The organism is Halobacillus salinus (genome assembly GCF_004684905.1).
GTDB classification, from domain to species: Bacteria; Bacillota; Bacilli; order Bacillales; family Halobacillaceae; genus Halobacillus; species Halobacillus salinus.
This window is the reverse complement of record NZ_SRJC01000008.1, coordinates 1-57,671: the sequence shown is the minus strand read 5'-3', so window position 1 is coordinate 57,671 and position 57,671 is coordinate 1. Positions and strand designations below refer to the sequence as shown.

At 51.1% G+C, this 57,671-nt stretch carries 56 protein-coding genes and 3 riboswitches; of the genes, 6 read left to right on the top strand and 50 right to left on the bottom strand.

Features of this window, described 5'->3' with window-relative positions; all coding sequences use genetic code 11:
* Positions 1-108: 108 nt before the first annotated feature.
* The 10 genes from E4663_RS18070 to E4663_RS18025 form a co-directional block, all read right to left on the bottom strand.
* Complete coding sequence (locus E4663_RS18070; RefSeq protein WP_135328668.1) at positions 109-1,257, bottom strand: CamS family sex pheromone protein; 1,149 nt, start codon at positions 1,255-1,257, stop codon at positions 109-111.
* A 15-nt stretch (positions 1,258-1,272) separates the two neighbouring features.
* A complete protein-coding gene (gene ligA, locus E4663_RS18065; protein ID WP_135328667.1) occupies positions 1,273-3,267 on the bottom strand; it encodes an NAD-dependent DNA ligase LigA in 1,995 nt (664 codons plus the stop codon).
* Positions 3,268-3,279: 12 nt separating this feature from the next.
* The gene (gene pcrA, locus E4663_RS18060) at positions 3,280-5,505 is read right to left on the bottom strand and encodes a DNA helicase PcrA (protein WP_135328666.1); all 2,226 of its coding nucleotides are present in this window, start codon (positions 5,503-5,505) and stop codon (positions 3,280-3,282) included.
* A complete protein-coding gene (pcrB, locus tag E4663_RS18055) occupies positions 5,502-6,206 on the bottom strand; it encodes a heptaprenylglyceryl phosphate synthase (RefSeq protein WP_135328665.1) in 705 nt (234 codons plus the stop codon). The genes pcrA and pcrB overlap by 4 nt, the downstream gene beginning before the upstream one ends.
* A 111-nt stretch (positions 6,207-6,317) precedes the next feature.
* The gene (locus E4663_RS18050; protein ID WP_135328664.1) at positions 6,318-6,524 is read right to left on the bottom strand and encodes a hypothetical protein; all 207 of its coding nucleotides are present in this window, start codon (positions 6,522-6,524) and stop codon (positions 6,318-6,320) included.
* 135 nt (positions 6,525-6,659) lie between these two features.
* Complete coding sequence (locus E4663_RS18045; RefSeq protein WP_135328663.1) at positions 6,660-7,709, bottom strand: hypothetical protein; 1,050 nt, start codon at positions 7,707-7,709, stop codon at positions 6,660-6,662.
* A gap of 48 nt (positions 7,710-7,757) precedes the next feature.
* Positions 7,758-8,342 carry a YitT family protein gene (locus tag E4663_RS18040; protein WP_135328662.1) on the bottom strand — a complete coding sequence of 195 codons (585 nt, stop codon included), beginning with the start codon at positions 8,340-8,342 and terminating at the stop codon, positions 7,758-7,760.
* 141 nt (positions 8,343-8,483) lie between these two features.
* Positions 8,484-8,786, bottom strand: a complete 303-nt coding sequence (locus tag E4663_RS18035) for a YerC/YecD family TrpR-related protein (RefSeq protein ID WP_079478661.1) — start codon at positions 8,784-8,786, stop codon at positions 8,484-8,486.
* A gap of 1 nt (position 8,787) precedes the next feature.
* A complete protein-coding gene (locus tag E4663_RS18030; RefSeq protein WP_135328661.1) occupies positions 8,788-9,855 on the bottom strand; it encodes a DUF3048 domain-containing protein in 1,068 nt (355 codons plus the stop codon).
* A gap of 39 nt (positions 9,856-9,894) precedes the next feature.
* Positions 9,895-11,622, bottom strand: coding sequence for an adenine deaminase C-terminal domain-containing protein (locus E4663_RS18025; RefSeq protein ID WP_135328660.1), 1,728 nt, complete (start codon positions 11,620-11,622; stop codon positions 9,895-9,897).
* Between the two features lie 66 nt (positions 11,623-11,688).
* Here E4663_RS18025 and E4663_RS18020 point away from each other — a divergent pair, with 66 nt between their 5' ends.
* Positions 11,689-11,973, top strand: coding sequence for a YgaP family membrane protein (locus E4663_RS18020; protein WP_079478658.1), 285 nt, complete (start codon positions 11,689-11,691; stop codon positions 11,971-11,973).
* A 236-nt stretch (positions 11,974-12,209) separates the two neighbouring features.
* Positions 12,210-12,326, top strand: a complete 117-nt coding sequence (locus E4663_RS20375; protein WP_367946414.1) for an EYxxD motif small membrane protein — start codon at positions 12,210-12,212, stop codon at positions 12,324-12,326.
* Here E4663_RS20375 and purD read toward each other — a convergent pair.
* The 14 genes from purD to E4663_RS17950 form a co-directional block, all read right to left on the bottom strand.
* Positions 12,288-13,559 carry a phosphoribosylamine--glycine ligase gene (purD, locus tag E4663_RS18015; RefSeq protein WP_135328659.1) on the bottom strand — a complete coding sequence of 424 codons (1,272 nt, stop codon included), beginning with the start codon at positions 13,557-13,559 and terminating at the stop codon, positions 12,288-12,290. The genes E4663_RS20375 and purD overlap by 39 nt on opposite strands.
* A gap of 13 nt (positions 13,560-13,572) precedes the next feature.
* Positions 13,573-15,096, bottom strand: a complete 1,524-nt coding sequence (gene purH / locus E4663_RS18010; protein ID WP_135328658.1) for a bifunctional phosphoribosylaminoimidazolecarboxamide formyltransferase/IMP cyclohydrolase — start codon at positions 15,094-15,096, stop codon at positions 13,573-13,575.
* Positions 15,093-15,668 carry a phosphoribosylglycinamide formyltransferase gene (gene purN / locus E4663_RS18005; RefSeq protein ID WP_079480827.1) on the bottom strand — a complete coding sequence of 192 codons (576 nt, stop codon included), beginning with the start codon at positions 15,666-15,668 and terminating at the stop codon, positions 15,093-15,095. The genes purH and purN overlap by 4 nt, the downstream gene beginning before the upstream one ends.
* Complete coding sequence (purM, locus tag E4663_RS18000) at positions 15,665-16,651, bottom strand: phosphoribosylformylglycinamidine cyclo-ligase (protein ID WP_135328657.1); 987 nt, start codon at positions 16,649-16,651, stop codon at positions 15,665-15,667. Before purM ends, purN begins: the two co-directional genes overlap by 4 nt.
* Positions 16,652-16,668: 17 nt before the next feature.
* Complete coding sequence (purF, locus tag E4663_RS17995; protein ID WP_135328656.1) at positions 16,669-18,081, bottom strand: amidophosphoribosyltransferase; 1,413 nt, start codon at positions 18,079-18,081, stop codon at positions 16,669-16,671.
* Complete coding sequence (gene purL / locus E4663_RS17990; RefSeq protein ID WP_135328655.1) at positions 18,057-20,285, bottom strand: phosphoribosylformylglycinamidine synthase subunit PurL; 2,229 nt, start codon at positions 20,283-20,285, stop codon at positions 18,057-18,059. Before purL ends, purF begins: the two co-directional genes overlap by 25 nt.
* On the bottom strand, positions 20,269-20,952 hold the full coding sequence (purQ, locus tag E4663_RS17985; RefSeq protein WP_135328654.1) for a phosphoribosylformylglycinamidine synthase subunit PurQ: 684 nt from the start codon (positions 20,950-20,952) through the stop codon (positions 20,269-20,271). Before purQ ends, purL begins: the two co-directional genes overlap by 17 nt.
* Positions 20,953-21,198, bottom strand: a complete 246-nt coding sequence (purS, locus tag E4663_RS17980; protein ID WP_079478651.1) for a phosphoribosylformylglycinamidine synthase subunit PurS — start codon at positions 21,196-21,198, stop codon at positions 20,953-20,955.
* A complete protein-coding gene (purC, locus tag E4663_RS17975) occupies positions 21,186-21,905 on the bottom strand; it encodes a phosphoribosylaminoimidazolesuccinocarboxamide synthase (RefSeq protein WP_135328653.1) in 720 nt (239 codons plus the stop codon). Before purC ends, purS begins: the two co-directional genes overlap by 13 nt.
* 54 nt (positions 21,906-21,959) lie before the next feature.
* Positions 21,960-23,252, bottom strand: a complete 1,293-nt coding sequence (gene purB, locus E4663_RS17970; protein WP_135328652.1) for an adenylosuccinate lyase — start codon at positions 23,250-23,252, stop codon at positions 21,960-21,962.
* A 19-nt stretch (positions 23,253-23,271) separates the two neighbouring features.
* A complete protein-coding gene (gene purK / locus E4663_RS17965; RefSeq protein WP_135328651.1) occupies positions 23,272-24,393 on the bottom strand; it encodes a 5-(carboxyamino)imidazole ribonucleotide synthase in 1,122 nt (373 codons plus the stop codon).
* On the bottom strand, positions 24,383-24,874 hold the full coding sequence (gene purE / locus E4663_RS17960; RefSeq protein WP_079480826.1) for a 5-(carboxyamino)imidazole ribonucleotide mutase: 492 nt from the start codon (positions 24,872-24,874) through the stop codon (positions 24,383-24,385). Before purE ends, purK begins: the two co-directional genes overlap by 11 nt.
* 478 nt (positions 24,875-25,352) lie before the next feature.
* Positions 25,353-25,453, bottom strand: a riboswitch (purine riboswitch).
* Positions 25,454-25,536: 83 nt separating this feature from the next.
* On the bottom strand, positions 25,537-25,740 hold the full coding sequence (locus tag E4663_RS17955) for an NETI motif-containing protein (protein WP_079478647.1): 204 nt from the start codon (positions 25,738-25,740) through the stop codon (positions 25,537-25,539).
* Positions 25,706-26,275: a DUF2179 domain-containing protein gene (locus E4663_RS17950; RefSeq protein ID WP_079478646.1), complete on the bottom strand. Its 570-nt coding sequence runs from the start codon at positions 26,273-26,275 to the stop codon at positions 25,706-25,708. Before E4663_RS17950 ends, E4663_RS17955 begins: the two co-directional genes overlap by 35 nt.
* 176 nt (positions 26,276-26,451) lie before the next feature.
* Between E4663_RS17950 and E4663_RS17945 the strand changes: the two genes are divergently transcribed.
* Entirely contained in the window at positions 26,452-26,940 is a 489-nt protein-coding gene (locus tag E4663_RS17945; RefSeq protein WP_135328650.1) for an Hsp20/alpha crystallin family protein, read from the top strand.
* Positions 26,941-27,250: 310 nt separating this feature from the next.
* Here E4663_RS17945 and E4663_RS17940 read toward each other — a convergent pair whose 3' ends face one another.
* The 5 genes from E4663_RS17940 to E4663_RS17920 all read right to left on the bottom strand — a co-directional run bounded on the left by E4663_RS17940 (position 27,251) and on the right by E4663_RS17920 (position 35,356).
* Positions 27,251-28,585, bottom strand: a complete 1,335-nt coding sequence (locus tag E4663_RS17940) for an NCS2 family permease (protein WP_135328649.1) — start codon at positions 28,583-28,585, stop codon at positions 27,251-27,253.
* Between the two features lie 101 nt (positions 28,586-28,686).
* Positions 28,687-28,789, bottom strand: a riboswitch (purine riboswitch).
* An 89-nt stretch (positions 28,790-28,878) separates the two neighbouring features.
* Positions 28,879-30,417, bottom strand: coding sequence for a glutamine-hydrolyzing GMP synthase (gene guaA, locus E4663_RS17935; protein WP_135328648.1), 1,539 nt, complete (start codon positions 30,415-30,417; stop codon positions 28,879-28,881).
* A gap of 380 nt (positions 30,418-30,797) precedes the next feature.
* Positions 30,798-30,899: riboswitch (purine riboswitch) on the bottom strand.
* A gap of 31 nt (positions 30,900-30,930) precedes the next feature.
* On the bottom strand, positions 30,931-33,129 hold the full coding sequence (locus tag E4663_RS17930; RefSeq protein WP_135328647.1) for a DUF4129 domain-containing transglutaminase family protein: 2,199 nt from the start codon (positions 33,127-33,129) through the stop codon (positions 30,931-30,933).
* Positions 33,129-34,394, bottom strand: coding sequence for a DUF58 domain-containing protein (locus E4663_RS17925; protein ID WP_079478642.1), 1,266 nt, complete (start codon positions 34,392-34,394; stop codon positions 33,129-33,131). The genes E4663_RS17930 and E4663_RS17925 overlap by 1 nt, the downstream gene beginning before the upstream one ends.
* A complete protein-coding gene (locus E4663_RS17920) occupies positions 34,391-35,356 on the bottom strand; it encodes an AAA family ATPase (RefSeq protein ID WP_135328646.1) in 966 nt (321 codons plus the stop codon). The genes E4663_RS17925 and E4663_RS17920 overlap by 4 nt, the downstream gene beginning before the upstream one ends.
* A gap of 301 nt (positions 35,357-35,657) precedes the next feature.
* Between E4663_RS17920 and E4663_RS17915 the strand changes: the two genes are divergently transcribed.
* Complete coding sequence (locus E4663_RS17915) at positions 35,658-35,816, top strand: aspartyl-phosphate phosphatase Spo0E family protein (protein ID WP_135328645.1); 159 nt, start codon at positions 35,658-35,660, stop codon at positions 35,814-35,816.
* A 51-nt stretch (positions 35,817-35,867) separates the two neighbouring features.
* On the opposite strand, the gene E4663_RS17910 is transcribed toward E4663_RS17915, so the two are convergent.
* Positions 35,868-36,845, bottom strand: coding sequence for a ring-cleaving dioxygenase (locus E4663_RS17910; RefSeq protein ID WP_135328644.1), 978 nt, complete (start codon positions 36,843-36,845; stop codon positions 35,868-35,870).
* A 388-nt stretch (positions 36,846-37,233) separates the two neighbouring features.
* On the opposite strand from E4663_RS17910, the gene E4663_RS17905 reads away from it, so the two are divergent.
* Together E4663_RS17905 and E4663_RS17900 are read left to right on the top strand one after the other, a co-directional pair.
* A complete protein-coding gene (locus tag E4663_RS17905) occupies positions 37,234-37,620 on the top strand; it encodes a nuclear transport factor 2 family protein (protein WP_135328643.1) in 387 nt (128 codons plus the stop codon).
* A gap of 12 nt (positions 37,621-37,632) precedes the next feature.
* Positions 37,633-38,436: a DUF2785 domain-containing protein gene (locus tag E4663_RS17900; protein ID WP_135328642.1), complete on the top strand. Its 804-nt coding sequence runs from the start codon at positions 37,633-37,635 to the stop codon at positions 38,434-38,436.
* 37 nt (positions 38,437-38,473) lie between these two features.
* On the opposite strand, the gene fabG is transcribed toward E4663_RS17900, so the two are convergent.
* From fabG to E4663_RS17800, 20 genes are all read right to left on the bottom strand, one after another.
* Positions 38,474-39,217, bottom strand: a complete 744-nt coding sequence (gene fabG / locus E4663_RS17895) for a 3-oxoacyl-ACP reductase FabG (protein ID WP_135328641.1) — start codon at positions 39,215-39,217, stop codon at positions 38,474-38,476.
* Positions 39,214-40,083 carry an intracellular short-chain-length polyhydroxyalkanoate depolymerase gene (gene phaZ / locus E4663_RS17890; protein WP_241657238.1) on the bottom strand — a complete coding sequence of 290 codons (870 nt, stop codon included), beginning with the start codon at positions 40,081-40,083 and terminating at the stop codon, positions 39,214-39,216. Before phaZ ends, fabG begins: the two co-directional genes overlap by 4 nt.
* Positions 40,083-41,096, bottom strand: coding sequence for a 3-oxoacyl-ACP synthase (locus E4663_RS17885; protein ID WP_135328639.1), 1,014 nt, complete (start codon positions 41,094-41,096; stop codon positions 40,083-40,085). The genes phaZ and E4663_RS17885 overlap by 1 nt, the downstream gene beginning before the upstream one ends.
* A gap of 15 nt (positions 41,097-41,111) precedes the next feature.
* The gene (locus tag E4663_RS17880) at positions 41,112-42,086 is read right to left on the bottom strand and encodes a branched-chain amino acid ABC transporter permease (protein WP_135328638.1); all 975 of its coding nucleotides are present in this window, start codon (positions 42,084-42,086) and stop codon (positions 41,112-41,114) included.
* Positions 42,087-42,101: 15 nt separating this feature from the next.
* Positions 42,102-42,959 carry a branched-chain amino acid ABC transporter permease gene (locus E4663_RS17875; protein ID WP_079478631.1) on the bottom strand — a complete coding sequence of 286 codons (858 nt, stop codon included), beginning with the start codon at positions 42,957-42,959 and terminating at the stop codon, positions 42,102-42,104.
* A gap of 10 nt (positions 42,960-42,969) precedes the next feature.
* Positions 42,970-43,677 carry an ABC transporter ATP-binding protein gene (locus tag E4663_RS17870; protein ID WP_135328637.1) on the bottom strand — a complete coding sequence of 236 codons (708 nt, stop codon included), beginning with the start codon at positions 43,675-43,677 and terminating at the stop codon, positions 42,970-42,972.
* A complete protein-coding gene (locus E4663_RS17865) occupies positions 43,661-44,419 on the bottom strand; it encodes an ABC transporter ATP-binding protein (protein WP_135328636.1) in 759 nt (252 codons plus the stop codon). Before E4663_RS17865 ends, E4663_RS17870 begins: the two co-directional genes overlap by 17 nt.
* Positions 44,420-44,481: 62 nt before the next feature.
* Positions 44,482-45,684 carry a substrate-binding domain-containing protein gene (locus tag E4663_RS17860; RefSeq protein WP_135328635.1) on the bottom strand — a complete coding sequence of 401 codons (1,203 nt, stop codon included), beginning with the start codon at positions 45,682-45,684 and terminating at the stop codon, positions 44,482-44,484.
* Positions 45,681-46,685, bottom strand: a complete 1,005-nt coding sequence (locus tag E4663_RS17855) for a 3-oxoacyl-ACP synthase (RefSeq protein ID WP_135328634.1) — start codon at positions 46,683-46,685, stop codon at positions 45,681-45,683. The genes E4663_RS17860 and E4663_RS17855 overlap by 4 nt, the downstream gene beginning before the upstream one ends.
* On the bottom strand, positions 46,682-48,166 hold the full coding sequence (menE, locus tag E4663_RS17850) for an o-succinylbenzoate--CoA ligase (protein WP_135328633.1): 1,485 nt from the start codon (positions 48,164-48,166) through the stop codon (positions 46,682-46,684). The genes E4663_RS17855 and menE overlap by 4 nt, the downstream gene beginning before the upstream one ends.
* Positions 48,167-48,181: 15 nt before the next feature.
* Entirely contained in the window at positions 48,182-48,775 is a 594-nt protein-coding gene (locus E4663_RS17845; RefSeq protein WP_135328632.1) for a TetR/AcrR family transcriptional regulator, read from the bottom strand.
* 314 nt (positions 48,776-49,089) lie between these two features.
* On the bottom strand, positions 49,090-49,461 hold the full coding sequence (locus E4663_RS17840; protein ID WP_135328631.1) for a glyoxalase superfamily protein: 372 nt from the start codon (positions 49,459-49,461) through the stop codon (positions 49,090-49,092).
* A gap of 50 nt (positions 49,462-49,511) precedes the next feature.
* Positions 49,512-50,288, bottom strand: coding sequence for a 3-hydroxybutyrate dehydrogenase (locus E4663_RS17835; RefSeq protein ID WP_135328630.1), 777 nt, complete (start codon positions 50,286-50,288; stop codon positions 49,512-49,514).
* A gap of 57 nt (positions 50,289-50,345) precedes the next feature.
* On the bottom strand, positions 50,346-50,960 hold the full coding sequence (locus E4663_RS17830) for a PH domain-containing protein (RefSeq protein WP_135328629.1): 615 nt from the start codon (positions 50,958-50,960) through the stop codon (positions 50,346-50,348).
* A 282-nt stretch (positions 50,961-51,242) separates the two neighbouring features.
* Positions 51,243-51,665: a YueI family protein gene (locus E4663_RS17825; protein WP_135328628.1), complete on the bottom strand. Its 423-nt coding sequence runs from the start codon at positions 51,663-51,665 to the stop codon at positions 51,243-51,245.
* A gap of 289 nt (positions 51,666-51,954) precedes the next feature.
* The gene (locus E4663_RS17820) at positions 51,955-53,112 is read right to left on the bottom strand and encodes an ABC transporter permease (RefSeq protein ID WP_135328627.1); all 1,158 of its coding nucleotides are present in this window, start codon (positions 53,110-53,112) and stop codon (positions 51,955-51,957) included.
* A gap of 13 nt (positions 53,113-53,125) precedes the next feature.
* The gene (locus E4663_RS17815; protein WP_135328626.1) at positions 53,126-54,298 is read right to left on the bottom strand and encodes an ABC transporter permease; all 1,173 of its coding nucleotides are present in this window, start codon (positions 54,296-54,298) and stop codon (positions 53,126-53,128) included.
* A gap of 12 nt (positions 54,299-54,310) precedes the next feature.
* The gene (locus E4663_RS17810; RefSeq protein ID WP_135328625.1) at positions 54,311-55,234 is read right to left on the bottom strand and encodes an ABC transporter ATP-binding protein; all 924 of its coding nucleotides are present in this window, start codon (positions 55,232-55,234) and stop codon (positions 54,311-54,313) included.
* A gap of 132 nt (positions 55,235-55,366) precedes the next feature.
* Positions 55,367-56,035: a response regulator gene (locus tag E4663_RS17805; RefSeq protein WP_079478617.1), complete on the bottom strand. Its 669-nt coding sequence runs from the start codon at positions 56,033-56,035 to the stop codon at positions 55,367-55,369.
* Positions 56,028-57,191 carry a sensor histidine kinase gene (locus tag E4663_RS17800; protein ID WP_241657239.1) on the bottom strand — a complete coding sequence of 388 codons (1,164 nt, stop codon included), beginning with the start codon at positions 57,189-57,191 and terminating at the stop codon, positions 56,028-56,030. Before E4663_RS17800 ends, E4663_RS17805 begins: the two co-directional genes overlap by 8 nt.
* Positions 57,192-57,671: the final 480 nt, after the last annotated feature.

Below are 57,671 nucleotides of genomic sequence, written 5' to 3'. Positions count from 1 at the left end.
CTAATGAGGAAAGTGACCTAACGCGCTGACAATGTGCCCTAACCACCACCCAAAGTGCCGCAACCCCAAAAAAAGACCCCGCCGCATCACCCGGCGAGGTCTCATTCCTTATTTGTAAATATGAACATACGGCTCTTCTTGTCCAGCCTCCCGGACAATCAAGCTTTCCTGCTGATCCATAGAATAAATGTTCACTTCCACATCATAGTGTTCCGGGAACATTTCCACAACGAGGCTGTAGACGTACTGCGTGAAGCCGACCACTTCCGATTCAGATTGGAACTGGATCGGAATGTTGACGGTGACGCTTTGTAGTTCGTCATTGATATAGAAGCCGTTCGCGATCATGCCGACGAAGTTCGGGAAGTAGTTCGCCACTTCGGTCCGAAAGTCAGAGAAGATCTGCGAGTCATCGAAGTAGTTCTCTTCCCCTTCACTAGACGGGAAGAGGACATGATTCTCATCAAGATTCTCCCAACCACCGACGGACATGTCCGATCCTTTGACGTAGGCTTTACTCAAGAAGTTGCCAGGCACCTTCGAGCTCGCTTCTTCTTCTTCATAGAGGGCGAACATGATCGGCACATCGGTCAGCTTCTCATTTTCACGGAGACGCTGCAGGATCGTGTCCGCGTACTCTTTCCCTTTAGCGAGCAATTCTTCCGTGCTGTGCTTCTCTTCATAGTCGCGGCCGTCAGACGTGAAGTTATAGACGGAGCGGAGGGAAATTCCGATTGTCAGCCCCTTCACTTCGACGACGTTGTCTTCTTTTTTCACCAAGTAATCTTGCTCGATGATGTTCGAGATGTACTTCGGATTGGAACGGAACTCTTCGACTGTCGCGTTGCTTTCGTCCAGTTCCGGATTCAACCCTTCTTCATTCCCGGAGGATTGACGGGACAACCACCCTAAGAGGGTCTCCTTATCCAGGAACTGTCCTGGCTGGAAGTAGTAATCTTCCGGGTCGTAAAATTCCTTCGAATGACGACGCAGCCCGCTCTCGAATTCGGAGATATCGAGACGGTTCCCCATCTGGTTCGTCGTGACAGCGCGGGCGCTGGATACTTTCGACGTGCCTTCGGTCAGAATCATCCGGTATGTTTCATCACTCATCCGGTAGTTCGGCACGATGGCACTCTGGTTGGTGCTTTCTTCGGTCGTTTCTTGAATCACTTCATCGCGATTATCGAAAACCGGAGTACACGCACTCACAAACAAAAGCGTACTCAACAAAACGGCGGCGTGTAGCTTCCTCATGGTTTCACTCCTCCATTATTCAGGCAGCGCATCAGCGAATTGCGCTTCATCCCAAATCTCTATCCCTAAATCTTGTGCTTTCTTATATTTACTGCCGGCATCTTCTCCGGCGATCAACAAGTCGGTCTTCTTACTGACGCTTCCGGTTACGTTGCCGCCAAGGTCCTGAACGATCTTCTTCGCGTCCCCACGCGTGAAGTTCTCCATTTTCCCAGTCAACACTATCGTCTTGTCTTTGAACGGAGAGTCTGCAGGTCCTTCACTCGGCTTCGCACCTTTGTACGTCATGTTCAATCCGAGTTCTTTCAACTCCGCGATCAGCTCGACGACTTGCGGCTTGTCGAAGTAGCGGGCGATCGAATCGGCCATCTTCTCGCCGATTTCCGGGATGCTCTCAAGCGTCTCGGCATCCGCCTCGACTAAGTCATCGATTTGTTCGAAGTGCTGTGCGAGCGTGCTTGCCGCTTTCGTCCCGACATAGCGTACGCCTAGTCCGAACAGCAGGCGCTCAAGCGAATTCTCCTTCGACGCTTCGATCGCGTACAGTAGGTTCTGCACCGATTTTTCTCCCATACGGTCGAGCTGAAGTAATTCCTCGCGCTCAAGCTTGTACAGGTCGGCGATATTATGAATCAATTCTTCTTGGAAAAGTTGCGCGATCACTTTTTCCCCTAAGCCTTCGATGTCCATCGCGTTACGCGAAACGAAGTGGATCAACCCTTCACGCAGCTGAGCTGGGCAGTTCGGATTGATGCAGCGCAGTGCGACTTCTTCTTCGAGGCGGACGAGCTTGCTCTCACACTCCGGACACGTTTCCGGCATGTGGTACGGCTCTTCCTCTCCTGAACGCTCCTCTTCAAGGACACGCACGACTTCTGGAATGATGTCGCCCGCTTTCTTGATGACGACGGTGTCGCCGATGCGGATATCGCGTTCGCGGATCAAGTCTTCATTGTGCAAGGACGCGCGTCCGACGGTCGTTCCGGCTACTTTGACCGGCTCTAGAATCGCAGTCGGTGTCACGACGCCGGTACGGCCGACGCTCAGTTCGATATCATTGAGCTTCGTTACGACTTCTTCTGCCGGGAACTTGTAGGCGGTCGCCCAGCGCGGACTCTTCGCCGTGAAGCCGAGCGTCTCCTGCTGGTCGAGACTATCGACTTTGATGACGATTCCGTCGATCTCGTAATCAAGGTCCGGACGGCGTTCGACCCAGCCGTTCACGTACTCGATCACTTCTTCGATATCTTTGCATCGTTTCCACTCCGGATTGGTGCGGAGACCAAGCTCTTTGATTTTCTCTAGACGTTCGCTGTGGGCATCGGTCGGGTCGTTCTCCCACAGACCGACGCCGTATAAAAAGATGTCGAGGTTACGCTTAGCTGCGATTTTCGGATCGAGCTGGCGCAACGAACCAGCCGCTGCGTTTCGCGGGTTCGCGAACGGCTCTTCTTCTTTCTCTTCGCGCGCCTCGTTCAACGCGACAAACGACCGCTTCGGCATGAACGCCTCGCCGCGGACTTCGATCGTTTCCGGTTCACTCAGTCGGAGCGGAATGCTGCGAATCGTGCGCAGGTTCGTCGTAATGTCTTCCCCTGTCGTACCGTCGCCACGGGTGGCACCGCGGACGAACAAGCCGTCTTCATATTTCAAGGAAACGGCAAGCCCGTCGATTTTCAGTTCACAGACGTAGCTGACGTCTTCCTCAACGCCACCACGGACGCGGCGGTCGAAATCGCGCAGTTCGTCTTCGTTGAAGGCGTTGCCGAGTGAGAGCATCGGGATGTCGTGTTGGACTTTTTCAAAGCCTTCAAGCGGAGCACCACCGACGCGCTGAGACGGAGAATCCGGGGCTTGCAGTTCCGGATTCTCTTCCTCGAGTTCGATCAGTTCGCGCAGTTTCGTATCATATTCATAGTCCGATACGCTCGGCTCATCGAGCGTATGGTATTCGTAGTTATAGCGGTTCAGCTCTTCGCGGAGCGCTTGTATTCGTTCAGCTGCGTTCATCATTCCACTTCCTTACACTTTCGTAATCGGAGCATAGCGGGCAAGCAATCGCTTGATGCCGGTCGGTGCCGGGAAGGCGATGTCGAGTTCCATAGAATCTCCCTCGCCCTGTACTTTGACGACCGTCCCTTCGCCCCACTTCTTATGAGCGGCCTTATCGCCAGGGTTCCACGTGTTTTTCTCAGCGCCGGTCGTATCCGGCTTCTTAGCGACACGCTTCTTCGGCTTCGGTGCTTCTTTCTTCGGTGTATCGAACGGCATCGTCTTGTTGAAGAACGGCAGATCCTCTTGTTCTTCTTTTCCGTCTACCAAGTCTTCCGGAATCTCATTAATGAAACGGGAGATCGGGTTCATGTTCGTTCTACCATATAGTGTGCGCATTTTCGCGTGAGAAATGAACAGCTCCTTCTCAGCACGGGTGATTCCCACGTAGGCGAGACGGCGTTCTTCCTCCATCTGCTCCTCATCCATCAGGGCACGGCTGTGCGGGAAGATACTCTCTTCCATCCCGATCAGGAAGACGACAGGGAACTCAAGTCCCTTCGCTGAGTGGAGCGTCATCAGCGTGACGGAGTCATCACTGTCCGGGTCGTCGTTCATCGAATCGATATCGGCGATCAAGGCAAGGTCAGTGAGGAACGCGATCAACGTCTTGTCTTCTGCGTTCTCTTCGAAGTTCTTTGTAACGGTCTTGAATTCTTCAATGTTCTCAAGACGGCTCTGTGCTTCGAGACTCTTCTCGTTCATCAGCATCTCTTCATAGCCGGTCTTGTCGATGACTTCCTGTACCATGTCGGTCGCAGACAGGAATTCCTGCTGCTCGGACCAGTTCTGGATCATCTTACGGAAGGACATGATCGATTTCGCCGCTTTCGCACTGACACCGACGAAGTCGACTTCTGCCGCCGCTTCATATAAGGAAATATCGTGATCTGTCGCATATGCCTGCAGTTTGTCCATGCTCGTTTTCCCGACGCCGCGCTTCGGTTCGTTGACGACACGCTGGAAGCTTAGGTCATCGTTCGGGTTCGCGATCAGACGCAGGTAGGCAAGCAAGTCTTTGATCTCTTTACGGTCGTAGAACTTCGTGCCGCCGATCATCTGGTACGGTACGCCTGCTTTGACGAACGTTTCCTCAATCGAACGGGACTGGGCATTGGTACGGTACAGGATTGCGATGTCCTGATAGCGGTAATTACGCTTGCGGATCATATCTTCAATTTTATCGGTAACAAAAATACTCTCATCACGTTCCGTGCCCGCCTGGTGGTAGTGGATCTTCTCGCCACCGCTGTTATCGGTCCACAGACGCTTCGGCTTACGGCCGCTGTTCTTGTCGATGACGTTGTTCGCAGCGTTCAGGATCAGCTCAGTGGAGCGGTAGTTCTGCTCTAGTAAAATGGTGCGGGCGTTCGGATAGTCGCCCTCGAAGTTCAGGATGTTCTGGATATCCGCTCCGCGCCACGCGTAAATCGACTGGTCGGAGTCCCCTACCACACACAAGTTCTTGTAACGGTCAGCCAAGTGTTTGACGAGTTGGTACTGCGCATGGTTTGTATCCTGGTACTCATCGACGTGGATATATTGGAAGCGACGCTGATACGATTCAAGTACTTCCGGCACCTGGTCGAATAGCGACAGCGTCTGCATGATCAAGTCATCGAAGTCGAGCGATTGGTTCTTGCGCAGTTTACGCTGGTAGCCTTTGTAAACCTGGGCGACCTGCTCATCGTGCATGTTCTCCGCCTGCTTCACGAATTCTTCTGCAGAAATCAATTCGTTCTTCGCGTTACTGATCGCACCGAGCATCGCTCGCGGGTCCCATTTTTTCGGATCGAGATTGAGGTCTTTCAGCACCTGCTTGATGACAGAAAGCTGGTCGCTCGAGTCCAAAATCGAGAAATTGCGGTCATAACCGATGCGGTCGATGTCGCGACGTAGAATACGTACACACATCGAGTGGAACGTCGACATCCAGATCTTCTCTGCGTCACTGCCGACGAGTCCTTCGACACGTTCCTTCATTTCGCGCGCAGCCTTGTTTGTGAAGGTGATCGCGAGTACGTTGCGTGGTCCGACGTCTTTTTCACTAAGTAGATACGCTATACGGTGCGTCAGGACACGGGTCTTCCCACTTCCCGCTCCGGCCATGATGAGAAGAGGGCCTTCTGTGTGGGTGACGGCTTCCTTCTGTTCTTTGTTCAAGCCTTGGATCAAGGCGTTCATTGCTTGTGTCATCGTACACCATCCTCTTGATTTCGTTTCGCTGCGGGTACGGTCGACAGCGCAGCTTCTATATTTTCATAAATGACATTTCCTACAACAATCGTATCGGCAAACGCGCTCATCTCTTCGGCTTGTGCACTAGTGTTGATGCCGCCTCCGTAAATAAGGCGCGTCTGGTCGAGTTCGTCTGAGATGCGGCGGACAAGCTCCGGGTCTCCATACGTTCCGCTGTATTCGACGTAAAAGACCGGAAGCTGCAGCAGATGTTCAGCCATTTTTGCATAAGCGATCACGTCGTCTTCGGTCGGGAGCTGGCAGTTCGCTTTATGAAAAACTTTCGCCTCCGGATTGAGCACACAGTATCCTTCAGCGACTGTATTCGTCCAGTCGATGATATCGCCATACTCTTTGACAGCATGATGCTGGACGTCGAAAAGCCAATGCTTGTCCCGACTGTTCAACACCATCGGAATCAAATACGCATCAAACTCCGGCACGATCGCCTCGAGATCCGAAACTTCAAGTGCACACGGGATGTCATACGGTTTGATCCGTTCGATCAAATCCGAGACGTTCTCGAACGTCACACCATCCGTTCCGCCGACGATGATCGCATCGGTGCCGGAGCGCATGATCCGTTCGAGTGATTGGTCTGAGATCGCTTTGTCAGGATCGAGTTTGAAAACGTGATCCCACTGGCTGTGCTGCTTCATGATTGTCCTCCATTCCCAGTTATCCATTCACTCATTATAGCAAACTTTTGGGTGTCGTATGAATGCTTAGGCTGGAAAAAACGGTTCCGAAACAAGGAAAAACCCTGCAGCTTATTCTTCTGCAGGGTTTTCGTCTTCGTGCTTTTTCCACATGTAGTAATTATACAGCGCCTGGCCAACGGACAACAGGATAAGCCCGATCGTCACCAGCACATTCACAACTATAGAATACGGAGATATTGTGAAAATCAAAATGATCGCAATCACGCCCATCCACGACGTATTCAATGTGCGGATGAATTTCCTTCGGTAGCTCAATTTGAAGTAATTGTACGCAAATCCCTCATCCTTTTTCTCCTTCCCTTTGTACCGTAAGGAGAAAAAAATGCCCATCATGGTGAAGACGATCACCGGTATGATGATGTTTATTAAATCAAAAATACATGTCCCTCCTTAGAACCGTTCAAGCTCTTCTAAATAAAAACGAAGCCGCTCCTCCACTTGATGCTTCGTTCCATAACGGATGACTTCCTCCCGGCTCATCGCATCCAGACCCAAGAGTTGATGATGTTCGAACGCCATCGTCAGCAGCTTGATGAACACTTCGATCCGGAGTGCATCTTTTTTCTTCTCGGAACCATCGGTGTAGCCTTCGACAAACCCGTCCGCATTCGCTCGGAGCTTGTCCTTATGTAAATCATAATTCCCTTTCTTGTACCGCTCCGTATTATGGAACTGCGGAAACAACAACGTGTAGTTGAACACGTGATTGGCCGCGAGCGACGTGCCGGTAGCAAGCAGCGGAAACGGATCGATCATCTTCGCCCCGTTTTCCGTGAAAAGGATATTCTCTGGTGACGTGTCCTGGTTGGTGAAAACGATCTTCTCTTGGTCGATGGAACGGTCGGAAAGCAGTTCTTCTGCTTTCGTTTTCACTGCTTCTTTATCGAATGGATAGGAGCTTGTTAAAATGGTTTCTAGCTCTTCCTTATATTCCTCTGTTTCTTGGATGAGAAACTCTTTTGCGTCCATATCATACGGACCTTTCAAAGCGCCGTCCTCCATCACCAGATAGCCCATTCCAGGATACGGTGCGTCCAATTTTTCGAGCTGCACGAAACACTCGCCGAGCTCCAGACCATACTGTTTCGCCTCTTCTACCGATTGATGTTCTAGTGGAATGGTTCGTCCGACATATGTCTCGAGCGTATAGGTCAAATCTTCGCTGACATAGTAAGTGAAATAATCTGGACAAATGCCCTCAACAGCATGGTTCGCCTGTTGATAGAACGCCTTCGTCCCTGCATATTCCGCTTCGAGCTCGTCCCGGTTGAACACCACTTTCTTATCATAGGCTTTCTTTTTCGGAATCCGCAGGACAAGCTTATCTTTCTCTAAGAAATACGCTTCGTGCCACGCACCCTCCCCGAGTCGTGTGATGCTTTGCTCGGTAATACCTTCCCGTGCCAGCGCCTGCTGGACTTTGTCGCTTACTAACGTCATAGAACGACCTCCCCTCGCTCAAGCTTACCATAATAAAAGGGAAATATTTCATTCTAATGTCGGTTTTGACGTCGTAATCATCGTCACAAGCGCCACGCTCAGAACCGCCATCGCGGACAAAAGCAGCGTCTCCGTCGAAAACAAATATCCACTCATCCCGATCACAACCGCATCGATCAGAAAAATGACGAACCCGACATTCAAGCGCGACACGTCCGCAATCATCTGCGCCAACAGATCCGTCCCGCCCGTGCTCGTATCATTCCGGAGCATCAACCCAATCCCACCACCGACGAACATCCCACCCGCAATCGAACTCATCGCTGGATCGAGAGGCAAATGATACGGACGCAAGATATGAAACACATCTATGAAAAAAGACGAAATGAGCAATCCGTGCAAACTATTATAAAAATACAGCCGGTACCGGAACCACGCCACCAAGAAAATCGGTACGCTGCACAAAATGATCGTCAGCCCCACTTTGAGCCCCCACACATAATTGAAAATCAGTCCGACCCCGATCATCCCACCGTCCAATACGTGATCGGGAATGAGAAAAAAATTGATTCCAAGCGAAATCAACGTACTTCCGAGTATAATCATCATGGCTTTTTTGAGGAGAGGTTTCATCAGACAGGCCCCCTTTGCTTAAAGGTATGCTTGTCTGGCTTCTGTTAGAAGGTTGAGGGAGCGTAATCGCCGAAATGTTCTTTCCCCCACCAAACCAATTTCACAAAAAAAGACCGCCCCAGCAGGGCAGCCTTCTCCTCATTACTCAGCACGCTTCTCATGAACACGATCAAGCGCCAGCGTATAAGCATCGTTACCATAGTTCAGGCAACGTTTGACACGGGAAATCGTTGCCGTCGAGGCACCGGTTTCCGTTTCGATTTTATGATAAGTGAAGCCTTCACGCAGCATGCGCGCGACTTCTAAACGTTGAGCGAGCGACTGGACTTCGTTCATCGTCGCCAAGTCGTCGAAGAATTCGTAGCACTCTTCTACGTTCTGAAGCGATAGAATCGCTTCGAACAGCTGGTCCAACGTCTTTCCGCGTAGTTTATCAATTTGCATGTTATTGACCCCCTTCGTTCAATACTTCAACCGTCGAGCTTTCTTGTATGATGTTCACCCACGTCTGACCTGGTGCGAAAGACAGGGCCTCTCCATCTTTATAAGGCAGGATGCGTCCATCGACGTTCTTCCACTGGACTTCCTGCATGGTTCCTTTTTGTAAAAGGTAAGCGTCTCCGCCGGACGTGAGGTCGACCGATCGTCTGCCGGCACTGTCGATGACATTGTGCTCGGTGCGGACGATGAAGACGTTGTCGAGTGCGATGCGTTCACCGTTCGTGCGGTCCATCGTCGGTGCTCCGTCGCTTGAGCGCAGATACTGTTCGCTGTCTGCATCGTAGTCGTAGCTGACGATTTCGCGGTCATAGTACGTCACCTTCACGTTACCGGCTTCCGTTCCGGCTGGAGAGACGTCCTCTGAGAATGGCAGTGCAGGCACTTCTTTTTCCGCTTCGTACCCTTGTTCCGCCAATGCTTGGTCGATTCCACTGCTAAGCAGGAACGAGTTATGCGGCGCGGCACGCTCGGAGTCGCGCTCGAACAGCCAACCGTTATTGTCGTATCCGGCACCGTCCAAATAATCGATTCCGCTCGCTGCCACTTTTTCATTGATGGCCGCGGATGCGCCGTGGTACGTGTAAACGGCATCGAAGCCGTTTGCCAATTCGAAGTAATACGGACGCGCACTGCGGACGGGACCGATCTCGTCCGGAATATCGCTATGGAACAGCGCTAGGAAACGGGTGATCTGCCCTTCTGCCAGCACTTCATACACGACATCGGCCTGACTCAATCCGGACTGCGGACGCGCTTTCGTATGGTTATTCACCATCACCGAAAGGACGCGGTGGTCGACACTGTCGTTGGTCGGCTCACCAGTCAACGGATAGACGTTCTCGAACGTCTCCTCGACGTCTTTCTCTTCTGTCACGACGTCCGCCTCTTCGGTTTCGGTCGCTTCTTGCGGCTCTTCCTGTTCTGCTTCCGGCTGCGATGCGCCCGCTTCATTCGAGCAGGCAGCAAGCAACATCAGGACAAGGAAGAAGCCGAATGTTGTAAGCTTTCTCACTGAATAGCACTTCCCTATAAAAGATTCTCTTCTTATAGTTTAACGCATTATCGCGGGGAAGAGTACCTCTTTCTTTTTCACATCCATGATTCCACGTGGTGTAATCCTTGTGTATGGCAGGTGGACGGAGGATAAGAAAAGCAATGTGTATACCGGATCGCCGTAGCTGAATCCGTGCGACTTCAGATGTTGCTTCAGTTTATCTTCTTCCTCGATCAATCGAGGCAGTGGTAAATCAGACATCGTTCCGCCTAGTGGCAGCGGTAATTCGAAGACGATTTCGCCTTTATCAGCAAGTACGATTCCGCCCCCGATCTCCTTCATACGCTCGAACGCGATTTGCAGATCGGATTTCGATTTTCCGATGAAAATGATATCACCTGTGTTGGAGTACGAGCTGACGAGCCCACCTAAAGTTTGCGTGAACCCTTTCAGGAACGTATTGATCTTCCACTCGCCTTCGCGGTCCATCAACATCAAGAGCGCTTCGTTATGCTCCTCTGACAAACGATCGACGGATGCATCGATATCAATCGGATACGGCTTCATGATGACATCGTTGACCATCTCAAGCCCGACCGGCATGGAAAATTGCATATCGCTATCTTGCAGATCCCAATCCATTTCGAGCTTGCCGATACCGTTCTTCTCCCACTCGATCTCCGTTTCTTTATCGTCGACCCATTCGCCCTTTGCGATCACCTCAGCAGGTGTCGGGTCGTTCGGATCTTTCAGGAAATTGAGGTGTGCGATGCGTCCGACATTCAAGCTGCCGACGCGGTTGTCAATTCCGAAGTGGCGCGCAGGTTCGAACGTTGCCATCATATAGGCATCGATCGGCGGTACCCCTTTTTCAATCGCGATGCGGATGCATTCATTGATCAGTCCTTCACGATAGAAGCCAGGCGTCGAGCCGTCGGTCGTGAACATCATGTGACTGAAATGGTCGTGCCCTTTTTCAATAAGACCTTCGATGATCTCCGGCAAGTCTGGTCTGATCGACGAGTAGCGAAGACCCGTCTGGTAGCCGAGCTCGAGCCGCTTCAGCACGTCATCTGCGTTCATCGACTCGTGCTCGGAGTTCATGCCTAATAAGCGCATCTTCGCTAGCGTTTTCTCAGAAGCCCCAGGCAAATGCGCCTCTAGCGGCTTGCGGGCGCGCTTAGTTTCCTGCATCCAATGAAGGATCTGGTCGTCACCGCCGTACAAGACGTCCGGCCACGCCGTAAGTTCGCCTCCCTGGATGACGGCATCATGCTCGATCCAGTCCGGGATCTGTTTTTCAAAGGCATCCTGGTCGTCCTCTCTCAAGGCCGACTGCGAATCGAACCGCGCCCACCAGTACATCGTCGCCGGCACGTTCATGAACTCTTCTAAAAGAGAAAACGCTTTCGCTTTGTCCGTTAAAAAAAGCCACATTAAGTTGTCATTCACCAGCGTGGTTGTACCGGTCCGAGTCGCATATTCAGCGAGACTCTGGGGATTATATAACTGAAAAGGATGCGCATGGGGCTCAATGTAGCCCGGCACGACATAGCGGTCCTTTCCATTGATGATTTCCGTACCTTCCGTATTGTCAGGGAGTTTCTCGCCTGTATATACTATACGATCTTCATAGAGCCATATATGTCCAGACATCCATTTTTTCAAATAGACGTTCAGATAAGTAGTGTTTTTGATCAGCTTGGTTGGAGCCAAGGCGCCGTCAAGCACCGACGCATGTTCGCGGAGCTGACGATTCCGCCAACGAAACCGTGTCTCATTCATGGAGTGCCCTCCCTTGTATCAATTACGACTATTTTATCACAGACGACCGTTAGGAGGAAGTGAACCGTGAAACCGAATATTGGAATTGCAAACGCTATGGTCCGCATCACCGCTGGCTTCAGCATGCTTACGTTCCTGACGATCCGTGCCGCGAAACGTCGCGATGCATCGATCCACCCGATTTGGATCGTCCTGTCCTCGATGAAAATCGCAGAAGGCATCGTCCGGTATTGCCCGATGAAAGCCGCTTACGAAGAACTTGCGACGGAGACGGACGGGAAAGAGGAAGGCTGGGGTCAGGAGTATGATTACGATCCGGATGAAGATAAGGATGCTTGCCGTCATTTGTAAAAAGAGTTCGCGAGAGGTTTTGGCGCGAGTTTTGTGATTTGTGCGCGATTTGCGCGCGACTTTCGCGATTTGCGCGCGACTTCTGCGATTTGTGCGCGACTTCAGCGGTTTGCGCGCGACTTTCACGTTTTGCGCGCGACTTTCACGTTTTGCGCGCGACTCAAGCACGACACAGCACCACCCAGCAATAAAAAAATAACAAAGGACGGGCCAAAGCCCGTCCTTTCCTTAAAAGGATGATTCACATGTATATTTGGGAGTATTTCACCGATGTCAGCTTCGTGATCATAACAATCATCGGAACAATCGCCGCCTTATTTGCGGTGGTGACTCATCGACGCCGTAACCGATGAAAGTCCGATATCGCGGCGGTAAAAGAAGTCTTTGTTACCGTCGAACTGCTGCAGGTGATCATAGACATTTTCCAGCGCGACCGGCAGATTCGCGGCTTCCGATCCGACTAATAGGACTCGGCCGCCGTTGGATACATAGCCGTCTTCAGAAACTTCTGTTCCGGCATGCACGGTAAAGGTCGCACCGCTATCCAACACGGGTACCGGGCGTCCTTTTTCGTATGCCCCAGGATAGCCTTTCGATGCGACGACGACGCCTGCGCACGTGGCGTCTTTCCAGCGAAGCTTGGGATTGCGTCCTTCGAGCACGTCGACAAACACTTGCTCGAGATTGTTCTCAAGCAGTGGCAGAACGACCTGCGTCTCCGGATCGCCGAAGCGGGCGTTGAATTCGATCACTTTCGGTCCTTCATTCGTCTCGATCAGTCCGGCGTACAGAATCCCGACGAATGGACGACCCTCCGAAACCATCGCGTCCGCTGTCGGTTGCAAAATGGACTCGACCGCAAACTCATACGCTCCCGGCTCCAAATTCGGTACCGGAGCGAAGGCGCCCATGCCTCCAGTGTTCGGACCGCGGTCTCCCTCAAACGCACGCTTGTGGTCGCGCGCAGTGATCATCGGGTAGACATCGCGGCCGTTGACGAACGCCATCAGCGAGAACTCTTCCCCTTGCAAAAATTCTTCTACGACGATTTCGCGGCTCGCCTCACCGAACTGCCCGTTCACGAGCATCTCCTCAGCAGCGTCCAGCGCTTCATCGAGCGTCTGCGCGACAACGACACCTTTTCCGGCTGCCAGTCCGTCTGCTTTCACGACGATCGGCGCACCTTTTTCACGAATATACGCTTTCGCAGGCTCCACTTCGGTGAAAGCTTCATAGGCTGCGGTCGGAATATCGTAGTCCGCCATCAATTTTTTCGCAAAATGCTTGCTGCCTTCGATCAGCGCTGCCGCCTTGGAAGGGCCGAACACACGAAGTCCTGCCTCTTCAAAGCGGTCGACGAGTCCTTCCAAGAGCGGGTTCTCTGGTCCGACAATCGTCAGGTCGACTGCGTTTTCCTTAGCAAAAGCGACGAGCTTCTCCTGATCGGTTTCGGGAATCGCGACACGTTCCGCTTCCACGCCCGCATTCCCCGGCGCCGCATACAGCTTCGATACGCCTTCGCTTTTCGCGAGTGTCTGGATCAAACTATGTTCTCGTCCACCTCGTCCAATCACCATCACCTTCATCGATTACTCCCCCTTAGTGTTTGAAATGACGCATTCTTGTGAATACCATCGCAACGCCGTGCTTGTTGCAGGCGTCGATTGAATCTTGGTCACGCTTCGATCCACCCGGCTGGATGATCGCCTTCACGCCTGCTTCTGCAGCTGCTTCAACGGTGTCCGGCATCGGGAAAAAGGCGTCGGATGCCATGACGCTGCCTTGTGCTTGTGCGCCCGCTTGGTCGAGTGCGATTTTCGCAGCACCGACGCGGTTCATTTGACCTGCGCCGACGCCGAGCGTACGGTCGTTCTTCGCAACGACGATCGCGTTCGATTTGACGTGCTTAACGACTTGCCAAGCAAGCTGCATATCGTGCATTTCCTGGTCTGTCGGCTCACGGTCCGTCGCAACTTCAAGCTCCACATCGTGAAGCGAGCCTTCGTCGGTATCCTGAACGAGCAGTCCGCCGTGGACGCTCGTCAGCTTGTGCGTCTGTGCTTCCGGTCTCTTCATGTCGACCGTCAACAGTCGCAAGTTCTTCTTCGTCGTCAAAATGTCCAACGCTTCCTGGCTGAAGGATGGAGCGATGATGATCTCAAGGAAAATCTCTTTCATTTTGGCTGCCGTGTCGGCGTCCACTTCGCGGTTCAGCGCGACGATTCCACCGAAAATAGAAATCGGATCGCCTTCGTACGCTTTCGAGTAAGCGTCGAACAACGTCTCACCAACACCTGTGCCACAAGGGTTCATGTGCTTTACGGCAACGGCTGCTGGCTTGCTGAATTCTAGAACAACTTCGAGCGCGGCGTTAGCGTCCTGAATGTTGTTGTAGGAAAGTTCTTTTCCGTTCAACTGCTCGGCGGATGCGAGCGATGCACCGGAGAAGTTCGCTTTCTTATAGAAAGAAGCAGTCTGGTGCGGGTTCTCTCCGTAGCGTAGCGATTGTACTTTCTCATACGTTACCGTGTACGTCTCTGGGTACGGTTCTTCGGTTAAGTATTCGGCGATCATGGCGTCGTAGTTTGCCGTGTGACGGAACACTTTTGCTGCAAGCTGACGGCGCTCCTCCGAAGTGAGCTGGTCGTTTTTCAGTCCTTCGACCACTTTTTCATAGTCGGCTGGGTCAACGACGACTGTTACGTCTTCAAAGCTCTTCGCAGCAGAGCGGAGCATCGTCGGACCACCGATGTCGATGTTCTCGATCGCTTCCGCTTCGGTGACGCCCTCTTTTGCAATCGTGTTCTTGAACGGATACAAGTTGACCGCGACAAGGTCGATCGTCTCAATGCCGAGCTCTTCCAGCTGGCTCATATGACTTTCGTTCGAACGCTTTGCCAAAAGGCCGCCGTGAACGGATGGGTGCAGCGTCTTGACGCGGCCGTCCATGATTTCCGGGAATTCGGTCACTTCGGAAATCGACATCACGGGTACGCCTGCTTCTTCGATGGCGCGCTTCGTTCCGCCTGTGGAGACGAGTTCGTAGTCTAGTTCGTGCAGGTTTTTGGCAAATTCGGCTAGGCCGGTTTTATCGGATACGCTCAACAGCGCTCGCTTCTTCATTGAGATTCCTCCTTGACGGGTAATGATTGGATGACGCGCGGGTAGAGCTTGTGCTCGACCGCTTGGATTTTCTTCTGGACCGCTTCTCTCGTATCATCCGGTTCGACCCGGACCGCTTCTTGTTCGATGATCGGCCCGGTGTCCATACCGTTGTCGACAAAGTGGACCGTGACTCCGGTGACTTTGACCTTTTTGTCCAAGGCTTGACCGATGGCATCTTTCCCGGGAAATGCTGGTAAGAGAGAAGGGTGAATATTCAATATACGATGCTCGTACGCCTCTAGTAAAGTCGGGCCGATCAAGCGCATGAAACCCGCGAGAATGATATAGTCGATGCCGCGAGATTGTAAGTCTTTCAGCAACACTTCTTCATAGGCCGCTTTACTCTCGTAGCATTTCGAGTTGAAGACGACGGTATCGATATGGTGCCGCTGCGCTTTCTGGACGACAGGGGCTTCGATTTTGTCACAGACGAGCAAGGAAACGTTCGCGTCGAGCGTCCCTTCCTTGATGGCTTGCAGGATTGCGTCGAAATTCGAGCCGGTCCCGGATGCGAAGACTGCTAGATTCATTGCCATTCGATTCCTTCCTGATCTGTGACCTCACCGATGACGCACGCCTCTTCCCCGGCCTGCTTGAGTGCTTCAAGCGACGTGTCGACATCTTCTTTTGCGACAACGGCTACCATGCCGATGCCCATGTTGAACACTCCGTACATTTCGTCTTCCTCGATATTCCCTTTTTTCTGTATGATGTCAAAAATAGCCGGACGCTCCCAGGCCGTGCGGTCAACGCTTACGCCGAGTCCGTCTGGAAGGGCGCGCGGAATATTTTCATAAAATCCGCCTCCGGTAATATGGGCGATGCCTTTGATCGTCACCGCTTCTTTGAGCGAACGGATCGCATTCACGTAGATGCGTGTCGGTTGGAGAAGTTCTTTCCCGTACATCTTGAAATCACCGATGACACGACGCACCAAAGAAAAGCCGTTCGAATGCACGCCTGATGATGGCAAACCGATCAGCACATCTCCTGCCTGTACGTTCTCCCCTGTAATGATTTTCTCTTTATCGACCATACCGACGACGAAGCCAGCGAGGTCATACTCATCCAGGTCGTACATTCCAGGCATCTCTGCCGTTTCTCCGCCGACGAGCGCTGCACCGGACTGCTCACAGCCGTCCGCGATTCCCTTAACGATCTGCTCGATCCGCTTCGGTTCGTTCTTCCCACAAGCTATATAATCGAGGAACAAAAGGGGATCTGCGCCTTGGGCGATGATGTCATTGACGCACATCGCGACGACGTCGACGCCGATTGTGTCGTGCTTATCAAGTTCGAACGCAATCTTAAGCTTCGTACCGACACCGTCTGTTCCGGTGACGAGGACAGGATGGTCGTAGTTCATGCCGCCGATATCGAACAGGCCGCTGAACGCACCGAGACCTCCGAGCACTTCCGGTCGCATCGTGCGCGCGACGTGCTTCTTCATACGGTCGACAGCTTCATAACCCGCTTCGACATCGACACCTGCTTGTTTATAGGATTGACTCATCGATGAACTTCCTTTCGTTACGCCTTTTCATAAGGGTGGGCGGTATTCGGGTAGATTTCGGTCGGATAGTTGCCGGTGAAACAAGCCATACATCCGCCGTGTTCCAAGGATTCCTGTCCTTCATAAATGGCCTCATTCAAGCCTTCCGGAGTAAGAAAAGATAGACTGTCCGCTCCGATGATTCGCTCGATTTCTTCGATCGAATGGTTCGCTGCAATCAACTCTCCGCTGTTCGAGGTATCGATCCCGTAATAGCAAGGATTCTTGATCGGCGGCGAAGCGATACGCACGTGCACTTCCTTCGCGCCAGCTTCCTTCAGCATCTTCACAATGCGGCGGCTCGTCGTTCCGCGCACGATCGAATCATCGACCATGACGACACGCTTACCTTCTACAATCCCGCGGACCGGCGACAGCTTCATTTTCACCCCTTGTTCACGAAGTTCCTGTGACGGCTGGATGAACGTGCGGCCGACGTAGCGGTTCTTGATCAGACCGAGCTCATACGGGATGCCCGCTTCTTCTGCGTATCCGATTGCTGCTGAAATACTGGAATCCGGTACGCCTGTTACGACGTCTGCTTCGATCGGTGCTTCTTTCGCGAGTGATTTCCCCATCCGTTTACGGGACGCGTGTACGTTTTTCCCATCAAGGTCGCTGTCTGGTCTGGAGAAATACACGTATTCCATCGAGCAAAGCGTTCGCTGGATCGGTGCTGAGAACCTTCTGGATTCGATGCCTTCATCCGAGATGATCAACAGTTCTCCTGGCTTCACTTCGCGCTCATACGTTGCGCCGATGATATCGAAGGCACATGTTTCAGACGATACGACCCATGAATCACCAAGGTAACCGAGGCAGAGCGGGCGCAGTCCACGCGGATCATTGGCGACGTACATCGCCTCTTCTGTCATCATCAAGAAAGCGTAGGCGCCTTTGATCATCGTCAATCCTTCACTGATTGCATCCGCCAGCGGCAAGTGGCGGGCGCGCTTGATCAAGTGCGCGACCACTTCCGTATCGGATGTCGTCTGCAGGATGCTGCCTTGTGCTTCCAGTTGACTCTTCAATGCATGCGCATTGACTAGGTTTCCGTTGTGCGCAAGTGCGAATCCGCCTGTCTGCGAACGGAACAACAGCGGCTGGATGTTCTCATAGCCGCCGTCTCCTGCTGTCGCATAGCGGACGTGACCGATTGACGCCTTGCCATGCAGTTCCTTCAATTGATCTTGGGAAAATACATCATTGATCAAACCGTGTCCTTTGTGCAGCTTCAGCTGTTCACCATCCGTTGTAACGATGCCAGCCCCTTCCTGCCCGCGGTGTTGCAAGGCGTGAAGTCCGTAATACGTCAGCTGCGCGGATTCCGGATGACCCCAGACGCCGAAAATCCCACATTCTTCGTTTAAGCCTTTGATTTCACCAAGCATGGAATCGCTCCTTCCCACGATGCTTTAAGCGCTGATGTCTCTTCTTCCACGACCGTTTCACCTTCCGATACGATGCGATATGCGCCGTCTTCTGTGACCGTTCCGATCGGCTTCACGCCACGGATCAATGCTTCGAAGTCTTCTTGGTTCTCTTGTTTCACTGATACGAGGAAACGCGTCTGGGACTCAGCGAACAAAGCAGTCGTCGCATCCCCTGATACGTTCACTTCACAACCGAGGTCGTGTGCGAATAGACTCTCTGCAAGTGCGACACCAAGTCCGCCTTCTGCCAAGTCATGCGCGGACTCTACAAGCCCCTTCTGAATAGCGGTGCGGATCTGGTTTTGACGGATCATCTCTGTGTTCAGATCAAGGGCAGGTGCCTTACCGAAGTGGCGTCCTTCGAGCATCCCTTGCAGTTCGCTTCCGCCGAATTCTGCTTTTGTTTCCCCTATTAGATACACAAGGTCGCCTGCTGCTTGGAAATGAGAAGGCGTGATGTGATCGAGCTTCTCAATCAGTCCGACCATACCGACGATTGGTGTCGGGTAGATCGCCTGACCACCGAATGATTCGTTGTAAAGCGATACGTTACCACTGATGACAGGTGTCGATAGGATGCGGCACGCTTCGCTCATGCCGTCGACGCTTTTCTCCATCTGCCAAAAGATTTCCGGGTTTTCCGGTGAACCGAAGTTGAGTCCGTCGGTAATACCAAGTGGACGTCCGCCGGAACACGTGATGTTGCGAGCTGCTTCCGCTACAGCGATCTGTCCGCCTACTTCCGGATCGACATATAGATAGCGGGAGTTACAGTCGGTCGTCATCGCGAGCGCTTTTTCCGTGTCGCGGACGCGGATGACCGCTGCGTCGGAACCTGGTGCGAATACTGTATTCGCCTGCACCATCGAGTCGTACTGGTCGTAGACCCACTGCTTGCTTGCGATCGTCGGTTGCTTCAATAACTGGTGCAGTGTTTCTTTGTGATCTGTGATTTTCGGCATGTAATCGTCCATCGCCTGGAACTGTTTGTAGTATTCCGGCACGCGGGACGGCTGGTGATAGACAGGTGCGTCTTCGGCCAAGTTGTCGACTGGTACGTCCGCCACGATTTCGCCTTTATGCACTAGCGTGAAGCGTTGGTTGTCCGTCACTTCTCCGACAGCGACCGCTTCCAAGTTGTACTTGCGGAACACTTTAGCGATCTCTTCTTCTCTTCCTTTTTCTACAACAAGAAGCATACGCTCTTGGGATTCAGACAGCATCATTTCGTACGCCGTCATGTTCTCCTCGCGCTGTGGGATGAGATCAAGGTTCATCTTCATGCCGGTTCCGGCTTTACTCGCCATTTCACTTGCAGACGACGTAAGCCCCGCTGCTCCCATGTCCTGGATCCCGACAAGTGCGTCGTGGTGGATGACATCCAAGCACGCTTCGATCAATAGTTTCTCCATGAACGGGTCGCCGACTTGGACGGATGGGCGTTTTTCTTCTGACTCTTCCGATAATTCTTCGGATGCGAATGTCGCTCCGTGGATCCCGTCACGACCGGTTTTCGCTCCGACGTACATGACCGTGTTGCCGATTCCTGCCGCGATCCCTTTTTGAATATCCTTATGATCGATCAGACCGACGCACATCGCGTTGACGAGCGGGTTGCCGTTGTAGGCATCATCGAACTGGACTTCTCCTCCGACCGTCGGCACACCGACGCAGTTACCGTAGCCTGCGATGCCGTGAACGACCTCTTCGAACAAATACTTCACACGTGGACGCTCGAGGGAACCGAAACGAAGCGAGTTCAATAAAGCAACCGGGCGAGCACCCATCGAAAAGACGTCACGGAGGATTCCGCCGACTCCAGTCGCTGCGCCTTGATACGGCTCGACCGCGGACGGGTGGTTGTGGCTCTCTACTTTGAAAACGACAGCCTGTTCGTCACCGATATCGATGATCCCTGCACCCTCTCCTGGACCCTGCAAGACTTCAGGTCCTTCTGTCGGGAACTTTTTCAAAAGGGGTTTGGAGTTCTTGTAGCTGCAGTGCTCGGACCACATGACGGAGAACAGCCCCGTTTCCGTGTAGTTCGGCAGGCGTCCGAGAATCTTCTTGATGGACTGGAATTCCGCGTCAGACAAGCCCATCTCACTGTATAGGCGGTCTTGTTCGATTTGTTGTGGACTGATCTCAAGCATTGATGGCATGTGTATTCCTCCAGTGTGTCAAAATCGATTGAAACAGACGCAGGCCGTCCTCGCTTCCGAGTAACGTCTCCACCGCGCGTTCCGGGTGTGGCATCATGCCGAGCACGTTGCCTTCTTTATTCGTAATGCCGGCGATATCACCGACGGATCCGTTCGGGTTATTTTCATAAGTGAAAGCGATTTGGTTGTTCGCTCTCAGCTCTTCAAGCGTTTCGCTATCGCAGTAATAGTTGCCTTCTCCGTGCGCGATCGGAATGCTGATGACTTCTTTCGCTTCGTATTCGCGTGTGAACATCGTCTCTGCATTCTCGACGACCAAGTTCTCGAAGTGGCACATGAACTTCAGCTTCTCGTTCTTCAACATCGCACCTGGTAAAATCCCCATTTCGAGCAGCACTTGGAATCCGTTGCAGACACCGAGGACAGGTTTCCCGTCTTCTACTGCTTGGCGGATCTGTTCGATCACAGGAGACGTCGCTGCAATCGCTCCTGAGCGCAGGTAGTCTCCGTAAGAGAAACCTCCTGGAAGAAGGATCGCATCGTATCCGCTTATATCCGCTTCTTTATACCAGACAAGGTCCGCTTCCGCTCCGAGCGCGTCTTTCGCTGCATGATACATATCGCGGTCACAGTTCGAGCCTGGGAATACAACGACTGCAAACTTCACTTAGACAACCTCCTCGATCGTGTAAGAATAGTCTTCGATGACTGGGTTAGCGAGCAGTTTGTCACACATCTGATCGACCTCTTTATCGATGTCCTTGGAATCTTCGATCATCAGTTCCATGTACTTTCCGACGCGGACGTCTTTCACGCCTCCGAATTCAAGTGATTCCAATGAGTTCTGGACAGCCTTTCCTTGTGGGTCAAGAACTCCCTCTTTCAATGTGATGTACACTTTTACTTTGCGCATGTGTATGCCTCCAGTCGTTGTAATATATTTTCGTATGTTTCGATCAAGTTTCCGATATTTTCGCGGAATACGTCTTTATCCATTTTGTCTCCCGTTTCGATGTCCCAAAGCCGGCATGTGTCAGGAGAGATTTCATCTGCGAGGACGATCGAACCGTCTTCGACCCGGCCGAATTCCAGTTTGAAATCGACTAGTTGTAAACCGACATCCTTGAACAAAGCCTTCAGCTGCTCGTTGACCTCAAGCGCCATTCCTTTGATCTGCATCAATTCCGATTCCGTTACATCGGTCAGATGATAGGCATGAGCGTCGTTCAGGATCGGGTCATTCAGTTCATCGTTTTTGTAAAACAGTTCAACAATCGGTGGGGTAAATGGTGTTCGTTCTTCAATGCCGAGGCGGCGGGTGATGCTGCCGGCGGCGACGTTACGGACAACGACTTCGAGTGGAACGATCGTCGTTTGGTGGACGAGCTGTTCGGTGTCGTTGAGAGATTGGATAAAGTGGGAGTTGATGTCGTGCTGGTGCAAGTATTCGAATACTTTCGAGGTGATCAGATTGTTCAAACGGCCTTTGCCTTCGAACGCATCTTTCTTCTTGCCGTTAAAGGCAGTAGCGTCGTTCTTATAAGACAAAATCAACTGCTGTGGCTGATCTGTCGTGTAGACTTTCTTCGCTTTTCCTTCATATAAAAGAGAACCTTTCATCCTGTGCACCCCTCTTGGTAGGAAGTCCCCCGCATGACGCGGGGGCTGTGATTCTTACAATCCGATACGATCAAAAATGCGATCTACGTTCTTCAAATGGTGCTTATAGTCGAAGCAGGCATCAAGCTGCTCAGTGGATAATGTTGATGTGATGCGCTCATCTGATTCGATCAAGTCGCGGAACGGTACGCCGCGCTCCCAGGAATCCATCGCTTTCGGCTGGACGAGGTCGTACGCCTCTTCGCGCACCATGCCTTCGTCGATCAGCGTAAGTAAGACGCGCTGAGAGAAGATGAGGCCAAATGTCTTCTCCATGTTCTCCTGCATGCGCTCCGGGAACACCGTCAAGTTCTTCACGATGTTAGCAAAACGGTTCAGCATGTAGTTCAGCGCAATCGTCGCATCCGGAAGAATGACACGCTCAGCGGACGAGTGCGAGATGTCGCGCTCATGCCAAAGTGGTACGTTCTCGAACGCCGTCAGCATTTCCCCGCGCAATACGCGAGCCATGCCGGTCATGTTCTCTGAACCGATCGGATTACGCTTATGCGGCATCGCGGACGAGCCTTTTTGACCTTTTGCGAAAAATTCTTCCACTTCTCGCGTCTCCGTCTTCTGTAAGCCACGGATTTCGACAGCAATTTTCTCGATGGAAGTCGCAATTAATGCAAGTGTCGACACGTAATGCGCGTGGCGATCACGCTGCAACGTCTGCGTCGATACAGGAGCCGGCTTCAAGCCAAGCTTCTCGCATACATGTTCTTCAACGAACGGGTCGATGTTCGCATACGTTCCGACCGCGCCGGACAGCTTTCCGACTTGGATATGTTCAATTGCAAGATCGAGACGCTCCAAGTTACGCTTCATTTCTTCGTAATACAGCGCAAGCTTCAGACCGAACGTCGTCGGTTCTGCGTGTACGCCGTGCGTGCGTCCCATCATGACGGTATGTTTATGTTCTTGTGCTTTTTCACCGAGGATGTCGATGAAACGGACAAGGTCTTGACGGATGATGTCGTTCGCCTGCTTCAGCTGGTAGCTGAGTGCTGTGTCGACAACGTCTGTTGATGTCAGTCCGTAGTGGACCCACTTCCGTTCTTCGCCGACCGTTTCGGAAACGGCCCTTGTGAATGCCACCACATCGTGACGGGTTTCCGCTTCGATTTCGTGGATACGCTCGACATCAAACGATGCACCTGCGCGCAGTTTCTCTACATCTTCTTTCGGGATGACGCCTAGTTCGCTCCACGCTTCACAAGCTAAAAGTTCAACCTCCAGCCACGCGTTGAAGCGGTTTTCTTCTGTCCAAATCGCACCCATTTCGGGTCTTGTGTATCTTTCGATCATGGTTATCCTCCTCGTTTGTCTACCATAAATGTACGTTGTTATTTTCTATGATTTTGTCAATTTCCTCAAGGCTTTCCCCAATGATCGTCAAATGTCCCATTTTTCTATGGGTTCGGGATTCTTTCTTTCCGTAATCATGAAGGTGGATACCGTGATAGTTTTCTAGATTGTTCAGTAGGATGTCCCGGTGCTTGCCGAGGACGTTGACCATCACCGCTGCCGGGAAGCTGTGAACCGGTAGAAGCGGCAGGCCGCAGATTGCTCGGACGTGCTGTTCGAACTGGGAAACGCTGCACGCTTCGATCGTATAGTGACCGGAGTTGTGCGGGCGCGGTGCCATTTCGTTGATGTAGACCTCGTCGCCGATCACGAACATTTCGACCGCGAACGTGCCGACGATATTCATGTGATCTGACATCCGCTTCACGGCGTCACGCGCTTTCTCCACTACCGTATCGGTGGTCGGCGCCGGGACGCGGGATTCATGCAAGATATGATTCTTGTGAACGTTCTCCGCAATCGGGAAATACGTAATGTCTCCCCCTTGACTACGAGTGAAGACTTGCGAGATTTCCAGGTCAAAAGAGAGCCATGCCTCGACGATGTACGTGCCGCCTTCTTTGATGAAGGAACGCGCCTCGTCTAAATCTTCATCGAGCTTTAGCTGGCCTTTGCCATCGTATCCTCCGCTGATCGTCTTGATGACCGCAGGAAAGCCTGTCGCTTCTACGGCATCTTCTAGCTCATCAACAGAGTGGATGATGCGGTACGTCGGAACCGGAAGATCCGCTTCCACCGCGACCTGCTTCTCTTTTTCACGGTTCTGGGTAACTTCTAAGGAATACGCGCCCTGTGGAAGCTTGCCTTCTTCTTCAAAAATGCGCGCTACCTCAAGGTCGACGTTCTCGAATTCGTAAGTGATGACGTCGCTCTCTTTACTGAGCTGTCTCGCTGCTTCTTTATCATCGAATGCTGCTTGTATATGGATATCGGATAAAGCGGAACACGGGCAATCCTCTGTCGGATCAAGGACCGCGATACGGTAACCCATGTGACGGGCGGCGACGGCCATCATTTTCCCGAGCTGTCCGCCTCCTAGAATGCCGATTGTCTTTCCTGGTCGAATGATATTAGATGTCACGTAGATCGCTCCTCATGTCTTCGACTTTATTTACTAAACTCACGCGATAGTCTTGTAGTTTGTCCGCCACTTCTTGATCGAAGGCGCCGATCATTTCTGCTGCGAACAAGCCGGCGTTCTTCGCTCCGGCCGTTCCGATCGCCATCGTCGCGACAGGAACGCCGCCAGGCATCTGACCGATGGAAAGCAGGGAATCAAGCCCTTGCAACGCTTTCGACTGAACCGGAACGCCAATGACCGGAAGCGTCGTCTTCGATGCGACCATCCCCGGAAGGTGAGCCGCGCCCCCTGCTCCTGCGATGATCGTCTTGAGCCCTCTATCTCTTGCCTCTTCGGCGTAGCGGAACATATCATCTGGCGTACGATGCGCGGAAATCACTTCTTTTTCATAAGAGATTCCGAGATCATCCAGTACGTCGCATGTTTGTTTCATCGTTTCCCAATCTGACAAACTCCCCATAATCACACCAACCTGTGGCATTCCACTCATCCCTTTCCTTGCTTTAGTTCGGAGGGAGGTTGGGATGAAAAACACTCGCTTTCCACGGGCGGCGCTGAGCCTCCTCGGACTGTCGTCCTGTGGGGTCTCAGCACTACCGCTTTTCCCGTAGGAGTCTCGTATTTTTCATCCCAACCTCATCTAATGTTTCGTACCCACGTTCTTAATATGAGCTTGTAGTACGCTATCCCTATTAGAAGTTGCCCGCCGGGAATTTCTCTCATAATAGAAGAGTTCCCCACCTTATTCGGTAAAGGGTGGAGGGAGACGGCGAGACTCCTGTGGGAAAAGCGGACATGGCGAGACCCCACAGGGAGGGACCCGACCGAGGAGGCTCGGCGTCGCCCACGGAAAGCGAGTCGTCTCCCTCCACCCGCTCTCCCACCAAAATCCACAAAAAAAGTGCCTACTTAACGGCTCTCTACTATCAGAGAAGTCGTCAAACAGGCACACGTCGATCGTATGAACAGACTTCCCTCATAGTCCGGAAATTTACGGTTTCCGGGTAGAGACGCATGGGCCCTATTCCCATCTTATATGAGGATCTTCTATGCAATTTCTGTCCTTATCATATCAAGAGCAACCGAACATGTCAACGTCATAATCGAACGTTATAACACACAATAACAAAAATCGTTCGGTTTTTACTGCTTTACTCCTTGAAAGACAATCTTACTACCAATCGGCTCCATCACCTTTTCCCCGTCACGGACCTCTTCTTTAAAAATCGGTTCCTCCGCACGACGGACTGGTGTGTAACCTTCTTTCTTCATGCGATCGAGACAATCCCCGATCGTTTCATTCTCCAGCACCTCAAAGCGCTTTTTGTTGCTGTTCTTCTTGGGCACGTTGAATCTTTCCTTTCTTCACGGACTTCGCCCAGAACCCGCCATGAATCTGCTTCGGTTCATACGCTACAATGAACGCCTTCGGATCTATTTCCTGGATGGCTTGATACAGCACCAGCTCGTACTTACGAGGCGTGAGGATCTGCATATTCAAACGATCCCCTTCCATGCCATAAGCGTACCAGCTTGTCACCCCGTATCCTTTGTCACGAAGCTTTCTTGTAAATTCAATGTCAGGATCTGAAGAAATGACGTTAACTGTAATATACCCAAGTGCGAGCTTCTCTTCAATCTTCATCCCACAGATTACTCCAAGTCCATACCCGACAGCATATGCAACAACGTTGATCCATTGGTCGAGACGGTCCAACACAATACCAAGCCCATAAATATACGTTACAATCTCAAACATACTGATAAAGGCTGCAAAGTAGCGCTGGCCTTTGAGTGTAAAGATCATCCGCAACGTAAAGAACGAGACGTACACAATATTGACGACTAAAATAATCGCGACAATTAACCATGGATTCTCCATTTATTATCCCCCTAGCCTAGATGGTTCCTCGGAGAATGGCTCGGTACCTGAGCTCTACCTCATGTGGAAGGACATTCACCTAGTTGTCATTTTCTGCATACACTATAAACCATGAAGGCACAAGGGCACAATCATTTTTCACCGCAATTTCTGACAATAGCAGGAGGGTAAATGTTGTGAATTCATTTAAAGACTGGCAAGGCGGCATTGATAAAGTATTCGGCCAAGATTTTTGGGGCGGTTTCGAGAACATGATGAAGAACGCATCTGGTACACCAACGAATTCGAAAGACCTGTTCGGCGGTTTCGAGCGGATGATGAAACCATCCATTCCAGCCGTCAATATGTATCAATATGATAATGAACTTTTATGCTTTGTGAACATCCCTGGCATGAATCATCCGAAAAATGTAGAGGTCCTCGTTGATCAGACGACGCTTACGCTTCAAGGTAAAATCGATATCAACAACCGCGGCGGGCACCAGATCCGTTCAGAAATCCCAGACGGCGCTTTCGAACGCACACTCGACTTACCTTATGCCGTGCGCCATGACAAAATCGAAGCGACCTACAAACACGGCCTGCTCATCATCCAACTTCACCGCCAGATCTCAGACGATACCACACGTAAATCTGTAAGAATCCGCCATTTACAAGACGAGTAAACAGCGGATTCCTTTTTTTGTTGAATATGTTCCATACGCTTAATAGGTGCAGGCGGGCGTGGGAATGGTGCGCTTTCCACGCCCACCTTCTCAAAAGGATGATATGGAACATCCAACAATTCCACTGGATTAGGGACGTTCTTTCTATTTATGTAGAGAGGGAAGGGAAAACAGGTAGACTCCTGTGGGAAAATGGAACAAGATGAGACCCCACAGGTCGGGACGACCGAGGAGGCTCAGCGTTCCCCACGGAAAGCGGACTGTTTTCCCTTCCCTCTCGCACTCTATTTTGCGAACGTCCTGGTTTTCTCTAAGCCAAGAACACGAAGTACAGGATGAAGATCAGGAACAAGAAATACATAATAGGATGAATCTCTTTCGCGCGACCTTTCAGAATCATGGTGATCGGGTAGAAAATAAAGCCGATCGCGATTCCAGTTGCGATACTATACGTCAGTGGCATCGCGGCAATCGTGAAGAAGGCCGGCACAGCAATTTCGAACTTATCCCAGTCGATATTCTTAAGCGTAGACGCCATCAAGACACCGACAATGATCAACGCAGGTGCTGTAACTTCTGCCGTGACCACGGATAGAAGTGGCGAGAAGAACAAGGCCAGAATGAAGAACCCTGCGGTTACGACCGATGCAAAGCCAGTACGACCACCCGCTCCTACTCCGGCAGTCGATTCGATATAAGACGTCGTTGTAGACGTTCCGACCGCTGCACCTACAACTGTAGCAGCACTGTCAGCAAACAACGCGCGTCCGGCACGTGGAAGTTTGTTATCTTTCATGAAACCAGCTTGTGTTGCAACCGCAACGAGCGTTCCTGCCGTGTCGAAGAAATCGACGAACAAGAATGTAAGAATGACAACGAGCATTTCAATTGTGAAAATGTCACCGAAGTGAGCGAACGCAGCACCGAAAGTCGGCGCGACACTTGGTGCGGAGCTTACAACACCATCAATTCCGCTTGGCGGAACAATCAAGCCCGTTACCATACCGGCAATCGAAGTCAGCACCATCCCGTAGAAAATACCACCTTTGATCCCAAGTGCAAGGAATACAACAGAAACGATGATTCCAAAGATGGCAAGCATCGTCGGACCTGCTGTAAGGTCACCAAGCTGTACAAGCGTTGCGTCACTGTTTTGAACAATGCCTGAGTTCTGGAATCCGATGAACGCGATGAACAATCCGATTCCCGCTCCGACAGCGAGCTTCAAGTTTCCAGGTATCGCATCAATGATCATTTGGCGCAAGCCAGTCACAGTAAGAACGATAAAAATAAGTCCAGATGCTAATACGCCAGCTAGTGCTGTTTCCCATGGAATACCGTAACCTAGAACTACCGTGTAAGCGAAGAACGCATTCAGTCCCATGCCAGGTGCAAGAGCGATCGGATACTTCGCAAGTAATCCCATAATCAATGTACCGACGGCTGCAGCGACTGCGGTAGCCGTGAACACCGCTCCTTTATCAATTCGCGTTACACCTTCTGGCAGCTGCTCAATGCCGTCTAGTGCAAGTGTCGATGGGTTTACGAACAGAATGTATGCCATCGCAAGGAACGTTGTCAGCCCTGCCATAAATTCTGTACGGTAATTCGTGCCAAACTCTTCAAACTTAAAGTATTTCTTCATCTTTCTTTCCTCCCCTTTATCGCCGTTATAAAAAAAAGAAACCCTTGGGGCTCCAAGAGTTTCTTCGTCGGGAATGGGCGAGGAAATAGGACGATCCATACACTCTACCCATCCACCGACGTAGTCAGACCGATTTACGGTGGTCTGGTAGAAACTTATGGGCCTTATTCCCAAAATTATACGACGGTGTTGCTTTGATTTAATTATGATGACGTGTATCATCTTACAATGTTCGACAAGGGGATGTCAACCAATTTCCGAACATTAATTATAATTTAAGTCATTTCGTTCGTTTATTCCCACTCGATCGTTGCAGGTGGCTTACTCGTCACATCATACACGACGCGGTTGATGTGGTCACACTCATTGACGATACGAGTCGAGATCTTCTCCAATACGTCCCACGGAATACGAGCCCAATCGGACGTCATACCATCAATCGATGTTACCGCACGGATTCCGATTGTGTAATCGTACGTACGCTCATCACCCATGACACCGACAGAACGCATGCCAGGAAGCGCCGTGAAGTACTGCCAGATGTCACGCTCCAGTCCAGCATTCTTGATTTCTTCACGCAGAATTGCATCCGATTCACGAACAATCTCCAACTTCTCTTCCGTCACTTCCCCAAGGACACGGATCGCAAGACCTGGTCCAGGGAACGGCTGACGCCATACGATATGCTCCGGCACACCAAGCTCAAGTCCCAGTTCACGCACTTCATCTTTGAATAGAGTGTTAAGCGGCTCGATCAATTCGAACTCCATATCTTCCGGCAGACCGCCGACGTTATGGTGCGACTTGATCGTCTGCGCCGTTTCCGTTCCACTTTCAATGACGTCAGTGTATAACGTACCTTGCGCAAGGAAGTCGATGTCCTTCAGCTTCTCTGCTTCATCATCAAAGACATAGATGAACTCATTACCGATGATCTTACGCTTTTTCTCAGGATCGGATACGCCTTCCAGCTTGCTCATGAAACGTTCTTTCGCATCGATTTTGATGATGTTCATGTTGAAGCCATCTCCAAGAAAACGCATGACGTCATCTGCTTCATTTTTACGTAGAAGGCCGTGGTCGACGAAAATACACGTCAGCTGATCACCGATCGCCTTATGGATCAGAGCCGCTACGACAGAGGAATCCACTCCTCCACTCAAGGCGCAAAGTACTTTGCGGTCGCCGACTTGATTGCGGATTTTCTCAACTTCCATCTCGACAACGTGTTCCATCGTCCAGTCGTCCTTCGCTTCGCACACATCGAAAACGAAAGCGCGGAGCAGGTCGTTACCATATTCGGAGTGGCGGACTTCCGGGTGGAACTGGACGCCGTACATCTGCTTGTCCTCATCACTGATCGCCGCAACCGGGCAAGATGGACTAGTCGCATCGACTACAAATCCTTCCGGTGCTTCAATGACTTTGTCACTGTGGCTCATCCACACGACTTGTTCCTTCGGTGTCTTACGGAAAAGGACTGGATTTTCGTTCACAGAGATATCCGATTTCCCGTATTCACGCTGCTGCGCGCGCTCAACTTTTCCACCGAAGTGATGCGTCATCAACTGCATACCGTAGCAGATGCCGAGGACAGGAATCCCAAGCTCGAACAGCTCCTCGTCACAACGGAAACTATCCTCCCCATAGACGCTGTTCGGTCCACCAGAAAGAATGATTCCACTCGGATTCAATTCCTTGATCTCCTCCGCACTCATCTTATGCGAATGCAATTCACTATACACACCGAACTCACGGATCCTGCGCGTAATCAACTGATTATACTGGCTCCCGAAATCAAGAACCAAAATCATACCTTCCACTTTCTCCATACTTCCCCACTCCTTTATTAATCTATATACCTTAGTATGTTTTAAGATTGTTTAAATTATCTTGGTCGTTTCGTCCCTCTTATTCCGTAAAGGGGTAGGGGGATGGCGAGACTCCTACGGGAAAAGCGGTAGGGTGAGACCCAGGGTACTACTTGAACTACTCCCTTGCTCCCTTGCGCCGAGAAAGCCCGCTTCGAAGCGCTACAAGCAGACGCAGGCGCACACTCTAATCAAAGAGGCTCACCGCCGCCCGTGGAAAGCGAGTTATCCCCCTACCCCGCTCTCACACGAAAAAGTGACGAAACCGGCACCTATAAAAAAATCTGCCTCCGTTTGTCTAAAAAAACATACGAAGGCAGAAATCGAAAAACACATACACGTATCCTGATTTCCACCTTCATAGTCAGGGCGTTAACGGCGCCCCGGTAGAGACTCTCGGGCCCTATTCCCGAGGATATACGAAGGAGAATGACGATTAAGTTTCATCCATTCTATCAACCGCAGTGTAAGGAATCAAGACAATGCTTTCTTAATTAAATTTTCCCATAATTCAGATACTTTACCGGTCTGCACATCTTGCGACTCATTCCGATAGACAAAACGTTCGTAATGATGCGTCAGCTGGCGCATCTCATTAGTCTGATAATGACGGTCGACCGAACGGGCATAATCACGCAACGTCTGCTGCGGATTGCGCTTCACTCCTTTATGATCCAGAAGCTTCAATAAGAAGTGATACGCCTGTTCGTACGTATCGGCATCGCCACTACGTTTGATGCGTCTCCTGAGCAGCGTCGATTTCCAACGGAAGCGTGTGAAGTAGAGAATGGCACCAATTACCGCCAAAATACCAGAAACGATATAAACCCACAGGAAGCTTCCAGACGACGCACCGCCACCTTGGGAACCGGTGCTTGTCTCTTCTTCTTCCATTTGCTGAGGGTTGCCCTGGGTCGGATCTTCCGTTTCCGTTTCATCTGCAGCAGCAGTGTCTCCTTCATCGTTCTCCACTTCTGTGAAGAAATCACTGTTGTTCGAGAACCCTTGTGTCGGCTCGAACGGAACCCAGCCGATTTCAGGGAAGTAGACTTCTACCCACGAGTGTGCGTTTCCGCTCGTCACTTGGTAGGTGTTCTGGAATTCATCGGTGTACTCAGCAGCTTGCGCATCGATCCGCTCGCCCCCGGTAAAACCTTTCACCCAGCGTGCTGGAATCCCTTCGGAACGCAAGAGCACCACCATCGAAGTGGAGTAGTTGTCACAATATCCGATTTGGCTGTCGAACAAGAACTGATCGACGTAGTCCTGATTTTCACTTGGTACAGGCACGTCGGTCGTCGAGTATTCAAATCCATTATTGGAAAAGTACTGCTCGACTGCCTTCGCTTTATCATAGCGGTTATCCTCTTCCGATACGATCTGACTCGCTAAGTTACGCACTCGGCTCGGCAATGTATCAGGAAGCTGCAAGTACTGATTTCGGATCTCAGCCGGATCGTCACTACCTGCTTCACGGAGCTGTCCATACTCGAACGATGGATAGTCGTAATTAATGATGTAATCATTTATCCTCGATAGGGAATTGCCACGATACGTGTCAATCTCCCCCGTCTCGGTATGCACACGGAAACGGCTGTTATCAGGCGTCTGTTCCAGATTGCCAAGTCCATATGGATAGACTAGCTTTTGGAACGAGGCACCTTGCTGGAAGCGGATCATCGCCGTCTGCTCTTCCGATTCAACATTGTCTGTAAAAGTTTTATATTCCAGCTCATCCGCTTCATACGTTGTCGTCGGTCCTTCGAGCGTATCGATCCACCCTTTTCCGGTGTACGTATCTTTGGATTCGATTCTCCAGTAGCGATCGCCATCCGCCATCGCCCTGAACACCGGCGTATTATCCTGCACGAACGATCCGCCTAACTGACTGTCGTTTTCCCCGTAGCCGACTTTCTGGACGGCATTTCCGCTGCCACCAGGTCCTGGGCCACCAGTTGCACTTTGCAAATATGGAACAGGATCCGGCCACTGCGGCGTCAGTTTCGGAGAAGCGTATGCCGCAACGGTTGAGAAGAAGATGATAGCGACAAGCGGCACGATCCACAGGTGCACCCTTTTATACCAGGCGGACGGAATCGATTCTTTGTCCATCTCCTTAGCAAAACTGGACAACCCAAGTGCAGCCATTCCTAGAATGAACGTCCTTACGATCGCCCATTTTCCGTCGTAGATCGTGAACGTATCGATCACGGTCACGTAGATGAATGTCATGACGACGAAAAGGAGCATCCGTTTGGCAACGACGAGCCAGTAAAATAGCAAGTAACTCATCAGCCATAGCAGAACGAGGAACAACAGGCTGCGGAACAACGGCGTCATCTGCCACCATTCCTGGGTCTGGATCACTTGAATGTTGAACATTATTTGGTTATAGACGACCGAGAACCAGTCGCGGCTGAAGATGCGTTCTGCCACGTACAGCCCGTCGATGATAAACGCAAGCCCGATGAACTTAAGCGGCATCGAGATCCACCACTGGACTTGTAAAAAGGAAACAAAGAAACAAAAGGCCGCATAAATGAAGAAGATCGTCACATCATCCGTATTGGTGACGGTCTCAAGCGGCAGGAGCCATTCACAGAACAGGAAGAACCCGATGATGTAAATGGTGAGGTTATACATAAACGACTGGCCACTCTTCTGTTCATTCATTAGGTGTTCACCTCGAATTCTTGCTGTGTCAATTGTTCTTCCGAAATCAATTGGACATGGACTCCTTGGTTTTTCAACTGCTTGATCTGCTGATGGTCCTGGAACGTCATCGTTTTGGCGGACCTAACATAGAACAAGACGAGTCGCTTACTCTTCTTCGCAAGTCGCACAAGTGCCTGGGCAATTTCCTCATCCAGCAACGGACTGACGACCATCGCGATCATCCCGGAAGGCAGGCGCGTATGCTCTTTCTGCAGTTGCTGGGCGAATGGCGTACGGCCGACCGCACGAACTTTCGCCAAGTGCGCTTGAATCATATGTTGATGGGTCGCATTTTTTTGAAAAGGAAAATAAGAACGCTCATCGCCAAGTGTCATGAAGGCTAGTTGAGAGGTGGATTTCTGCAGTTGATCGAGCAGCGAAGCGCTGAATTCCACCGCACCCTCGAAGCGTATCGAGCTGACGGAAGCATGGTAAGTCGCATTCAAGATCAGCATCATATCGACGCTTTTTTCCTGCTCGAACTCTTTCGTCATCATCTGGTCTTTTTTCGCCGTCGTCTTCCAGTCGACCCAGGCGAAGCGGTCCCCCGGAATATACTCGCGCACGCCGGTGACGATGTTCGTGTTTTTCTCATTCAACTTGAAAGATGGACTCGCTCCTTGTTCGAAGCTGTACACATTCTCTTTCAATTTAACCGGGCGCCTATAAGGAAAGACGAGCAGCTTGTTCGAATGGAGGAAGACGTGTTCCTTTTTCACGAAACCGAAGAAGTCCCCGGTTTTCACGCGCAAAGCATTGAGCTCATGTTCGCCACGAGGCACTTGGTCGATCGTATAGTGAAGCTTGATATTTTTCGAGAACCACGGAAACGTGACCCGCTTGACCTTCCTCGGCTCATGGAACGTCTCCTCTTCATCCAAGTTGCGGAATTTCGTGAAGTGCGTGTCTTTCTTTTTCAACGAGTGCGGAAGGTATTCCTCGATAACACAGTAATAGACTGGGAATGGAATCTTGCGGCGGATCGTCACATCCACTTCAACACTTTCGCCACCAGTCGCGACTCGTTTCGAAAGCTTCCGTTCGACATTCCAACTGTTGATTGGATAAATTAGAATGCCGAACATATAGACGAGGAAAGGAAGGAACGCATAGAAAAGGAACCAACTGACGAACCCGCCTTGGAACATCGCATAGGAAAATAGAAGACAAAAGAGGAACGCGACGAACAAAAGTTTAAGTATGAATTCTAACTTCTGTTTCATTCACCGATGTTCCTCTTCACGGGAATCGACGTCTGTTGCACCAACTCTTCGATGATCCCCTCAGGCGTCGCTCCCTCGAAACGGGCCTCTGACGTCAAAATGATTCGGTGAGCAAGTACGAACGGAGCCAAGTACTGGACGTCATCCGGCACGACATAATCACGGTCATGGATGAATGCATACGCCTTCGCTGCTTTCATTAAAGCGATCGAACCACGCGGACTACCACCAAGATACACGCCTTCGTGTTCACGCGTCCCCGTAACGAGGTCGATGATGTAATGGTTCACTGTGCGGTCGACATACACGTCGTCCACTTCTTTCTGCAAATCTACGAGTTCGTCACGGCTGATGACCGAGGAAATCGAGTTGATCGGGTGGGCACCAGACGTGCGGCTCAGCATCTCCATTTCCTGTTTCGGAGAAGGATAGCCCATCTTCATTTTGATTAGGAAACGGTCTAACTGCGCTTCTGGTAATGGATATGTCCCTTCGTATTCGATCGGGTTCTGCGTCGCCATGACGAAAAACGGATTACTTAACGGAACCGTGTTCCCATCGACGGTGATGCTCGTCTCTTCCATCCCCTCAAGCAGGGCGGATTGAGTTTTCGGCGAGGTACGGTTGATCTCATCGGCTAAGACGACGTTTCCTAAAATCGGACCTGCACGGAATTCGAATTCGCGGTCTTTCGGATTATAAATGGATACACCTGTGACATCAGAAGGAAGCAAGTCCGGCGTAAACTGGATCCGCTTGAAGTCGCAGTCCAGAGATTTCGCAAGCGTCTTGACGAGCATCGTCTTCCCCACTCCAGGCACGTCCTCAAGCAGCACGTGTCCCTTCGCCAACAGAGCTACGAGACTCAGTAACGCAGCTTCCTCTTTTCCAATCATTACTTTATTGATATTACCGATAACCTCGGATATTTTCGGTTGCAACAAATAGGCTTGTTGAGTCATCAGATGTTCTCCTCTCCTTATATAAAGAACTATTTTTCAGAATAATCACGCTCATTTTTACTATACTATATCCCTGCTTACGGGACAAAGCATGTGGCTGATGGATATTATAGGAAGAAAAAGGGGGCACTCTCCTCTAGTTTTTCCAAAAAGTCACAATATCAAAATATCATACATAGAAGATGAAAGAATAGATTTCTGTCAAAATTATTTAATTTTTTCGACATCATTATGTTTAGATAACAAAACGGTCGGGTATTGGGAATCTTATACCATATATTAGGGAGAGTTTTGAACAACAGTGAATTATTTAGAGGAGAAAATCGAAGAAACTCGTCAGAAGATGTATGACTGTTATTCAAAAGGTCAGGATTACCACCAAGTATTGAAGTTTTCCCAAGAGTTGGATCACTTACTTAATGAATTGACTGAAACGAAGACCCCTCAAATAAATAGATAAGATGCTTCATCCAATAGAAAGCCCCCTCTCTCATGAGAAGGGGCTATTTGTTTATTCTTTTTTAAAATCGATGGTGCTGCGGACCGTATCAATCGGCCGGACAGCCTTCTCGATCTGTTCACGCTTCGGCTCAAGCATCGGAGGCAGAGCAAGCTTCTCTCCGAGCGTTTCGTACGGCTCATCTCCCATGAAACCAGGGCCGTCTGTCGCGAATTCAAACAAAATCTGTGGTGCAACGTTCACGTACAGCGACTCGAAGTAGTGGCGGTTCACATAACCTGATGTGCGGAAGCCGAACTGCGGCATCCGGTTGATCCACTCTTCCAGTGCATTCGTATCCTCGACGCGGAATGCAGCATGGTGAACCGTTCCATACCCTTGACGCGCCGGTGGCAGGATGTTGTTGAATTCGACGATGACCTGCGCTCCGTTCCCACCTGGACCGACTTCGAACAGATGGAACGCACCTTCCTGGTCGACCTCACGGAAAAGCAGCACCTTCTCAAGCATCTTCTTGAAATACTCTACATTATCAACACGAACATGTAGTGGACCAAGTCCTGTGATCGCATACTCTAAAGGAACCGGACCGTTCTGCCAAGGAATCCCCGCCGGAACACCTTCATCGTTTTCATCCGATACCAATTCATACGACTGATCATCGAAATCGACGAACGGCAGCACTTTTTTACCGAACCGTTCCTGAATACCGCGGTGCTTCACATCAAGGCGATCGAACCGCTTCACCCAATACTCCAGCGCCTCATCACTCGGCACCCGTAGCGACGTACGGCTGATCTCATTCGTTCCGTGCGAACCCTTAGGAATACCAGGAAAATCAAAGAACGTCATGTCCGTCCCGGCATTCCCTTCGTCATCCGCAAAAAACAGGTGGTACGTTTGTATATCATCTTGGTTGACCGTCTTCTTCACAAGACGCATCCCGAGCGTATAAGTGAAAAACTCATAGTTCTTCTCCGCACTGCTCGTGATTGCCGTCACGTGGTGAATCCCTTTCAATTCGTTCACAGTTGATCCTCCTCTGATTATCTCAGTTTCAAGATAAATATAATAAAGATTGGAAGGAAAGTCAACATGTGTGCTTCTGGGGCTGGATGGGGCGCGGGACGCTGGGGTCAGGGACCTCCTCCCACTTTGCTGGGACATGGGCCCGGGCCCCATGGACTTGCACCAAATAATCTCAGAATTGTACCAAGTTAACACGTATTTGTACCTCAAGAAAGCGAGATTTGTACCAAATACCGCTGACTTCGTACCAAAGTTGCCGTATTTTGTACCAAACAGCCCCACGATTGGTAGAAGATCCACTTCAATTGAAAGAACTCATCCCTCTTTTGATACAACCTAGCAGACACCTCATGATAGAATAGAAACTACCAAATAAAGGAGGCCGAATATGACGCACCAAAACCTGAACATCACCGCACCGAGCGACTGCAACAACGCCCCGAAGAAAGAATTCATCAAAGATGCCTTAGTGGCGTTCGCGACAAGTGACGTCAACTTCTTGAAGACTGCCACTAAAGAAAACGTGAGATGGGAGATCGTCGGGACAGACTCACTACAAAGTCAAAGCGAGCTGATCGACCACTTAACCCAGCACCCAATGGACATCAACGAACTGACCATCGATAGTATCATCACCCACGGCAAAACGGGCGCCGCCAAAGGAACCTACCAAACTACCGAAGGTGATCTCTATCATTTTTGCCATTTCTATCATTTCGTCAGCGCCGGCAAGAATGTCATCCAAGAGATCACCTCTTACGTCATCCACCAATAAAAGGAGAATTATATGAACGAAACGGAATTAAAGAATCTATTAGCAGCGCAACACCAAGGCGGGAATTGGGCAAACGTGGACACTCTCTCTATGATCGCCCACATCGGATCAACAGACCCCGAGCTTCGCGACGAACTCATCTACAGGGGATTCGTGAAAATGATCATCCACCAAGACCAACTTAGCTCAACAACCCTCGAGGAACTGCTGACTATCTGCCTCGACGACCTACTAATGAAGGGAATCGGGGAAAAGAATACAGACTCCGTGTTCACGCGTGCCTTCACAACGCTGCTCATGACGCTCATCGTTTATCGCGACAACGAAGACAACTTCCTTCCAGCTAGCAAAGTCACCACAACCAAAGAGCACGTCATCCGCTACATAAACGAGGAGCAAGACCTGAGAGGCTATGTCCTGCAAAAAGGGTGGGCACACAGCGTTGCGCATGTTGCCGACCTCGTGGATGAACTCGCTAAGAATCCGAAGGTCGACACCGAGGACCACCGCAACTTACTCCTGCCACTTTGGAATAAAGTGCTCACGGGAGACAGCGTCTATCTCCACGATGAGGACGAACGCATCCTCATTCCTACGATGGAAATGCTGGACAGAGGACTCGACTCACACATACTTGAAAACTGGATCAGCGAGCTTCCCGACTACTTTAAAAAACAGCAGCTGCCGCCAGAAAAGTATTGGGTACTCCAAGCGAACGCCAAGAAATTTTTGAAGAGTTTCCACCTGGAGCTGAGCCGGACTTCAACGTTCCCATCTCTTCAAAAAAGCATCGAAAACAGCCTGGACACTATCTAAAAAACCCCTGACGGCCCAATCGCCGTCAGGGGTTTCGTTACATCATGATTCCTCCATCTACATGAAGTGCATGCCCGTTCACATAACTCGCCTCATCCGAAGCCAAGAACAGGTAAGCATTCGCGATGTCCTGAGGGTTCCCGAGCCGCCCCATCGGCACCTGCCCCTTCATCTGATCGATCACATGTCCCGGCACGTTTTCGGTCATACTCGTCTCCGTAAACCCAGGCACGACGGCATTCACATTGATCCCTTTCCGCCCGAGCTCTTTCGCCCACGTCTTCGTCATTCCGACGATGCCCGCCTTCGAGGCCGCATAGTTCGTCTGCCCGATATTTCCGTAAACGCCGGACACCGAGGACGTGCTGATAATTTTCCCGTACCCGCGCGCTTCCATCGTCGGCAGTACGGCCTGCGTACAGTGGAACACACCCGTCAGATTCACATCGATCACTTGCTGGAACTGCTCCGGCGTCATCTTCTTGAGCATCGCATCCCTCGTGATCCCTGCATTATTGACGAGCACATCCACCGCTCCGTATGTATCGACCGTGAACTGAACGAGCTGGTCGACACTATCACGGTCCGCTACATTCGTTTGGAAAAAAGAGCAGCTGTGCCCATCCTCACTTAGTGCGTAAGCGCTCTTGATTCCCTCCTCTTCATTAAAATCCGCAAGCACGACCTTCGCGCCTTCTTCACAAAATGTCCGCGCCGCTGCAAACCCGATGCCCTGTGCGCCTCCTGTAATGATTGCTACCTTTCCGTTTAATCGATTCATACTGATTCCTCCTGTCGTTTTACTTTCGCAAAGAAACGCTCCATCGAACTCACTAACTCATCCGGCACATCTATCAGCGGCGAATGCCCGCACTGCTTGAATTCTTGATAAGCAGCCGTGTCCCCGAAGTCCGCGCGAAGCTCTTCTGTCATCTGCTTCGTCACAACCAAGTCATCTTCCCCCCAGCTGATCCAGACAGGTACCTCAATCCCACTCACATCAACATGGTGATGATTCAAAACATGGTACGTTTCCGCCAAGTTCCGCTGGGTCGTCATATCCTCCAAATACTTAGCGTACCGCTCTTCATCCGGTCGGTTGTGCACATAAATCGCGGCATCCCAAATCTGCCGGAGCAGGGCGTGGTTCCCTGTTTCATATGCTCCGTTCACCATCAGCGTCTTGGTATCCTTTTCCACATCCTCGAGGTCATTCAGATGATGCGCAACGTCCGGCATCCCGTCTTCTCCTGTCTTGAAAAAAGGGTACCCACGTGTCGAGGCCGATGCAATGAAATAAAGCGCCTTGCATCGATTGGGATATTTCACAGCGAACTGCTGTGCCACCGCTCCGCCGAGTGACCAGCCGACGAGCATGCAGGATTCCTCCCCGATCTCATCCAAAAACATAGCCAAGTCTTCCGCAAAGTCTTGGGTACCCGCCACTTTTTCAAAATACGTCGACTGACCGAACCCGCGAAGGTCCGGAGCATAGACTTTGTACTCCTCGGACAGTCGCTCGAGCACCACATCCCAGTGCACGGAAGAAGTCATATTGCCGTGGACAAGCACGACAACCTCGTCACCTCCCGGCCGCTCCTGATACGAAATCGTTTCTCCATTTGGCAGTTCCACTTGTTTCCTCATCATGCATCCCCCCATTGGATGACGTTCGCGCCCCACGCATAGCCAATCCCAGCGGAAACGAGGACGACGATATCACCCGATTTGATCTTCCCTTCTTCCAGTGCCAGTTCCATCGATAAAATTTGGTCGATCTGCCCGATGTGCCCGTAGTGATCCAAATAAATCGACTTTTCCTCCGACAAGCCGAGCTCCCCTAGCACATAGTGATGCGCCGATCGTTTCATGTGAAGCATCGCTATGTAGTCGATGTCCCCTTTGGTGATTCCGCTCTTCTCGAGCGCTTTTTCCACACAGACGATGAAGTTCGCCATCGACTTTTGATCGAGCCGCTCCTTCATCCCCTCCGGATCCATCACATCGAGCTGATACAACCCTTGCTCGAGCGTTTCTTTCGTGACCGGGTTCTTCGTCCCGCCTGTTGTCACGACGATATCCTCTGAAAAAGAACCATCCGTAATCATGTGCGTCGCCAGAACGCGGTTTTTCCGATGTCCTTTTTTCAACACCATCGCCCCACCGCCTGCACCGAGATTGTACATGAACCGGGTTCGCGGGTTGCTGTAATCGATGAAATCAACGTTCCGATAACCACCCCCGAGTAACACCGTCCGAATGCTCGGATCGGCAATCATCATGTCCTTGGCGAGCTTGATCGCCATGATAGCGGTGCCGCACCGGAGCGCGGTATCGAACGCCCACGCATTCACAGCGCCGAGGTCGTGCTGCATCTTGATGCCGGCTGTCCAGAGCGGATACTCCTTATGCTCCTCCCCGATACAGATGATCAGATCGATCTCCTCCGCCGAAATGGAAGCGCGATCCAGCGCCACCCTTGCTGCCCGCACACCCATTTCGACGGTATGATCCTCTTCCCCGGGGAGCGGCTTTTCGTAGATGCCCATCTTCGATTCAATGATCGACTGCGGAATCCCGGATGCTTTTGCGAGCTCCGCTGATGTCATCACTTTTTCCGGAATATAGGTACCGATGCTTACTACGCCTACATCATCCATGCGTACTCCCTCCTTTTATTCCGTCCGCCTCGCGCGCCACCTGATATAGCGATCAGCAAGGGTTCCGACGATGCCTTTCGGGAAAAATACGACGATCAGAATAAAGATCGTGCCGTACAAAATGATCCAACGCTCAAACAGCCAGTGGACATCGGAAAGATCCGACAGCCAGTGGTGCGCGAACTCGATCAAGCTCGCTCCGATGATTGGTCCGATCAACGTTCCGACCCCGCCGATGATCGTCATCAACAGGACGTCGATGGTCAGGTCCGTTGCGAATACACTCGTGTCTACGAATCGGAGCGACAAAATGTAGAGCACGCCACTGTAGCTGGCGACGACACCCGACACGACGCTGACGATCACTTTGTAGTGGAGCACCTGATAGCCGAGTGATTCTGTGCGGCTTTCGTTTTCCCGTATTGCGACGAGCACTTTTCCGAACGGCGATTTCGTCATCCGCCTCAGTCCGAAGAAGAGCAGCACGAGCGATAGAGCGGACAGCATGTAAAGCGTGAACGAATCGCGCAGCATGTCCGGAAGCCCGAAAGTAAAGCCGTCGCTTCCCCCGGTGACCTTGCGCCATTTTTCTGCTCCGACGAGGAATAGCCCTGCAAGAGCAAGCGTCAGCATCGCGTAAAAGTGGCTCTTCAATCTCAGCGTCAAGATCCCGACGATGAAACTGACCACTCCAGCGATGATTGCAGATACGAGGATGGCAAGGCCGAACGTGAAGATCGTCGGTTCGAAGCGATCGAATAGGACAGCCGTCGAATACGCCCCCACGCCGAAGAACATGACGTGCCCAAACGAAATGATGCCAGTGTAGCCGAGCAGCAAGTCGTAACTCATCGCGAAAATGCCGAAAACGAAGATTTGGATGATCAGGAACTGGATGCTCCTTCCGGTTACGAGAAACGGGACGACGAATAATAGAAACGCTATCGCCAAGTAGACCCAGGTACTTTTTTCAATAGTTCGTAGATTCATAGAGTCGCCTCCTTTCTATCGTAATGCGAATAAGCCTTGTGGACGGAAGACGAGGACGATCGCCATCAAGAGCATGTTCGTCGCCAAGGACAAGGCCGGGACGTAGTAGGCCATGAACGCTTGCGTCAAGCCGACGAGTAGGGCTGCAAACAGCGAACCTTTGAAATTGCCCATCCCCCCGATGACGACAACAATGAACGCAAGAATCGAGAATTCAAGTCCCATCTCTGCATAGATCACGCCGGAGTAAGCGGCATGGAGCATTCCGCTCAGTGCAGCAAGCGCCGCTCCGACCATGAAGACGAGCATGAATACGAGTTTGATATTGATTCCGAGCGACTGAATCATCTCTTTGTTCATCACCCCCGCCCTCACGATCAGACCGACTCTCGTTTTCTTGAATAAGTAGTAGAAAGCGAAGAAGATGACGAGGCCGATGACAATGATGAATAAGCGGTAGTTAATGAAGACGATATCCCCGACGACGAAACTTCCTTCTAAGTAGCTTGGTGGCGAAACCACCTTCTGATCCGGACCGAACACGACTTTGATGCACTCCTGCAGCACGAGCATGAATCCGAGCGTAATCAGAATCTGCTGGACGTGACTCCCGTAGACTGGCCGGACAATCAGCCGCTCTGTCACGAGGCCGAGTGCAAGCCCGATGACGATTGCTGTCCCAATACCGAGCAGGAAACTATCGGTCATGTGATACGCCCAGACTCCCGTGTATGCGCCCCAGATGAACAAGCCACCGTGCGCGAAATTGAGGACATCCATCAACCCGAATATCAACGTCAGCCCCGCTGCAAGCAGGAAAATGAGCATGCCTGTCGCAAGGCCGTTAACAGCTAAACTAACCAATACATCCATATCGCCCCTCCTATGAGATTCCGAGATATTTCTGCAGCAGCACTCCGTCTTGCTTCAGCTCGTTCATCTGACCCGACTGCACCGTCTGACCGTCATCAATGATATAAAAGCGATCTCCGATTCCGCTCGCCATCATGAAGTTCTGTTCGACAAGTACAATCGTCGTCTGTTCCTTCATCTGATGGATCGACTCCATCACTTTTTCTACAACGATCGGCGCGAGCCCCTTGCTCGGTTCATCGATCAAGAGCAGCTCGTTATCGTTCACATACGCACGCGATATCGCGAGCATCTGCTTCTGACCGCCACTCAGCTGACCTCCGGGTTTGTTCCAGAACTTTTTCAAATCGGGAAAAAGGTCGAGGATCCACTCCATGCGTGCTTTCGTCTCGCCATTCTCCTTCTTCATCGCGACACGCATGTTCTCTCCAACAGTCAGATCATAGAAAATGCCCTGGTCTTCCGGCACGTAGCCGATTCCTTTATTCGCAATCTGGTGCGGCTTTAAGTTGCGGATGGATTCGCCTTTGAACGTCAATGATCCACCTACGACAGGATTGAGTCCCATGATCGACCTCAAAGTCGTCGTTTTCCCGGCTCCGTTTCTTCCGAGTAGCACCGTGACCTCGCCCTTCGGCACGCGGAACGTGATGTCGTGCAAGATGTGGTACTGTTCGATATTCGCCTTCATGTGTCTCAGTTCAAGAAAGTCGCTCATTGTACATGCCTCCTAAGTACGCCGACTGGACGATGTCGTTTGCGATGATGTCCTCCGGCGTCCCTTGCGCAAGCAGTTCCCCGTGGAAAAGGACGAGCACTTCATCCGACAAGTCCATGATCATGTCCATCTTATGTTCGATCAGCACGATGGTCTGCTCTTTGCGTGCTTTAATATGCTCGATCACTTCGATAATCGCCGGCACCTCCTCAAGCGCCATCCCGGCCGTCGGCTCATCAAGCAGCAGAATCTCAGAATCCAGTGCCAACAGCATCGCAATCTCCAGCTTCCGTTTTTCCCCGTGAGCGAGATTCGCCGCGATCGTGTCCGCCTTCTTGTCGAGCAGTACTTTTTCAAGCAACGCATACGCCTCTTCCTGAAACTTCTTATAATGAAGGAAGTGGGCCATCATCTGATAGCGGACATTTCGCTTCGACTGCACGGCCAGCCGGACATTCTCAAGCACCGTCAAATTCGGGAATACGTTCGTGATCTGAAATGAACGCCCAATCCCGAGTCGTGACCGCTTCGTCGTCGACATGCTGGTAATATTCTCCCCTCGAAAATAGATCTCGCCTTCTGTCGGGGACAGTTGCCCGCTCAACAGATTGAAGAACGTCGTTTTCCCAGCACCATTCGGACCGATGATTGACGTAAGCTGCTTTTCCGCAATGTCGACCGTCACGTGATCGACGGCAGTATGCCCTCCGAATTGAATCGTTAAGTCTTTTGTTTCAAGCAACGCTCTCTTCCTCCTTTCAGAAAAAAAGGGGAGCTCGAACCCTCGAACTCCCCTCCCAACCTTTACTTCCCGTTCATAATCGGAGGTGCCGTTTCTTCTGGTGTAAGAACTTTCTTCAGCTCTGGGACAGGATAGTCGTGTTCATCACTTTCGACCAATGTGACCGAGTACATTTCCTGCAAGGCTTGGTGGTCCTCTGGACGGAATGTCATCGTGCCCTTAGGCGTTGCAAATTCCATGCCTTCCATCGTCTCGATCAGTTCTTTGGAGTCCGTCGATCCGTCTGTCTGCTTGAGCGCTTCGAGTACCGCAAGAGCAGCACTCATGCCGCCTGGTGTGAACAAGTCAGGAGCTTCGTCGTATTCCTCTTGGTGTTTCTCGACAAGCCAGTCGTTCACTTCGTTATCCGGAAGCGTGTGGTAGTAAAGCGTGAATCCATCCATGCCGACAAGTGGTGCCATCATCGGAAGGGTCGCGCGGTCCGCTACGCCTGTCGTGATCTTGATCCCTTTTTCCTGGACTTGCATGTCGACAATCTGATTCCAAGGCGTGTTCGCTCCAGCCCAGACGACGTATAAATAATCCGGATCGGAGTCGATGATTTTCTGGATATTCGCCGTGAAGTCTGTCGCTGCGGCATCTGCGTATTCTTCATGGATGATCTCCGCACCTAAATCCTCTGCTGCTGTCTTGAACGCAGAAACCCCATCACGACCGAACGCATAGTCCGGTGCCAGCGTGGCGATTTTCACTCCGTCGCCTGCAATCGCAGCTGCTGCAGCCGCTGCGTCCTGAGAAGAGTTACGCGCTGTACGGAACACATAATCGTTGTACTCCGCTCCCGTAATACTGTCCGCTGCCGCCGGTTCGACGACCATCACTTTTTCGTACTCTTCAGCAAGTGGCGTTACGGCGAGGGTATCACCGGAGCTGGATGAGCCGACGAGAAAATCGACGTCTTCATCCTCAAGCAATGTCAGCGCCTTTTGACGCGCCACTTTCGGATCGGTCTCCGTATCTTCGAAGATCACTTCGATCTTCTTGCCGGCGACTTCCATCGTTCCGTCTGTACCATAATCAAGCCCGAGTTCGAAGCCTTTCTTCGTCTGGTGTCCATAAGCCTCGAGTGCCCCGGTCAAGGAAGCGAGCACCCCGATCTTGATCGTCTCACCAGATTCTGCACCACTTTCTTCTGCGTCTCCACAAGCTGTCGCTACACTAAGAATAAGAACCATCATGAATGCGAAAAGCGCGTTTCTCTTCATTTGTATTCCTCCTTATTTGTTCCTCCGTGATAACGGAGCGTGGTTGCGGCCCACGTATAGCCTGTGCCTGCTGATGCGATGACGACGATATCTCCAGGCTGCAAATCTTTCTCCTTTTCAGCAAGATACAACCCATAGCAAGGGTCGAGCGCCGACATATGACCATAACCGTCCAAGTACACCGCCTGGTGTTCCTCCAAGCCGACTGATTCTAATATTTTCAAAAACATCGAACGCTTCGTATGAAGAGGCAGCAACAACTCAAGCTCATCCGCCCCGCTCTTCTCAAGCGACTGCTTGATGACACGCTCGAAATTCTGAAGCGACACAGGATCGAGCCGCTCCTTCATTCCGGATGGATCCGGCACATCGATATAGCGCGACTCCTCATCAGGGTGCATATCGACCGAACCACCACCAGGCACCAGCACGTCTTTGGAGAAAGAACCATCCGTCACGACCGATGAAGCGAGCGTCTCCCACTTGGTCGAATGTCTTGTCATCAGCGCGGCTGCTCCCCCATCCGCAAACGGGAACATGAACCTCGAACGCGGATTGTCATAGCTGACGATCATCGACTCCTTCGATCCGCCGACGAGCAGGATGTTCTCGATCTCCTCATCGGAGCGGAGCATATCCTTCGCCACCTTCACCGCCAGTGGGAAGCACGAGCTGACATTCATCAGTTCGAAGGCATACGCATTCGTCAGACCGAGTTCGTGTTGGATTTTCGAACTCGCCGTCCACACTTGATGGTCTTTGAAAGGACTTCCGAAATATATGAGCACATCAATCGATGCAGGGGAGACTGATTCGAGAATCTTTTTCCCCGCCGCCACTGCTAGGTCGGACGCATGCATCGACGCATCAGCGATATGCTTTTGCCGGAGCCCGAACTTTTGGATGATGACGTCCTCCGGAATCCCCGTCTTTCCTGACAGATCGGCAGCTGTTTCCACTCGTTCCGGGACGTAAATGCTCGTTTTTTCAATCCCGATCATTCGGACACCACCACCTGTTGATGGAGCGTCTTCTTATCGATTTTCCCAGTCGCGTTCTTCGGCAGTTCGTCTAAGACGATGACCTCTGTCGGCACTTTGTATTTGGCCAACCGCTTTTTACAAAAAGCTTGAATGTCCTCTTTGGAGATCGGATCGCCAACGAAGCTCACAAACGCTACAGGCACCTCTCCCCAGCGAGCATCTCTCGAGCCGACCACGGCGACTTCATCCACTGAAGGTAGTTCACTGATCACCTGCTCGACTTCGAGAGGGTAAATATTTTCACCGCCGGAGATGATCATGTCCTTTTTCCGTCCGGCTATATAAAAGAACCCTTCTTCATCTTGTTTCGCCAAGTCTCCTGAGTGCAGCCAGCCGTCTTGGATCGTTTCGGCCGTTTTCTCAGGGAGGCCCCAATATTCTTTCATCACGTTCGGACCTTTGATGAGAAGTTCTCCTACTTCCCCCGGTCCTGCCGTCGTTCCGTCTTCTCTCACTAATTTCACATCACAAAAGGTGACAGGCTTCCCGATGGATCCTGCTTTCCTTCGGTAATCTTCCTTTGCTATCATGAAGACGGTGGGAGCCGTTTCGGTCATCCCGAATCCTTGCCCGAATGGCAGGCCGCGCTCGACATAGGCTTGAATCAATTCCTTCTGACACGGTGCGCCGCCGCTGTAAAACCAGCGTACCGATTCGAAATTCGCGGTTTCGAATGAAGGAGACTGCCTGATCGCGCTATGGATGGTCGGAACCCCCATCACCACTGTCAACTTATACTCTTCAATCCAGTCGATGACCTGTTCCGGATCGAACCGTCTCGGCATATACATCGTGCCGCCTGTCAGCAACGTCGGCAGCGCGAACAACCCGATGCCTCCGATGTGGAAAAGCGGCAGAATCACGAGTGTCCGGTCATCTGATGTCAAATCGAGCGCATGCTGGTTATTGATCGCATTCCAGAACATGTTTTCCTGCGTCAGCACCGCCCCTTTCGGATTCCCCGTCGTCCCGGACGTATAGCAGATGATAAACGGATCATCGCTGTTCCCTTCTCTTGGAATTTCCTTATACCTTGCGTGATGAATGTCATCAAAAAGGTAAGCGTTTTCAAAATTAACAAGACTAGTTAGTTCAACATACAGTTCTCCCATCTCTTCTTCATAAAGCATCGCCGTTGCGCCACTATCCTTCACCTGGTAAGCGAGTTCCGCTGCCGTGAGACGGATGTTGAGCGGTACGACAATCACCCCGATCTGCGCGACCGCAAAGTAAGCGATCATATACGCTTCCCGGTTTTGTGACAAAATCGCCAACCGGTCTCCTTTTTTCAAATGCAGCTTGTGCTTCAGTACTCCCGCCATCCGGTGGACTTCCCGAGAGAGTTCTCGATATGTATATTGATCGCTCTCCCCGACCAGCGCTATCCGCTCCGGCGTCATCCACCCACGTTTATGGATCCATTCATCCATCGTGTGCATGGTATCACCTCCTTTTTAGGTATTAAGACCATGAAAGACCAGCTCCATCGCTTCTTCAAAAACATACTCGGGCACTTCCTCCTCTTCCCAAAACACCCAGCGCATCCCGATGAACTGCCCGATCCCCATCAAACAATAGGCGATCGCCTCCGTATCGAGTGGCTTGCATTCTTCGTTCTGGATGGCTTCCTCGAGAGCATTCATGAATCCGTTCGCCAACTTTTCATAGTACCAGCGATACAAATCCTTATCGACGAGCACCGACTGCTGGATGATGCTGTACGAATTCCGGTGCGTCATCACCCACGTGAAAAAGGCTTTGAATCCAGCGCGCTGCTTCTCCTCAAACGTCTCTTCCCCTTCGATGGCGAGCTTGACGTTGTGACGTAGCGTCGAACTTAAATCTCGCACCAACTCGTCGTAGATCGACTTTTTCGTCGGGAAGTAATTGTAGAACGTTCCTTGTGCGACGCCTGATTTGAACGTAATCTCTACAATCGATGCGTCGAAATATCCCTTCTCGCTGAACACGGTTTCCGCTGTTTCCAACAGCTTCTTCCGGGTCATCAACCCTTTCTTCGTTAATGGCTGACTCTTCATTTCTGACATGTGAACCACCTCTCAGTTTTCAATTATATGTAATCGTCAGAATATTATCAACACTTTGTTTTCGACATTTCTCTCTACCTTCCTTTTTAAACTGATTGTCTTCTTAATTCGTCACATAGGAGAATGCTCTCTTCCTTTTCGAAAAAGAATTAGGAGCGAAATGGCAGAGAGACGCTCTTTCTCGGACTTTTTCATAGCTTGGAAGATGGAAAAGGGCAGAGAGAGAGGTTCTCTTTAACGTTTTGAGCATTATGTTTGGAGAAAAAGGCAGAGAGGACAAAAAAAAGCGCTGAGCTTAGACTCAGCGCTTCCTCTTATTTATTGAACTCGATCACATTACCAGCAGGATCCGTCACATATACCTGATGCCACGGCGTTTTGTTCGTCGGTTTGTTGACATACTCGACTCCGTGATCATCCAAGCGTTTCAAGAATCCTTCCATATCACTTACACGAACGGCGAAATGCCCGTCACGTGTGTCGATTTCTGTCGTGCCCCTCAGCGTTTTCCCCTCTTTATGTAGAATCAAATGAAGCTGGGTATCACCGATTTGATACCAGGCTCCTGGGAAGCCGAAATCCGGTCGCTCGCTGCTTTCTTCGAATCCTAGTACTTCTCCGTAAAAGTGTTTCGCTTGCTCAATATCTGTGACGATGATAGAAACGTGGTGAATGAACTTGTACATGATTCCTCGTCCTCCTTTATGATTCCATTTTACCATGAACCGGCGCTAGATTATTGCACGGTGTATCCTCCGTCGATGACAGCCGCTTGCCCGGTAATGCTTCTCGCTTTGTCACTGCATAAGAATATCGCGTAGTCCGCAACCTCACCCACTTGCAAGAGGCGCTTCTGGGGTACGAGCGGATAAATGACTTCCTCAAGCACCTTCTCTTTGTCGACGCCACGCGTTGTCGCCAAGTCCGCGAGCTGGTTCTGGACAAGGGGCGTGTCGACATAGCCGGGGCAGATCGCATTGACCGTCACACCGTGATCTGCTCCTTCGAGTGCGGTCACTTTCGTCAAGCCGATCACCCCATGCTTGGCGCTGTTATAGCCCGCTTTTCCAGCAAAACCGATCAAGCCGTTGATCGACGCCATGTTCAGAATGCGCCCGTACCCCTGTTTTTTCATATGAGGGAAGGCGTGCTTGATGCCGTAAAACGGTCCTTTTAGCATAATGTCGAGAATGAGTCCGAACTTCTCCGAGGGAAATTCTTCTATCGGCGCGACGTGCTGGATACCGGCATTATTGACGAGGATATCGATGGCGCCAAACGCCTCGACCGTTCTCTCTATTGCGTGCTTCACATCATCTTCCTTGGCAACATCCGCTACAACACCTTCCGCCTCGCTGCCCTCGCCCTTCAACTGTGCAACGGCATCATTCAACGCCTCTTCCTTGATATCACTCACCATTACTTTAGCACCGCTCCTAGCAAATGCGGTTGCGATTTCCAAGCCAATCCCCTGACCTGAACCGGTAATGAGCGCGACTTTTCCTTCCAGCATCCTATCGTCTCCTTTTTTATAAAAAAGCGCAGACGAGTGCGTCTGCGCTTGGAGTCATCAGTTATGAATATACTTGGTGAATACATCTTGGAAGTCTTTCTGCGTATGCTCGTTATATTTTTCCGTGAACCACTTATAAGCGAACTCTGCCGCCTGTTGGAATTCTTGGGAAATATCATTGTCATGGAAACGATTGTCTTTAATCAATCCGCTCGCCGTGTTGACACTGTTCAGAGCGAATTCGTGGTGACGCTCGTCCTCTTCTTGAATCTGGCCGATCTCGACAAGCGTCTTATACAAGTCAGCGATTGCTTCGCCTTCATCTTTGGCAATATCGACACTGAAGTATTGACTGCCCATAGAGAACTTGATTTCAAGATCCAAATCAATCGTACCAGCGGTTTCGATCGAGACGTTCTTGATCGGGTTTTTATAATAATCGTAGCGGTAAATGTTTCGCTTACTGCTGGATGCTTTCTCGCCATCCAAGTGGATCAACGCGCGGTTGGTGAAGCAGTACTCATCTGTTTTCGATTTGATAAGAAAATGGATCTTCTCGCCATCTTCCGTCAGAACAAAATCATCGGATTGCGCTTTGTCGAAATCCTCTCGACTGATAATACGGCCAATATCGCTTAAGCCTAGCGCATCACTTGCAATCTTCTTAAACATTCGCTTCGACCTCCTAATCAATGTCACTTCCTTTTCATCTTAGCACAAGGAAAATCAGGTCAAAAGAGAAATAAGCATTAAAAAAAGCCCCCACCTCGTCCTTGAGGCGCAGGGCTTCGTCCGTGAACACGAACTTTGTCTCCTAAGTATGAGACAATAAAAAGTATAGCATGAAATATGTATACCTGTAAGATTTAAAGCGCTTTTTTTAAAGAATCCTTTATAATGGGACATTGGGGTCAGGGAGTTTGTCCCGTATTTCTGGGACAAACTCCCTGACCCCTATGAACGACCGAACAAAGATTTCCAGAATCCTGGTTTCTCTTCTTGTTGTGGAGGCTTCTCTTCTACGGTGATGTCCTCTTTTTCTATCGCATAATCAACGGCGAGCACCGCTCCGATTTCCGTCTCGACTTCCTGATTATCCACTGTCGTATGCTGGATCCCCTGCTCATTGGCAAGCTGCCTGTACGGCTTTCGGAAGCGATAGCTGACTTGACGGTCGAGGAGAAGCTTTGCATCAGGGTGTTCTTTCATTGCCTGCTCCATCTCTGCGAGGCCCTGTCCCTGAACGAGCTGGCCATTCGTCAGCACAAGGACGATCCGCTCTCTCAGCGTCCCTAAATATTTTCTCCGCTCGGAAGGATTGATCTCTTTTGGCCCGTAAATGCCTTCCTGCAAATAATCATCGACATCTTTCTTCATCGCGCACACCTCACTTAGTGAGTAGTATGTACATTATAGCGCGCCTGAACTCTAGGAAAAAACATTACGGCTTGTGGGCGCTAGCTTCCCTTTTCATCACGATTTCTTTTCAAAAGGTAACAGAGAAGCTTCCTCTCTTCCCTTTTGCTGCACTTCCCAGCTCGAAATGGCAGAGAGAACGCTCTTCTCTGCCATTTTCACCATTGCCACAGCTCAAAAGGGAAGAGAGAGCCTTCTTCAGTGCCATTCTCACACATTCAATCCCCTAAAATGGCAGATAGCCTAGCCCTCATTCAAATTTAATCCGTCTCATCCCGATCGACAGAAACACAACCGTGAATCCGAGCAAGACTGCCAAAGGTCCAGCAAGCTCCGCGAACGTCCCCGCTCCTGCGGTCAAAGCTCGAAAACCGTCCATCGCCCATGTCTGCGGAACGAACTCCGCCATTTGCTGCATGAAGTCCGGCATGATCTCAACCGGCCAGTACACGCCGCCGAGCATACACGTAGAAAAAATGATCAAGTTGCCGTACATCGACTGCTGCTCCGACGTCTTCACGAATCCTGCGATAAACAAGCCGAGCCCGATTGTGCAAAGCAGCAAGGCTGATACTAGGACGATGTTGCCGAGGACACTGCCCCAGTACACGCCGAAGATCAAGGACGACGCGATCATCAGCACGCCGAATTGCATCCACCCGATTAAGAAAAAGGCGAGTAAGTAGCCGAGTACAATCTCCATTTTCGATGCTGGTGTGGACAGGAGACGGTACCAGACTCCGTTTTGCTTCGCTTCCAGCATGACGCCTGTGCTCGAGAGCATGGCGATCATCACGAACATGATTGCGAATCCCGCAGAGCGTGCGGTAACGTTATCCATCGCCTGGATTTCCTCATCGGTCGTGACGTTCACTGTTTGGACGGTACGCTCCCCTCCATCTGAACTCCCAGCCATCTTCACAAAACTGTCTGCAAAACTCGCATCCGTCAACGCTGCATATTCAGACGCCGCTTCTGCGTGAATCGCCACTTCGACCAAGCGATTATTTATCCAATTCGAAAGGACGGATGCTCCTTCAAACGCTGGAAGGTAGGAAAACGAAACATCCGGCATTCCTGCTAATACGCTCTCTTCAAAAGAATCTCCCATCACCACGTAGCCGGATAGATTCTGATCCGCCAACGATTGATCGGCTTCCTCCAGGGACATGCCCACAACGTTCATCAGCTCTGAACCTTCGAGCTTTTCCAACAACGCTTCTGATACGACCGACTGATCCTGGTCGACGACAGCAATCTGAGGTTTCGCTCGTTCACCGCCTCCTGAGAACATCGCCCCGAAGATGAACGTGAACAACAGCGGCATTCCGAACATCACGACGTACGACTGCGGCTTCTTGAACATCCGCTTCCACTCCATCACAGCCAGTGTCCAAATCCGTTTCATATCTCCCACTCCTTTACCTTACTTGTAATCGCGTGGCTCCGACTCCTAAGCACGCTGCGCCGAACAGAACGAGCAGCGCTGCCGGCATATACAAGTCTCCCCACGCCGTGCCGGTCATGATTTCTAGAAAACTATCGAGAGCCCATTTGTTCGGAATGACGTTGGATATCGACTGGATCGCTCCAGGAAAAGCCGCTACCGGAATCATCGATCCGCCTAGCAGCGCCAGGATTTGCACACCGATTCCGCCGATACTGTCCGCTGTTTTCTCTTCTTTCACAAGGCTTGCAAGCATCATTGCCAAACCGGATACTGCGATCGCGTAGGCTACTACGATGAACGATACTTGCCACAGATTCTCTCCCCACGACACTTGGAACATGAAGTACGTCGCGGCCAGGAACAAGCTGAATTGGACGAGCGTGAATGAAAGCGTGCCGAGGAATTTACCGCCGATGATGTGGTAGGACCTCACCGGGGTCATCGCCAACCGAGCCAACGTTTGCGTGTGGCGTTCCTGCAAAATCGACCGCGCACCGACTGTCGCGTTAAACAGGAGGAACATGACGCCCATCGCTGCAGCATAATATTGCATCCCGTTCAGTGTCTGCTCGCCTTTTTCACCAGAAGCCAACTGGATCGAGTCCTGTTCTGCTATGGAGATGGCGGTTGTGGAAAAACCACCTGCCGCAGCTGCCACTTCGACATCTCCTGCTTCTGCAAGTGCTGTCGCAAAGCGATCGGTCGTCTCTGTAACGGCCTGGACCCGGTCGATATAGGAAGTCAGCATCGATTCGATGATGGAAGCTTGCAGCGTTTTGTCCGGGTCGGTCAGGACCGTCACGTCCGCTGTCCCGAGCTTCTCTCCCCATTCGTTCGGCAGAAGCACCCCTACATCGACCTCCCCTTTGTTCATGGCATTCTCCACTTCACCACCATTGTCAAAAGAAACCACCGTCACGTCCTCACTCGGCAGTACACCGTCCACCCATTGATTCGTCCGCTCATCCTCCGTGTCATAGGCTACGCCGACTGTCGTGGCGGGCATTGACGCGTCGTCTCCGAAGTTGCCGCCGAGCGCGGATCCGAGAATCGCGGTCAGGACCAGAGGCATCAGCAGCATCATCACTAGGCTGCGGCGATCTTTCAACCTTAAAGCCAAATCTTTCATCGCAATCGTAAACATCGCATTATCCTCCTAATCCCTTAAAGTCCGGCCGGTCAGCTGTAAAAATAGTGCCTCCAAGTTCGGCTCCTGCACATCCATCGCCGAAACTTTCATGCCGTTTTCCACAATCGCCGCCATGATATCGCTGATTACCTCGTTCGGTTGTTGCACAAACACGTCATACGTCTTCTGCTCCCTTACCGTCATCCGGTCGACTTGCGGCAGGTTCTCAATCGCCTTCACTCCTGCCTCATTCGTTTCCTCCAGCACAAGGCGGATCACCGTCCCGCCAACTAGACGCTTACATAAATCTTTGTGCGTACCGCTCGCAATCACTTCGCCGTAGTCCATGATCCCAACCCGGTCGCACAGAAACTCGACCTCTTCCATGTAGTGACTTGTGTAAATCATCGTCATGCCCGCTTGGTTCAGCCGCTTCACCGTTTCGAGGATGTGATTCCGCGATTGCGGATCGATGCCGACCGTCGGCTCATCCATAATCAGCAGTTCCGGTTCGTGCATCAGCGCAGCTCCGATATTGATCCTCCGTCTCATTCCGCCGGAAAACGTCTCGATCGTCTCTTTTCCACGCTCGGACAAGCCGACGATCGAGAGCACTTCTTCCGCCCGCTTCTTCGCCTGCTTGCGGGATAAGCCGTACATTTTGCCCCAGAACAGCAAATTGTCCCGCGCCGACATTGTTGGGTACAACGCGATTTCCTGCGGGACGATGCCGATCCGCTTTTTCATCGACGGGTCCATCGGCTTCTCTCCCCATAAAATCGTCCCGCCGTCATTCGGAACGAGCCCCGACAGCATCGCGATCGTGGTCGACTTCCCGGCTCCATTCGGTCCCAACAGGCCGAACGCTTCCCCTTTTTCTAAACGGAAGGAAACGTTCTTCACGACTTCCTTCTTCCCGTATCGTTTGTTCAACTCGTTCACCTGAAGCATTGCCGTCACTCCTCATTCTTTGATGTCTTTATCATACTTCGGTCAGGTAAAAGGGGAATCTCCCAAGCGATAGATTTGCATAAAAAAAAGACAGCTGCAGTAGCTGTCTCGGCATGTGCCAAAAGTCATGACTCAGAAAGTGGTGATGCCGTAACGGACGGCAAAAATGGCGGCCTGCGTACGATCGCGCACCTCTAGTTTACCGATCAGGTGCGAGACGTGGTTCTTCACCGTGCCTTCTGATATATATAGTTGGGACGCGATTTCTTTATTGTTCATGCCTTCCCCGAGCTTTCTCAACACTTCCCTCTCTCGTTCGGTAAGATCATGGATGATTGACGGTACATCTTGCGAAGGAAAAATTTCTTTCTCGAGCTCTTGCCGGCGCTTCATCTCGCTGATGATTTCTGCCGTCAGATGCTGTGGGAGCACGATGCCGCCGGAGTGAACGGTCATGATCGCCTGGACGATCGAGTCGGTCGGCATGTCTTTAAGCAAGTACCCGTGCGCCCCTTCGGTCAAAGCCTCGAGGATCAGTTCGGTATCGGAGAAGGTCGTGAGCATCAACACTTTCGTATCGAGCAAGGAAGACGTAATCAAGTTCGCACCTTTCACGCCGTTCGTCCCCGGCATGCGGATATCCATCAAGACGATGTCCGGCTTTTTTTCGAGAGCAAGCTCGTATGCTTCACGCCCATCAGATGCGACACCGACGACGGACAGTTCCGGCTTCAAATCGAGGATTGTCGCGAGCCCGTCGCGCATCAGTTCCTGGTCATCTACAATCATAATCTCAATCACGTACGCCACCTACTCTCCATGTCATTCGTTTCAACGGGAATTCAGCTTGAATCGTAAAACCTTGATTCGGATTCGTTTCAAACGTGAGCGTGCCACCATGTTCCTGCACACGCTCGCGCATGTTCTTGATACCGAAGCCCGGCTGCACGTCGCCTGCCCCTTTTCCATCATCCGTGATATGCATCGCAACGTGCTCATTCGTAATCGCGAGGTCCACTTCGCACGTTTTCGCCCCGCCGTGCTTCACGGCGTTCGTCAGCGACTCCTGCACCAGCCGCGTCAACGACCACTGTACAGACGGCGGAATGTTCGAACCATCCCCTTCGACATTCAACGTCGACGCAAGCCCCGTCTGATCTTCATACTCCTGCAGCATCTCCCTCACTTTTGTTACAAAAGAGCGCGGATCCCCCGCATCATCTTGCAGCGCCCGCACCGACATTCTCGTCTCGTGCAGCGCTTCCCGCGCCAATCCCTCCGACACACGGAGAGCGGACGTGCTTTTTGCAGGATCGGCCGCTTGCAGTTCCTTAGCAACCTGAAGTTGCATCAGAAGCGCCGTCATCTTGTGCCCGACCGTATCATGGATTTCCCGCGAGATCCGGTTGCGCTCCTCGATCGCCGTCAGCTCCTCGACCTGCTCGGAGTACTGCTTCAACTGCTCGTGCGCTTCCTTCAACTCTTTATACTGGGTACTGACCGTTTCCTGCGCTTCTGTCAGTCTATAAATCAACCGTCCGACAATCGCACAGAACACAACGAACGCCCCACTGATGAGATTATCAAACAGATAGAATTGCCCCGCCGCTTGAAACGCGAAGACATTAATCGTAGAAAAAATGATCAGAAAAGCCGCTGCGTAAGGAAGAAGCACCTGTTTCCGATTCTCAAATAACAATAGCGTCACCGCTTCGACTCCGAACAAAATCAAATAGAGCGTCGAATCAACATCCAGCATTCCGAGGGTGAAAATAATCGCAAAATCCACCGCCAATATGTAAGGAAGCCTTTTCTCCCCAAAGGAACTGTTCAACGTGAAGTGGGTGGCGGTAAACCCGAGCACCGCTAGAATGACGATTGTCGTATAGAAAGGTGTATCTGGAAGATTGAGATAGTACACGCAGCTGATCAAATAGAACATCACAAGCCGGATCATGCCCAAGTTATCAAGTTTCACAATGTCACCTCTTTTTTCTTAGTTTACATGATTGTCGGTTTGATGTGGACGCTCTCTTCCATTTTATGTTGGGCTTACGTTGAAAAAATCAGATAGAGGGGGTTCTTTGACGTTTTTGTGGAGTGTTTTGTCCGGGACGGAAGATAGGCGAGGGTTCTGTGACTTTTCATGGAATTATTCCGCTCGAAACGGCAGAGAGAAGGGCTTTCTCTTACTTTTTGCTGGTCTGTCGTTTATAAAATGGCAGCTAAACTGTTTCTGTGACATTTCAGCAGGTTGATATAATCAAAACGGCAGCTAGAAACCCTCTCTTTGACATTTTAACAGCATCCTTAGTCAAGTCCGCAATCTTGTGTAAATTGATATCCACAATGAAATTACCTATATGGTTGAGAAGATAGTTTTGATTTACCGGAGGAAAGGGCCCTTTCCTCCGGTAAATCAATTTCCACCTGGTTT

What these genes read in the sequence shown, in the direction of transcription:
- E4663_RS18070 (WP_135328668.1), bottom strand. Translation starts at nt 1,257, where the DNA reads ATGAGGAAGCTACACGCCGCCGTTTTGTTGAGTACGCTTTTGTTTGTG.
- ligA (WP_135328667.1), bottom strand. Translation starts at nt 3,267, where the DNA reads ATGAACGCAGCTGAACGAATACAAGCGCTCCGCGAAGAGCTGAACCGC.
- pcrA (WP_135328666.1), bottom strand. Translation starts at nt 5,505, where the DNA reads ATGACACAAGCAATGAACGCCTTGATCCAAGGCTTGAACAAAGAACAG.
- pcrB (WP_135328665.1), bottom strand. Translation starts at nt 6,206, where the DNA reads ATGAAGCAGCACAGCCAGTGGGATCACGTTTTCAAACTCGATCCTGAC.
- E4663_RS18045 (WP_135328663.1), bottom strand. Translation starts at nt 7,709, where the DNA reads ATGACGTTAGTAAGCGACAAAGTCCAGCAGGCGCTGGCACGGGAAGGT.
- E4663_RS18040 (WP_135328662.1), bottom strand. Translation starts at nt 8,342, where the DNA reads ATGAAACCTCTCCTCAAAAAAGCCATGATGATTATACTCGGAAGTACG.
- E4663_RS18035 (WP_079478661.1), bottom strand. Translation starts at nt 8,786, where the DNA reads ATGCAAATTGATAAACTACGCGGAAAGACGTTGGACCAGCTGTTCGAA.
- E4663_RS18025 (WP_135328660.1), bottom strand. Translation starts at nt 11,622, where the DNA reads ATGAATGAGACACGGTTTCGTTGGCGGAATCGTCAGCTCCGCGAACAT.
- E4663_RS20375 (WP_367946414.1), top strand. Translation starts at nt 12,210, where the DNA reads ATGATTCACATGTATATTTGGGAGTATTTCACCGATGTCAGCTTCGTG.
- purD (WP_135328659.1), bottom strand. Translation starts at nt 13,559, where the DNA reads ATGAAGGTGATGGTGATTGGACGAGGTGGACGAGAACATAGTTTGATC.
- purH (WP_135328658.1), bottom strand. Translation starts at nt 15,096, where the DNA reads ATGAAGAAGCGAGCGCTGTTGAGCGTATCCGATAAAACCGGCCTAGCC.
- purN (WP_079480827.1), bottom strand. Translation starts at nt 15,668, where the DNA reads ATGAATCTAGCAGTCTTCGCATCCGGGACCGGCTCGAATTTCGACGCA.
- purM (WP_135328657.1), bottom strand. Translation starts at nt 16,651, where the DNA reads ATGAGTCAATCCTATAAACAAGCAGGTGTCGATGTCGAAGCGGGTTAT.
- purF (WP_135328656.1), bottom strand. Translation starts at nt 18,081, where the DNA reads ATGCTTGGTGAAATCAAAGGCTTAAACGAAGAATGTGGGATTTTCGGC.
- purL (WP_135328655.1), bottom strand. Translation starts at nt 20,285, where the DNA reads ATGCCATCAATGCTTGAGATCAGTCCACAACAAATCGAACAAGACCGC.
- purS (WP_079478651.1), bottom strand. Translation starts at nt 21,198, where the DNA reads ATGCGCAAAGTAAAAGTGTACATCACATTGAAAGAGGGAGTTCTTGAC.
- purC (WP_135328653.1), bottom strand. Translation starts at nt 21,905, where the DNA reads ATGAAAGGTTCTCTTTTATATGAAGGAAAAGCGAAGAAAGTCTACACG.
- purB (WP_135328652.1), bottom strand. Translation starts at nt 23,252, where the DNA reads ATGATCGAAAGATACACAAGACCCGAAATGGGTGCGATTTGGACAGAA.
- purE (WP_079480826.1), bottom strand. Translation starts at nt 24,874, where the DNA reads ATGCCACAGGTTGGTGTGATTATGGGGAGTTTGTCAGATTGGGAAACG.
- E4663_RS17950 (WP_079478646.1), bottom strand. Translation starts at nt 26,275, where the DNA reads ATGGAGAATCCATGGTTAATTGTCGCGATTATTTTAGTCGTCAATATT.
- E4663_RS17940 (WP_135328649.1), bottom strand. Translation starts at nt 28,585, where the DNA reads ATGAAGAAATACTTTAAGTTTGAAGAGTTTGGCACGAATTACCGTACA.
- guaA (WP_135328648.1), bottom strand. Translation starts at nt 30,417, where the DNA reads ATGGAGAAAGTGGAAGGTATGATTTTGGTTCTTGATTTCGGGAGCCAG.
- E4663_RS17930 (WP_135328647.1), bottom strand. Translation starts at nt 33,129, where the DNA reads ATGAATGAACAGAAGAGTGGCCAGTCGTTTATGTATAACCTCACCATT.
- E4663_RS17925 (WP_079478642.1), bottom strand. Translation starts at nt 34,394, where the DNA reads ATGAAACAGAAGTTAGAATTCATACTTAAACTTTTGTTCGTCGCGTTC.
- E4663_RS17920 (WP_135328646.1), bottom strand. Translation starts at nt 35,356, where the DNA reads ATGACTCAACAAGCCTATTTGTTGCAACCGAAAATATCCGAGGTTATC.
- E4663_RS17905 (WP_135328643.1), top strand. Translation starts at nt 37,234, where the DNA reads ATGACGCACCAAAACCTGAACATCACCGCACCGAGCGACTGCAACAAC.
- E4663_RS17900 (WP_135328642.1), top strand. Translation starts at nt 37,633, where the DNA reads ATGAACGAAACGGAATTAAAGAATCTATTAGCAGCGCAACACCAAGGC.
- fabG (WP_135328641.1), bottom strand. Translation starts at nt 39,217, where the DNA reads ATGAATCGATTAAACGGAAAGGTAGCAATCATTACAGGAGGCGCACAG.
- phaZ (WP_241657238.1), bottom strand. Translation starts at nt 40,083, where the DNA reads ATGAGGAAACAAGTGGAACTGCCAAATGGAGAAACGATTTCGTATCAG.
- E4663_RS17885 (WP_135328639.1), bottom strand. Translation starts at nt 41,096, where the DNA reads ATGGATGATGTAGGCGTAGTAAGCATCGGTACCTATATTCCGGAAAAA.
- E4663_RS17880 (WP_135328638.1), bottom strand. Translation starts at nt 42,086, where the DNA reads ATGAATCTACGAACTATTGAAAAAAGTACCTGGGTCTACTTGGCGATA.
- E4663_RS17875 (WP_079478631.1), bottom strand. Translation starts at nt 42,959, where the DNA reads ATGGATGTATTGGTTAGTTTAGCTGTTAACGGCCTTGCGACAGGCATG.
- E4663_RS17870 (WP_135328637.1), bottom strand. Translation starts at nt 43,677, where the DNA reads ATGAGCGACTTTCTTGAACTGAGACACATGAAGGCGAATATCGAACAG.
- E4663_RS17860 (WP_135328635.1), bottom strand. Translation starts at nt 45,684, where the DNA reads ATGAAGAGAAACGCGCTTTTCGCATTCATGATGGTTCTTATTCTTAGT.
- E4663_RS17855 (WP_135328634.1), bottom strand. Translation starts at nt 46,685, where the DNA reads ATGATCGGGATTGAAAAAACGAGCATTTACGTCCCGGAACGAGTGGAA.
- menE (WP_135328633.1), bottom strand. Translation starts at nt 48,166, where the DNA reads ATGCACACGATGGATGAATGGATCCATAAACGTGGGTGGATGACGCCG.
- E4663_RS17845 (WP_135328632.1), bottom strand. Translation starts at nt 48,775, where the DNA reads ATGTCAGAAATGAAGAGTCAGCCATTAACGAAGAAAGGGTTGATGACC.
- E4663_RS17840 (WP_135328631.1), bottom strand. Translation starts at nt 49,461, where the DNA reads ATGTACAAGTTCATTCACCACGTTTCTATCATCGTCACAGATATTGAG.
- E4663_RS17835 (WP_135328630.1), bottom strand. Translation starts at nt 50,288, where the DNA reads ATGCTGGAAGGAAAAGTCGCGCTCATTACCGGTTCAGGTCAGGGGATT.
- E4663_RS17830 (WP_135328629.1), bottom strand. Translation starts at nt 50,960, where the DNA reads ATGTTTAAGAAGATTGCAAGTGATGCGCTAGGCTTAAGCGATATTGGC.
- E4663_RS17825 (WP_135328628.1), bottom strand. Translation starts at nt 51,665, where the DNA reads ATGAAGAAAGATGTCGATGATTATTTGCAGGAAGGCATTTACGGGCCA.
- E4663_RS17820 (WP_135328627.1), bottom strand. Translation starts at nt 53,112, where the DNA reads ATGAAACGGATTTGGACACTGGCTGTGATGGAGTGGAAGCGGATGTTC.
- E4663_RS17815 (WP_135328626.1), bottom strand. Translation starts at nt 54,298, where the DNA reads ATGTTTACGATTGCGATGAAAGATTTGGCTTTAAGGTTGAAAGATCGC.
- E4663_RS17810 (WP_135328625.1), bottom strand. Translation starts at nt 55,234, where the DNA reads ATGCTTCAGGTGAACGAGTTGAACAAACGATACGGGAAGAAGGAAGTC.
- E4663_RS17800 (WP_241657239.1), bottom strand. Translation starts at nt 57,191, where the DNA reads ATGATCCGGCTTGTGATGTTCTATTTGATCAGCTGCGTGTACTATCTC.